This is a genomic window from Amycolatopsis sulphurea (assembly GCF_002564045.1).
GTDB lineage: Bacteria > Actinomycetota > Actinomycetes > Mycobacteriales > Pseudonocardiaceae > Amycolatopsis > Amycolatopsis sulphurea.
The window spans coordinates 5,452,063-5,507,604 of record NZ_PDJK01000002.1; the positions used below are offsets into that span (position 1 = coordinate 5,452,063).

Annotated in this window: 55 protein-coding genes and 5 pseudogenes (1 of these 60 only partly in view); 39 read left to right on the forward strand and 21 right to left on the reverse strand. The window is 66.0% G+C overall.

Annotation, left to right across the window (positions count from 1 at the left end):
- The 4 genes from ATK36_RS30875 to ATK36_RS30890 form a co-directional block, all read left to right on the forward strand.
- Window positions 1-54, forward strand: the 3' end of a protein-coding gene (locus ATK36_RS30875; RefSeq protein ID WP_098514643.1) for an aminotransferase class I/II-fold pyridoxal phosphate-dependent enzyme. The gene continues 1,170 nt to the left of window position 1, outside the view; the window shows 54 of its 1,224 coding nt (coding positions 1,171-1,224); the start codon falls outside the window, past its left edge; the stop codon is at window positions 52-54.
- 217 nt (window positions 55-271) lie between these two features.
- The gene (locus ATK36_RS30880) at window positions 272-1,582 is read left to right on the forward strand and encodes an MFS transporter (protein WP_211291997.1); all 1,311 of its coding nucleotides are present in this window, start codon (window positions 272-274) and stop codon (window positions 1,580-1,582) included.
- Window positions 1,583-1,612: 30 nt separating this feature from the next.
- Window positions 1,613-2,590, forward strand: a complete 978-nt coding sequence (locus ATK36_RS30885; RefSeq protein ID WP_098514645.1) for a M24 family metallopeptidase — start codon at window positions 1,613-1,615, stop codon at window positions 2,588-2,590.
- A 34-nt stretch (window positions 2,591-2,624) separates the two neighbouring features.
- The gene (locus tag ATK36_RS30890; RefSeq protein WP_211291998.1) at window positions 2,625-3,422 is read left to right on the forward strand and encodes an aldo/keto reductase; all 798 of its coding nucleotides are present in this window, start codon (window positions 2,625-2,627) and stop codon (window positions 3,420-3,422) included.
- Window positions 3,423-4,190: 768 nt separating this feature from the next.
- On the opposite strand, the gene ATK36_RS30895 is transcribed toward ATK36_RS30890, so the two are convergent.
- The 4 genes from ATK36_RS30895 to ATK36_RS30910 all read right to left on the reverse strand — a co-directional run bounded on the left by ATK36_RS30895 (window position 4,191) and on the right by ATK36_RS30910 (window position 9,116).
- The gene (locus ATK36_RS30895) at window positions 4,191-5,570 is read right to left on the reverse strand and encodes a cytochrome P450 (protein WP_098514646.1); all 1,380 of its coding nucleotides are present in this window, start codon (window positions 5,568-5,570) and stop codon (window positions 4,191-4,193) included.
- A gap of 115 nt (window positions 5,571-5,685) precedes the next feature.
- The gene (locus ATK36_RS30900) at window positions 5,686-6,708 is read right to left on the reverse strand and encodes a terpene synthase family protein (protein ID WP_211291999.1); all 1,023 of its coding nucleotides are present in this window, start codon (window positions 6,706-6,708) and stop codon (window positions 5,686-5,688) included.
- 777 nt (window positions 6,709-7,485) lie between these two features.
- On the reverse strand, window positions 7,486-7,779 hold the full coding sequence (locus tag ATK36_RS30905) for an integrase core domain-containing protein (protein ID WP_170069984.1): 294 nt from the start codon (window positions 7,777-7,779) through the stop codon (window positions 7,486-7,488).
- Window positions 7,780-8,249: 470 nt separating this feature from the next.
- Window positions 8,250-9,116 carry an SDR family oxidoreductase gene (locus ATK36_RS30910; protein WP_170069985.1) on the reverse strand — a complete coding sequence of 289 codons (867 nt, stop codon included), beginning with the start codon at window positions 9,114-9,116 and terminating at the stop codon, window positions 8,250-8,252.
- Window positions 9,117-9,628: 512 nt separating this feature from the next.
- On the opposite strand from ATK36_RS30910, the gene ATK36_RS30915 reads away from it, so the two are divergent.
- Window positions 9,629-10,861, forward strand: coding sequence for an acyl-CoA dehydrogenase family protein (locus tag ATK36_RS30915; protein ID WP_098514649.1), 1,233 nt, complete (start codon window positions 9,629-9,631; stop codon window positions 10,859-10,861).
- 348 nt (window positions 10,862-11,209) lie between these two features.
- The gene (locus ATK36_RS30920; protein WP_098514650.1) at window positions 11,210-12,007 is read left to right on the forward strand and encodes an alpha/beta fold hydrolase; all 798 of its coding nucleotides are present in this window, start codon (window positions 11,210-11,212) and stop codon (window positions 12,005-12,007) included.
- A 24-nt stretch (window positions 12,008-12,031) separates the two neighbouring features.
- On the opposite strand, the gene ATK36_RS30925 is transcribed toward ATK36_RS30920, so the two are convergent.
- From ATK36_RS30925 to ATK36_RS30960, 8 genes are all read right to left on the reverse strand, one after another.
- The gene (locus ATK36_RS30925; RefSeq protein ID WP_098514651.1) at window positions 12,032-12,718 is read right to left on the reverse strand and encodes a TetR/AcrR family transcriptional regulator; all 687 of its coding nucleotides are present in this window, start codon (window positions 12,716-12,718) and stop codon (window positions 12,032-12,034) included.
- Between the two features lie 100 nt (window positions 12,719-12,818).
- Entirely contained in the window at window positions 12,819-14,327 is a 1,509-nt protein-coding gene (locus ATK36_RS30930) for a long-chain-fatty-acid--CoA ligase (protein ID WP_098514652.1), read from the reverse strand.
- Between the two features lie 93 nt (window positions 14,328-14,420).
- Window positions 14,421-15,959: an amidase gene (locus ATK36_RS30935; RefSeq protein WP_098514653.1), complete on the reverse strand. Its 1,539-nt coding sequence runs from the start codon at window positions 15,957-15,959 to the stop codon at window positions 14,421-14,423.
- A gap of 287 nt (window positions 15,960-16,246) precedes the next feature.
- Window positions 16,247-17,038 (reverse strand): TIGR03084 family metal-binding protein, encoded by a 792-nt coding sequence (locus ATK36_RS30940; RefSeq protein ID WP_098514654.1) that lies wholly within the window; start codon window positions 17,036-17,038, stop codon window positions 16,247-16,249.
- A gap of 63 nt (window positions 17,039-17,101) precedes the next feature.
- Window positions 17,102-18,094: an ABC transporter permease gene (locus ATK36_RS30945; protein ID WP_098514655.1), complete on the reverse strand. Its 993-nt coding sequence runs from the start codon at window positions 18,092-18,094 to the stop codon at window positions 17,102-17,104.
- Window positions 18,091-19,584, reverse strand: coding sequence for a sugar ABC transporter ATP-binding protein (locus tag ATK36_RS30950; protein ID WP_211292000.1), 1,494 nt, complete (start codon window positions 19,582-19,584; stop codon window positions 18,091-18,093). Before ATK36_RS30950 ends, ATK36_RS30945 begins: the two co-directional genes overlap by 4 nt.
- A gap of 92 nt (window positions 19,585-19,676) precedes the next feature.
- Window positions 19,677-20,639 carry a sugar ABC transporter substrate-binding protein gene (locus ATK36_RS30955; protein ID WP_170069986.1) on the reverse strand — a complete coding sequence of 321 codons (963 nt, stop codon included), beginning with the start codon at window positions 20,637-20,639 and terminating at the stop codon, window positions 19,677-19,679.
- Between the two features lie 823 nt (window positions 20,640-21,462).
- Window positions 21,463-22,122 carry a TetR/AcrR family transcriptional regulator gene (locus ATK36_RS30960; protein WP_098514658.1) on the reverse strand — a complete coding sequence of 220 codons (660 nt, stop codon included), beginning with the start codon at window positions 22,120-22,122 and terminating at the stop codon, window positions 21,463-21,465.
- A gap of 237 nt (window positions 22,123-22,359) precedes the next feature.
- On the opposite strand from ATK36_RS30960, the gene ATK36_RS30965 reads away from it, so the two are divergent.
- On the forward strand, window positions 22,360-23,169 hold the full coding sequence (locus ATK36_RS30965) for an enoyl-CoA hydratase-related protein (RefSeq protein WP_098514659.1): 810 nt from the start codon (window positions 22,360-22,362) through the stop codon (window positions 23,167-23,169).
- 371 nt (window positions 23,170-23,540) lie between these two features.
- Here the strand turns inward: ATK36_RS30965 and ATK36_RS30970 are convergent.
- Window positions 23,541-24,931 (reverse strand): annotated as a pseudogene (locus tag ATK36_RS30970) (IS1380 family transposase).
- Between the two features lie 527 nt (window positions 24,932-25,458).
- Between ATK36_RS30970 and ATK36_RS30975 the strand changes: the two are divergent.
- Window positions 25,459-25,809: an integrase core domain-containing protein gene (locus ATK36_RS30975; protein ID WP_098514660.1), complete on the forward strand. Its 351-nt coding sequence runs from the start codon at window positions 25,459-25,461 to the stop codon at window positions 25,807-25,809.
- Window positions 25,810-26,037: 228 nt separating this feature from the next.
- Here the strand turns inward: ATK36_RS30975 and ATK36_RS30980 are convergent, their stop codons facing one another.
- Complete coding sequence (locus ATK36_RS30980; protein ID WP_098514661.1) at window positions 26,038-27,042, reverse strand: NADP-dependent oxidoreductase; 1,005 nt, start codon at window positions 27,040-27,042, stop codon at window positions 26,038-26,040.
- Window positions 27,043-27,475: 433 nt separating this feature from the next.
- Here ATK36_RS30980 and ATK36_RS30985 point away from each other — a divergent pair, with 433 nt between their 5' ends.
- Together ATK36_RS30985 and ATK36_RS30995 are read left to right on the forward strand one after the other, a co-directional pair.
- Complete coding sequence (locus ATK36_RS30985; protein WP_098514662.1) at window positions 27,476-28,621, forward strand: acyl-CoA dehydrogenase family protein; 1,146 nt, start codon at window positions 27,476-27,478, stop codon at window positions 28,619-28,621.
- 380 nt (window positions 28,622-29,001) lie between these two features.
- Entirely contained in the window at window positions 29,002-29,775 is a 774-nt protein-coding gene (locus ATK36_RS30995; protein WP_098514664.1) for an SDR family oxidoreductase, read from the forward strand.
- A 19-nt stretch (window positions 29,776-29,794) separates the two neighbouring features.
- Here ATK36_RS30995 and ATK36_RS31000 read toward each other — a convergent pair.
- A pseudogene (locus tag ATK36_RS31000) lies at window positions 29,795-30,374 on the reverse strand (transposase); the annotation flags it as partial.
- A gap of 36 nt (window positions 30,375-30,410) precedes the next feature.
- Between ATK36_RS31000 and ATK36_RS31005 the strand changes: the two are divergent.
- Window positions 30,411-30,611, forward strand: a complete 201-nt coding sequence (locus ATK36_RS31005) for a site-specific integrase (RefSeq protein ID WP_245915334.1) — start codon at window positions 30,411-30,413, stop codon at window positions 30,609-30,611.
- A 792-nt stretch (window positions 30,612-31,403) separates the two neighbouring features.
- On the opposite strand, the gene ATK36_RS31010 is transcribed toward ATK36_RS31005, so the two are convergent.
- The 3 genes from ATK36_RS31010 to ATK36_RS31020 are packed head-to-tail and all read right to left on the reverse strand — an operon-like array spanning window position 31,404 to window position 34,411.
- A complete protein-coding gene (locus ATK36_RS31010) occupies window positions 31,404-33,149 on the reverse strand; it encodes an ATP-dependent nuclease (protein WP_098514665.1) in 1,746 nt (581 codons plus the stop codon).
- A gap of 36 nt (window positions 33,150-33,185) precedes the next feature.
- Window positions 33,186-33,656 carry an NUDIX hydrolase gene (locus tag ATK36_RS31015; RefSeq protein WP_098514666.1) on the reverse strand — a complete coding sequence of 157 codons (471 nt, stop codon included), beginning with the start codon at window positions 33,654-33,656 and terminating at the stop codon, window positions 33,186-33,188.
- An 11-nt stretch (window positions 33,657-33,667) separates the two neighbouring features.
- The gene (locus tag ATK36_RS31020) at window positions 33,668-34,411 is read right to left on the reverse strand and encodes a DUF5919 domain-containing protein (RefSeq protein ID WP_098515317.1); all 744 of its coding nucleotides are present in this window, start codon (window positions 34,409-34,411) and stop codon (window positions 33,668-33,670) included.
- 235 nt (window positions 34,412-34,646) lie between these two features.
- Here ATK36_RS31020 and ATK36_RS31025 point away from each other — a divergent pair, with 235 nt between their 5' ends.
- The 10 genes from ATK36_RS31025 (at window position 34,647) to ATK36_RS31065 (ending at window position 41,278) form a co-directional block, all read left to right on the forward strand.
- Window positions 34,647-34,880 carry a hypothetical protein gene (locus ATK36_RS31025; RefSeq protein ID WP_098514667.1) on the forward strand — a complete coding sequence of 78 codons (234 nt, stop codon included), beginning with the start codon at window positions 34,647-34,649 and terminating at the stop codon, window positions 34,878-34,880.
- A 23-nt stretch (window positions 34,881-34,903) separates the two neighbouring features.
- Window positions 34,904-35,359, forward strand: a complete 456-nt coding sequence (locus tag ATK36_RS31030) for a hypothetical protein (RefSeq protein WP_098514668.1) — start codon at window positions 34,904-34,906, stop codon at window positions 35,357-35,359.
- Window positions 35,359-35,688: a hypothetical protein gene (locus tag ATK36_RS31035; RefSeq protein WP_141544581.1), complete on the forward strand. Its 330-nt coding sequence runs from the start codon at window positions 35,359-35,361 to the stop codon at window positions 35,686-35,688. The genes ATK36_RS31030 and ATK36_RS31035 overlap by 1 nt, the downstream gene beginning before the upstream one ends.
- Window positions 35,688-35,933: an AMED_5909 family protein gene (locus ATK36_RS31040; RefSeq protein ID WP_098515318.1), complete on the forward strand. Its 246-nt coding sequence runs from the start codon at window positions 35,688-35,690 to the stop codon at window positions 35,931-35,933. The genes ATK36_RS31035 and ATK36_RS31040 overlap by 1 nt, the downstream gene beginning before the upstream one ends.
- Window positions 35,934-36,101: 168 nt before the next feature.
- Complete coding sequence (locus ATK36_RS32670; protein ID WP_170069987.1) at window positions 36,102-36,269, forward strand: hypothetical protein; 168 nt, start codon at window positions 36,102-36,104, stop codon at window positions 36,267-36,269.
- Complete coding sequence (locus ATK36_RS31045) at window positions 36,269-37,837, forward strand: FtsK/SpoIIIE domain-containing protein (protein ID WP_098514670.1); 1,569 nt, start codon at window positions 36,269-36,271, stop codon at window positions 37,835-37,837. Before ATK36_RS32670 ends, ATK36_RS31045 begins: the two co-directional genes overlap by 1 nt.
- Entirely contained in the window at window positions 37,834-38,226 is a 393-nt protein-coding gene (locus ATK36_RS31050; protein WP_098514671.1) for a hypothetical protein, read from the forward strand. The genes ATK36_RS31045 and ATK36_RS31050 overlap by 4 nt, the downstream gene beginning before the upstream one ends.
- A complete protein-coding gene (locus tag ATK36_RS31055; protein WP_098514672.1) occupies window positions 38,226-39,851 on the forward strand; it encodes a replication initiator in 1,626 nt (541 codons plus the stop codon). Before ATK36_RS31050 ends, ATK36_RS31055 begins: the two co-directional genes overlap by 1 nt.
- A gap of 12 nt (window positions 39,852-39,863) precedes the next feature.
- Window positions 39,864-40,079: a helix-turn-helix domain-containing protein gene (locus ATK36_RS31060; protein WP_098514673.1), complete on the forward strand. Its 216-nt coding sequence runs from the start codon at window positions 39,864-39,866 to the stop codon at window positions 40,077-40,079.
- Window positions 40,079-41,278: a tyrosine-type recombinase/integrase gene (locus ATK36_RS31065; protein ID WP_098514674.1), complete on the forward strand. Its 1,200-nt coding sequence runs from the start codon at window positions 40,079-40,081 to the stop codon at window positions 41,276-41,278. The genes ATK36_RS31060 and ATK36_RS31065 overlap by 1 nt, the downstream gene beginning before the upstream one ends.
- 678 nt (window positions 41,279-41,956) lie before the next feature.
- On the opposite strand, the gene ATK36_RS34910 is transcribed toward ATK36_RS31065, so the two are convergent.
- Window positions 41,957-42,715 carry a glycosyltransferase gene (locus ATK36_RS34910; RefSeq protein WP_098509271.1) on the reverse strand — a complete coding sequence of 253 codons (759 nt, stop codon included), beginning with the start codon at window positions 42,713-42,715 and terminating at the stop codon, window positions 41,957-41,959.
- On the reverse strand, window positions 42,702-43,529 hold the full coding sequence (locus ATK36_RS31075) for a GntR family transcriptional regulator (protein ID WP_098514675.1): 828 nt from the start codon (window positions 43,527-43,529) through the stop codon (window positions 42,702-42,704). Before ATK36_RS31075 ends, ATK36_RS34910 begins: the two co-directional genes overlap by 14 nt.
- Window positions 43,530-43,732: 203 nt before the next feature.
- On the opposite strand from ATK36_RS31075, the gene ATK36_RS31080 reads away from it, so the two are divergent.
- From ATK36_RS31080 to ATK36_RS34100, 16 genes and pseudogenes are all read left to right on the forward strand, one after another.
- Window positions 43,733-44,023, forward strand: coding sequence for a hypothetical protein (locus ATK36_RS31080; RefSeq protein WP_342751988.1), 291 nt, complete (start codon window positions 43,733-43,735; stop codon window positions 44,021-44,023).
- Between the two features lie 509 nt (window positions 44,024-44,532).
- A complete protein-coding gene (locus ATK36_RS31870) occupies window positions 44,533-44,937 on the forward strand; it encodes a hypothetical protein (protein ID WP_141544582.1) in 405 nt (134 codons plus the stop codon).
- A complete protein-coding gene (locus ATK36_RS31085; RefSeq protein ID WP_098514676.1) occupies window positions 44,934-45,206 on the forward strand; it encodes a hypothetical protein in 273 nt (90 codons plus the stop codon). Before ATK36_RS31870 ends, ATK36_RS31085 begins: the two co-directional genes overlap by 4 nt.
- 195 nt (window positions 45,207-45,401) lie before the next feature.
- A complete protein-coding gene (locus tag ATK36_RS31090; RefSeq protein WP_245914367.1) occupies window positions 45,402-45,617 on the forward strand; it encodes a hypothetical protein in 216 nt (71 codons plus the stop codon).
- Between the two features lie 132 nt (window positions 45,618-45,749).
- Complete coding sequence (locus tag ATK36_RS31095) at window positions 45,750-47,195, forward strand: cell division protein FtsK (protein ID WP_245915335.1); 1,446 nt, start codon at window positions 45,750-45,752, stop codon at window positions 47,193-47,195.
- Window positions 47,196-47,218: 23 nt separating this feature from the next.
- Window positions 47,219-47,635, forward strand: coding sequence for a hypothetical protein (locus tag ATK36_RS31100; protein ID WP_098510198.1), 417 nt, complete (start codon window positions 47,219-47,221; stop codon window positions 47,633-47,635).
- Window positions 47,632-47,862, forward strand: a complete 231-nt coding sequence (locus ATK36_RS31105; protein WP_098510197.1) for a hypothetical protein — start codon at window positions 47,632-47,634, stop codon at window positions 47,860-47,862. The genes ATK36_RS31100 and ATK36_RS31105 overlap by 4 nt, the downstream gene beginning before the upstream one ends.
- A 6-nt stretch (window positions 47,863-47,868) precedes the next feature.
- Window positions 47,869-48,177, forward strand: a complete 309-nt coding sequence (locus tag ATK36_RS31110; protein ID WP_098510196.1) for a hypothetical protein — start codon at window positions 47,869-47,871, stop codon at window positions 48,175-48,177.
- A complete protein-coding gene (locus ATK36_RS31115; protein WP_098510195.1) occupies window positions 48,177-48,395 on the forward strand; it encodes a hypothetical protein in 219 nt (72 codons plus the stop codon). Before ATK36_RS31110 ends, ATK36_RS31115 begins: the two co-directional genes overlap by 1 nt.
- Before the next feature lie 104 nt (window positions 48,396-48,499).
- The gene (locus tag ATK36_RS31120; protein WP_098510194.1) at window positions 48,500-48,715 is read left to right on the forward strand and encodes a hypothetical protein; all 216 of its coding nucleotides are present in this window, start codon (window positions 48,500-48,502) and stop codon (window positions 48,713-48,715) included.
- A 41-nt stretch (window positions 48,716-48,756) separates the two neighbouring features.
- Entirely contained in the window at window positions 48,757-49,653 is an 897-nt protein-coding gene (locus tag ATK36_RS31125) for a hypothetical protein (RefSeq protein WP_098510193.1), read from the forward strand.
- 144 nt (window positions 49,654-49,797) lie between these two features.
- Window positions 49,798-51,095 (forward strand): annotated as a pseudogene (locus ATK36_RS31130) (replication initiator).
- Complete coding sequence (locus tag ATK36_RS31135) at window positions 51,092-51,268, forward strand: helix-turn-helix domain-containing protein (protein WP_098510191.1); 177 nt, start codon at window positions 51,092-51,094, stop codon at window positions 51,266-51,268. Before ATK36_RS31130 ends, ATK36_RS31135 begins: the two are co-directional and overlap by 4 nt.
- Window positions 51,268-51,600 (forward strand): hypothetical protein, encoded by a 333-nt coding sequence (locus ATK36_RS34090; RefSeq protein ID WP_245915336.1) that lies wholly within the window; start codon window positions 51,268-51,270, stop codon window positions 51,598-51,600. Before ATK36_RS31135 ends, ATK36_RS34090 begins: the two co-directional genes overlap by 1 nt.
- Entirely contained in the window at window positions 51,564-52,034 is a 471-nt protein-coding gene (locus tag ATK36_RS34095) for a site-specific integrase (RefSeq protein ID WP_245915337.1), read from the forward strand. Before ATK36_RS34090 ends, ATK36_RS34095 begins: the two co-directional genes overlap by 37 nt.
- A gap of 157 nt (window positions 52,035-52,191) precedes the next feature.
- Window positions 52,192-52,533 (forward strand): tyrosine-type recombinase/integrase, encoded by a 342-nt coding sequence (locus ATK36_RS34100; RefSeq protein ID WP_245915411.1) that lies wholly within the window; start codon window positions 52,192-52,194, stop codon window positions 52,531-52,533.
- A gap of 120 nt (window positions 52,534-52,653) precedes the next feature.
- Here the strand turns inward: ATK36_RS34100 and ATK36_RS31145 are convergent.
- Window positions 52,654-52,918: pseudogene (locus ATK36_RS31145) on the reverse strand (GntR family transcriptional regulator); the annotation flags it as partial.
- Between the two features lie 143 nt (window positions 52,919-53,061).
- On the opposite strand from ATK36_RS31145, the pseudogene ATK36_RS31150 reads away from it, so the two are divergent.
- Window positions 53,062-54,233: pseudogene (locus ATK36_RS31150) on the forward strand (APC family permease).
- A 233-nt stretch (window positions 54,234-54,466) separates the two neighbouring features.
- A complete protein-coding gene (locus tag ATK36_RS31155; RefSeq protein ID WP_098514677.1) occupies window positions 54,467-55,291 on the forward strand; it encodes a S1 family peptidase in 825 nt (274 codons plus the stop codon).
- Window positions 55,292-55,542: the final 251 nt, after the last annotated feature.

Sequence of the window (55,542 nt, forward strand, 5' to 3'; positions counted from 1 at the left end):
CGGAAAGCCGTTTCCGGGCTGGCTTCGGCGGTTTCCGTACTGCGTTTCGCATGATCCGTGCTTCGCCGGCGGCCCCGCGCGGCCCGCGGCGATAAGCGTTTCCGATGGAGTGACCGGGAAAACCACTGGTGGTGGTAACCCGCGTGTCCTGCGAGGTAATGTCCCGGCAACAGCGGGGAGTCATCGTTCTCCGGATCGATGACCAGGCTCAGCGCGCACCAGCGCAGCCCTTCCGGTGACGACGACGTCACCCGTGAGAAAGGTAGTCCTCGTGAACAGTGCTTCCTCCCCGGTCGTGGCGCACCCACCGGTCCGGGCCAAGAAGACCTCCATCTTCGGCGGTCTCGTCGGCGTCTTCATCGAGCTGTACGACAACGCCGTCTACGGTTTCGTGGCCGGCACCCTGGCCGTCGTGTTCTTCCCCGGCGACGAACCGGCCACCGGCGTATTGCTGACCTTCGTCGCGTTCGCGATCCCGTTCTTCTTCCGCCCGCTCGGTGCCGCGGTCGCCGGCTCGTGGGGCGACCGGTTCGGCCGCAAACGGGTCCTGCTCGGGCTCATCACGCTGATGACCCTGTCGACCGGGCTGGTCGGCGCGCTGCCCGGATACCGTGCGGCCGGCGTCTTCGCCCCGATCGCGCTGGTCGTACTGCGTGTCCTGCAGGGGTTCGCGATGGGCGGCGAGCCGGGCAACGGCAACTCCTTCCTCGCCGAGCACGCGGGGGAGGGCCGCCGCGGCCGGGTGGTCAGCTACGCCAACGCCGCCACCTTCATCGCGATGCTGCTGGGCACGTTGTTCGCAGCTCTGCTCAACGCGACGCTGACGAAGGCGGCGATGGAGAGCTGGGGCTGGCGCCTGCCGTTCCTGCTCGCCCTGCCGATGGGCCTGATCGGGCTGGCCATCCGGCGTGCCGCCGACGAATCCCGGGAGTTCACCGCCGCCGAGGTCGAGGGCGAGGTCACCCGGAGCCCGCTGCGCGAGGCGTTCGGCTCCCGCGAAACAGTACGCGGCATGCTGATGGCCGTCGTGCTGCCGCTGTTCAACAGTTCCGGCTACTTCATCCTGTTCATCTACATGCCCTCGTTCATGAAGAACGACATGCACTTCTCCACGGTGCAGGGCCTGATGGTCACCGGGATCATGCTCGCGGTCGGCACGTTCGGCGTGCTCTACGCGGGACGGCTCTCGGACCGGGTGGGTCGTAAGAAGATGCTTGCCACGTCGGCGTTCCTGATGGTGGCGCTCGGATTCCCGTGCTACTGGCTGCTCACCCAGGGTTCGTTCCTGCTCGCGACCCTCGGTGCCGTGGTGATGGCGCTGTGTTTCTCCGGGACCAACGGGGTCATGCAGGTGACGCTGGCCGAGCTGTTCCCCACGCGGGTCCGGACCGTGGCCTACGGCGTGGGCTACAACGTCGGGACCGCGATCTTCGGCGGCGCCGCGCCGCTGGTCGTCTCGGCGCTGATCGTGGCGACCGGCAGCACCTGGGTGCCCGCCTTCTACCTCGTGCTCACCTCGATCGTCGCCGGTATCGCCGCGTTGCGCATCCGCGAGACCGCGTTCGCCCCGCTCAAGCGCTGAACTCCTGCGATCCTGAAAGGACGGTGCCCCGTGGCACGGACCGCCGCCGCACCAGCCAGGCCCGATCTCGACCGGCTCCGCGCCGCGACGACCGAAGCTGGTTTTGAAGCCCTGCTGCTCACCTCGGCGGCGGCCCGTGGCCACGTCCTCGGCGCCGAGCACGCCGTCGTCGTGCTCACCGCGGCCGGCACGGTGGCCGGGGGACCCGATCCGGCCGGCACCCTGCGCGCGGCCGGGGCGGGGACCGGACCGGCCGGGTTCGAGGACGACCTGCCGTGGGAGGTGTTCGGCCGCCTCTCGAACACCGGAATCACCCTCCGCCCCGCCGCCGACCTGATCTTCGGTGAGCTGATCCGGGGCGCGGACGCGGAGGCGGCCGCCGAGCTGGCCGCAGTGGGCTACACGGCCGTGATGGACCACCTGCACGTCGGCATGGACGTCCGGGAGATCACCGCCAACGTCGACCGATCCCTCCGCCGCGCGGGAGGCCTGCTGGGCTGGTACCCGCCGGGCGCGGGCGTAGGTTCGGATCTGGTCACGATGCACGGGCATGACCCGCGCACCGCGCAGCTGACCGCCACCAGCCCGCTCCATTACACGCTGCATCCCGTGCTGGACGGGTGCCAGGGCTTCGCCACCGCCACCGCAATTCTCAGCAAAGCCACGCCCGCGTTGCGTGACACGGCGGAATCCTGTTCCGCCGCAACGGAATCGCTTATCGCCGCCTTGCGTCCGGGCGCGCCGTTGCGGGACGGATTCGCCGCCGCCGCGCGGGAATTCGGTGACCGGCCGGGGTCGAGCCGAATCTTCGCGTTGCGCGGAGGCAGCGCGCTGCCGCTCGGGCCGTCGAGCGAACTGCTCGGCGAGCCGGGCACCGTCCTCGGCGTGCGGGCGACCGTCGCGGCGCCCGAAGGGGGAGCGGTGGAACTGGCCGAGACCGTCCTGATCACCGGCAGCGGACCACAGCGGCTCGCGAAGACGCCGCTGCGTCTCGTCGAGCTGTACTGACCCTGACCGCCACCCCGCAGGAGGAGGACCTTTCGTGCCTGGACAGTCCGAAGTGGACCGAGTGCCCGTCGCCGATCTCGGTGGCCGCGCCATGCCGCTGCTCGGCTACGGCACTCACCCGATGCGTGGCGGGCAGGCCACCGAAGCGGTGCTCGCCGCGCTGGAGGTGGGCTACCGCCTCGTCGACACCGCCACGCGCTACCGCAACGAGGAGGCGATCGGTGCCGCACTCGCCCAGACCGCCGTCCCGCGCGGCGAGCTGTTCGTCACCACCAAGATGCCGCCCGACTGCGTCGGCATCGAGCGGCGCACGCTGGAGGAGAGCCTCACCGCGCTCGGCACCGACCACGTTGACCTTTGGCTGATCCACTGGCCGCCCGGCGGATATCCGGGCGTCACCAGCTGGCGTGCGTTCGCCCAGGCGCGGGAGGAGGGGCTCGTGCGCGCGATGGGCGTCAGCAACTACCCGATCGAGCTGATCGACGCGCTGTACCAGGCCACCGGCGAGTATCCGGCGGTGAACCAGCGCCAGTGGGGACCGGGGGACTACGACGCCGGATACGCCGGGGCGCTCGCGGCCCGCGGGATCGTGCTGAGCGCGCACAGTCCGTTGCGCAGCACCGATTTGAACGACCCGGTGCTCCTGTCGGTCGCGCAGGCGCACGATCGCAGCGTGCACGAGGTGGTCGTCGCCTGGAACCTGCACCACGGCGTCGCGGTGACGGTGAAGTCCGCCCACCGTGAGCGGATGGTGCGCAACCTGTCCGCCGCGGGTCTCACCCTGACCGAGGAGGAGGTGGCGGCGATCGACCGGCTGGGCGCCGGTCGGTGACCCGCCCGGCCCCGTGCCACGGTGCGGCGCCGTCGCGCCAGGGCACAACCCCGGTCACCGTGGACCCGCGTCAGGTGTGCCTACAGCCGTTCCGGCGCCTCAATCCCCGCAAAGTCGTCGTGAGGGGCCCTGCGCAGACGGCGGAAGTCCGTGAAGGGGCCCTTCACGGACTCAGAGTCTGTGAAGGGCCCCTTCACAGACCTGAAACAGGTCCGGCGCACACGACGAGGTGGTCGCGCACCTCGAACACCCTCGCATCGCCCGCTGCCAGGCGCAATCGATGAAGAGGGCAGGCACCGCCGATGACGACGCGGCAGCCACGGCTCTCTGCTGATCACAGGCCCTTCGACCAACTTTGCCGGGACCCTGCGCCGTCCGGGTGAAAATGGGGGAAAACGAAAACGGTCCGGGCGTGCGCGGTACTGCCCGCGCGCGCCCGGACCGTTTCTTCCGGTCCAGTCGGCCGAAGGGGTCACTGGTTCGATCCCAGTATCGCCCACGGTGTTGTTGCTGGTCAGGCGGCCTGTCCGTGATCGTTATCGGCAGGCCGTTTCTGATTGTGGGGAGCGTATGGGGAGCACAGACTCCTGACCACAACCCTGGATCCGAAGTGGTCATGACGGGTTGGTTCCAGGAGACGCTTGCCGGGCTCCGGGGCACGGTTTGATGGTTCGGGAAGTTTCGTACCGGAGCGGGGCTCGGGTGGCAACGCGACGGCAACGGCCGGTAGCTGTCGTCCTTGAGGCGGCCACCTCACGTCGTCGGGTGTCAAGCGGACGGGCGGGGAGTGGCGGTCAGGTGGAAGTCGCTGGGGGTCAGCACGGCTTTGGGTCTGGGACGGGGCGGGGGCTCGGTGGTGCGGCGCAGTTGCCAGCGTGCGGCGATGGTCGCCAGCACGACGACCGCCTCGGTCATCACGAAGTTGTCTCCCATGCATTTGCGGGCGCCGCCGCTGAAGGTGAAGAACGCGTCAGTGGCGTCCTTCGTTATGGCGCCGGGCAGCCACCGGTCCGGGTCGAATCGTTCTGGATCCGGGAAAAGCTGGGGGTCATGGTTGAGGACGTACGGGCTGTAGACGGCGTAGCTGCCGGCCGGGATGAGGAACCCTCCGAGCTTCACGTCGGTGGTGGCGCGGCGGGGTAGAAGCCATCCTGGGGGCCACATACGCAGGGCTTCTGTGAACACCCGCCGGGTGTAGTCCAACTGTGGTAAGTCCGCTACGGACGGACCGGGACGCCCGTCCAGCACGGTAACGGCCTCGGTGTGCAGACGGTGGTCTATCTCGGGATCGTCAGCGACCGCGCTGAGCGTCCAGGACAACGCGGTGACACTGCTTTCCAGGCCGCCGACCATGATGGACACGACCTCGTCGTGAATCTGCTGGTCGCTCATGGGGCTGCCGTGTTCGTCGCGGGCGGCCAGGAGCAGGGACAGCAGGTCGCCGCGGTCGAGGTCGCGCGCCCGAGTATCGGCGATCATCTGGTCGATCACCGCGTGCAACCGGCTCAGCGCGGCCTCGAAACGGCGGTTGCCCGGTAGGGGCAAGCGGGTCATGGCCGCTGGCAGCATGCCCCGTAGTCCGACCCCGCGCGCTGCGGCCCGAATATCACGAGTGACCTCGCGAGACACGTCGTTGGCGAGACCAGGCCCGCATACCGTCCCGGTGAGGATCGTGGCCACCAGCACACCGATCTCGTCGGGGAAGTCCAGTCTCCGTCCGGGCGACCAGCCCTGGATCTGGGCCAAGGTCGTCTCGCGCATCGTGTCCACATAGGAGTTGATGCGCTGTTTGCGGAACATCGGCTGGATCATGCGGCGTTGTCGGTGGTGCAGGTCGCCGTCGGAGGTGCCGAGGCCGTTGCCGACCATGCGGCGCACGTGGTCGAGCAGCATCCCGCGCTTGGTGAACGGACCCCGATCGCTGCCCTGGTCGATCAGCAGTTCTCGGGTCAGGGCGGGATCGTTGAGCAGGTAAAAAGTCTTCGTGCCGACGGCGAACCGCACGATAGGACCGCGGTCGCGTTGGGAGTTGACAAAGTTCAACGGGCGTCTCAGCAACGAGGGGGTGTGACCGAGCAAAGGAATTCGGCCTGGCGCCATCGGCGCCGTCGAACGGGCTGCGGAATCGTGACTGGAGACAGCACACATGCTGGATTCTCCTTTTCTTCGTGGCCGTCAGCGGTGCTGAACCGGCGGCACCATCTGAGATGTCAGCTACGGGTTTCAATGACCTCCATCATGTCGTCGTGGGCATTCAGGGGTGTCAGCATTTCCATCGGAATTCCTGACTGATGTATTCGGGTTCGACGTAGGAGCCGGGGACATAACGCAGAGAGTTCTTGGTGTGCCAGGAGTAGACCCCCTGCAGCATGATGCCGATGGTGTGGGCGTATTCGACGGCCCGGTCCTGCCATTGACTGAAGTCTGGCAGGTTGTCCGTCAGGGTGATGAGTTCTTTCAGATCGTTGTCGTGGAATTTCAGGGCCATCATGTACGCCTCTGTCAATGACACGTTGTGCTCGTGCCGCAGAGTGATGACCAGGTTGATGACATCGCCTCGCCGGGAAAGTTCCTTGGGCAGGGAGACGATGTCGTTGTGCCAGCCGATGATGCGGGATGATAGTGCATGCATACGCAGGATCGCCGGGTGTTCCAGCACGGTGTCCGGCAGCGTGCGGAAATCCTTCTGCATGCAGAGATACTTCGCGAATGGTGCACCTCCGCTGGTGCACTCCCGGATCGTCAGGAACACCGGAAGCGGCGCCGGCCGGTTGAGGGCGATGTAGCGTTTTTCGTCCTGGAAGCCGGTAAGCATCTGGTTGATCGCGACGATGAAATTCTCATACAAATGCATGGGCATGCCGCAGGCGATCGCATCCTGCCGAAGCTGGTGAAACTGCCGGTAAATGCCGAGGTCGTGCGGTGGTTCGTCGTCGTCACCGGTCAGCAGCGCCATGATTCGTTCGCGGATCGCGGACATCTCATCGTGGCTACAGCGGTCGAAGTAGTCGTCCATCATCGCCCCGGACGAGGCATAACGGGCGACCGGCCGCAACTCGGCCAGGGTGAGAAAAGGGAACGCGCGGGCCGCGAGATCAGTCAGCCGGTGCCGCTTGTGACGGGTCCGAGCCTGCTCGGAATGGAAGGCGTAGTCCTCGTCGATCCACCGGTAGTACTCCTGCGCCAGCTCCTCCATCTTCGGATTCGTCAGGTCCGGGAACGGGTAATGCGGCCGCGGCAGGTCAGCGAGCCGGCTATAAAGCTCCTGCTCGGTCAGGCCGGTCACAAGGTGCTCACCTTTGAGGTAATCCGGTGATTCCATGGTCGCCAACCCGCCTTTCGAATCCTGGCGATGTCGAATCGATGATTTGTGGACACCCGGGGTGCATTCGTGCAGCGGCGGTTCAGGGCGTCGTGTCGTGCGGGATTTGGGGATCGGGCCGGGGACGACCGGGCGCGGGTGAGAAGGGCCTGCGCTGCGGTACGAGCGGTAGCCGGCAGGGTGTGGGCGTAGCGATGCCCATCGTCCACAGTAGATGCGGTGACCCCCGGCCCCGTGTCCGGTTCCGCGGCAACGTGCCCTGCCCCGTGGTGGTCATGACCTACCACATCGATACTCACCGACGCTCGACAGCGACACGGCTTGCGCCGCGGAGGGCTGAAAGGACACCTGAGGACACCGCCTCTCGTCATTGTCCATCCGATGGTGACTGAGACCGCCAAGACGCCGATACCACTGTTTCGGCGATGTGACTCCCCGATAGCATGGCCATATTCCATCACTTCGTCACCCTTGGTGATCGATTGAGTCCAGCCGTGCTTCTGCGCGGTCAACCGGTATGCGTCCCGGCGGAGTGTTTGTCAATACTTGCTGTTGTGCCCAGGATGCGAAAGGGGTTCGCCCGACTGTCCAGACAGGTGGGCAAACCATTGACGGGTCTTGCCCCCGGAAGTTGGACACGGGGTTACGCGACTTCGGGAAGGGTAGTCGATTTCGGGTTCAGGTCGTGTTCGTAGGTGATCGGTGATCTCTCAAGCCCCGGGTTTGGTGGAGACCACTGGATTAGTGGGTTTCCAGGGGTGCGGTGGCTGGGTGGGTCATCGCGTGTAGTGCTTCGTGCTCGGTGGGTGGGGTGTGTCCGAGTTCGCCGTGCAGGCGGCGGTTGTTGTACCGGTCGATGTACTCGACGGTCGCGATTTCCAGGTCGTCGAGGCCGCGCCAGGGGCCATGGTTGTGGACGAGTTCGGCCTTGTAGAGCGAGTTGAATGCTTCGTCCGTTGCGTTGTCGTAGGAATCTCCTGTGCTGCCAACGGAGGCGACGAAGCTGGCCTCGGCGAGGCGCTGGGTGTAGCGCACCACTCGGTACTGGGCGGTCGCTGTGATGCGCCAGCCCGGCCAGGTCCGCGCTGGCGGCCCGGCGGCGCCAGGCCGCCATCTGCAGTGCGTCCAGCGCCAGATCCGTATACAGCGAGGTAGCGACCTGCCAGCCGACGATCACGCGGGAGAACACGTCCAGCACGGACGGGGCCGAGGTGTTCCGGGGCTTGGTGGTGGCCCGGGTTTATCGAGCCGATCTGCAAGTTCGACAGCTTGTGGGTGCTGGACGAGATCGGGGTCGCGTCCGCGTCGTACGCCACGCTCAAGCGCTGATTGCCGGCGTACGCGAGACGCGTGGCGGGAACGGCTGGCGGCGTTGTGTGCCCGCGCATACACGGTTGGGGCGCGCGTCGCCAACGACACGCTCAGCCACCGCCACAAACGAGCGCCCGCCCCGAGCGATCAGGACGGGCGCCTCACCTTGCCCATTGACAGGAACGTACTGGCTATCAGCTGCGCTCAATGGTGGCTGAGGTTGGATATGAGCGCTCGTCGATCCAGAACGCTTCGGCGGGCGGCTTTCCCGCGAGCCAGTACTTGTCGATGTCCGCGTCCGTCCAGCCGCGCTCCCGAAGGAGGGTTTCGTCGATGAGTTGCCGACCGGTCAGCTCCCCGGGTTCCGACCCGAGGACCTCCATGAGGGCATCGCACATGATGGCCGGCACCCGCCACTGATCGGGACGTCCCATCTTGTCCTCCGGCCAATTCAGCGTCGCGTAGGACTCGATGGGGGCCGCGGGCCAGAGGCTATTTGCAGCGACGTTGTCTCCGGCGTGCTCGGCAGCGATGCCGATGGCGAGCCGGGTCATGCCCATCTTCATGCAGTAGTACATCGCGTGCCCGGGCGTGGCCAGAATGCTGACAGGAGGCGAGTTCATCACGATGTGGCCCCAGCCTCCCGCCACCATGTGGGGCAGCGCGTAGTAGGAGGCCAAATAGGACGCCCTCAGGTTTACCTCGAACATGAGGGCGACTCGAGCCGGCGGGGTGTCAAGGACGTTCTCCCACCACAGCGCGCCCGCATTGTTGATCAGGATGTCGATCCGCCCGAACTCCTCCATGGTCCGCTCGACCATGTTCTTGATGTCTTGCTCGTCGCGCACGTCCACCCGTATCGGCAGGGCGCGGCGGCCCAGCGCCTGGACTTCCTCCGCGACCGAGTGAATGGTTCCGGGCAGGTGGGGTGAGTCGGTCGCGCTCCTGCCGGAGACGACGACGTCGGCTCCCTCTCTGGCAAGCCGCAGCGCGAATTCCCGTCCGATTCCGCGGCTTGAGCCGGTGACGATTGCGACGCGACTATTCAATGTCTGGCTCACGGCTACTCCCTTTCCTCGACGGCTCGTCGCTCGGTTCCTCGATGGGATGATGGGCGTCATCGAACTCCCCGGCTGGAATGTGCGGGCCGAGCTGGCGCGGTGGCTGGCTTGTGACCTGGATGGCCCGCGCGGTACGAGTTCACGTGTTCGTACCGGAACAGCGAAATCGGCTCGACGCCGCCACCGATCGCCACCCGCAACGCGGCCTGGGGGGACGTTGAAGCCGGTCGCCCCCCGGGGCATCGCGCACCCCAAGATGACGTCCTCGATCTCCGAACCGTTGACGCCGGCCCTTGCCGAACGTGCCCTTGTACGCCTTGCCGACGGGGCCGCGGGCTGTCGAAACGATTGCGGCTCTGGGCACGCCGGCTCCTTGACAAGGGCGAACGAGGATCGACTCGCACTCTACTTGAAGATGACGCCGGATTCAAGTAGAGTGCGAGTCAGGCGTCGTTGGGCGTACGCCATCGAACAGCGGCTTCCCGGTTCCGTGGCCCGAGAAGGAGATCTGAATGGACTTCGCACCCAGCCAGAGGTCGCTCGAGTATCAGGAAAAGCTCCTGGACTTCATGGATCGGCACATCTATCCGGCTGAACCGGTCTACGCCGAACAGATGGCCGAGTCCGGTGACGCGAACTTCGACCCGCCGGTGCTCAAGTCGCTCAAGGCGGAGGCCAAGGCGCGCGGTTTGTGGAATCTCTTCCACCCGCACGAGAGCGAGGAGTGGGGCTCGCCGGGCCTCAGTAATCTGGACTACGCACCACTCGCCGAGATCATGGGGCGCAGTCCGCAGATCGCGCCCGAGGCGATGAACTGCAACGCGCCGGACACCGGCAACATGGAGGTGTTGCAGCTCTTCGGCACCGACGAGCACAAGAAGCAGTGGTTACGGCCGCTGCTCGCGGGCGAAATCGCCTCTGCGTTCGCCATGACCGAGCCCGCGGTCGCGAGCTCGGACGCGACGAACGTCCGGCTGCGGATGGATGCCGACGGTGACGAGTACGTACTGAACGGCCGCAAGTGGTTCGCGTCCAACGCCCTGCACCCCCACTGCAAGGTCCTGATCGTGATGGGCAAGACCGATGTCGACGCGCCGACCCATCGTCAGCAGTCGATGATGGTCGTCCCGATCGACACCCCGGGCGTCAGGATCCTCCGCGGTCTCCCCGTCTTCGGCTACCTGGACCGGGAAGGTCACGCCGAGATCCTGTTCGAGAACGCCCGCGTCCCGCGGTCCGCGCTGCTCGCAGGCGAGGGCGACGGCTTCATGATCAGTCAGGCGCGACTCGGGCCGGGGCGCATTCACCATTGCATGCGCTCGATCGGCACTGCGGAACGCGCGCTCGACCTGATGATCGATCGGGCGCAGAAGAGGGTGACGTTCGGGGAGCCGGTGGCCAACCGCGCCAACATCCAGGACTGGATCGCCGAGTCGCGCATCGAGATCGAGATGATCCGGCTCCTCGTCCTCAAGGCTGCCTGGCTCATGGACACGGTGGGGAACCGGGAGGCGCGTGTGGAGATCGCGGCGATCAAGGTCGCGGCACCGCAGATCGCGCTCAAGGTCATCGACAGAGCCATCCAGGTGCATGGTGGTGCCGGGATGACCGACGATTTCCCGCTCGCGAGCTTTTTCGCACACCAGCGCACCCTGCGTCTCGCCGACGGCCCCGACGAGGTGCACAAGCGCACCATCGCCCAGGTGGAGCTTCGCCGCATGGCCCCTGGTTGGCATCGCTCCTGACGCAGCACCGTCGCAGGGTGTCGGCAAAGTCGGTGTGAGGGGGCCCTTCACGGACCCGAAACAGATCCAGCACACCACGAGGTGGTCGCGCACCTCGAACACAACCGCATCGCCCGCTGCCAGGCGCAATCGATCGAGATGGCAGGCGCCGCCCATGATGACGCGGCAGCCACGGCTCTCTGCTGATCACAGGCCCTTCGACCAGCTTTGCCGGGACCCTGCAGCACCGTCGAATCTGAATGCAACTTCATATAGAGTGATGGTCCGCACCTGGAAGGGGATGCCCATGGCTTCGATCGATGGATCCTGTCCCGCCGGCACTCGGTTCGAGTTGATCGAGGTTCAGCGATGACCGCGGAACTGTTCGTGGCCGACACGGGCGAGGCCGACCTGCCGGCGGTTGTCTGCTTGCACTCGTTGTTCCTCGACCACACCATGTTCGACGACCTCGTCGCTGCCGCAGCCGGTCGGTATCGGATGGTGCGCCCGGACTTCCGGGGGCAGGGTGCCAACCCCGACGCCGCGGGCATGGTCACGATGGACGACTGCGCCGACGACATTCTCGAGCTCCTCGATCGCCGGCACCTGGGTCGGGTCCACCTCGTCGCCCAGTCCATGGGAGGGGACGTCGCAGTCAGGGTCGCGGCTCGTCGGCCGGATGCCGTCAAGCGTCTGGTTCTGCTGGGGACGTCCGCCCGGCAGGAGCCCGTCGAGCACCTCGACGCGTTCCGCCCGATCGCAGACGAGGTCGCGCGCAGCGGGTTCGCCGGCGAACTGCTCGAGACGATCACCCAGATCATGTTCGGCGAAACATGCCGGAACGACCGGGATCGCGCCGGGATCGTCGCGCGGTGGCGCGCTCACTTCGGGGCCCTGCGGCCGGGGCTGGCGCCTGCCATCCGTGGGGTGATCGAGCGGCCGAGTGCGGTCGATCAGCTGCCTTTGATCAGGGCGACGGCCCTCGTCGTCAGCGGGGGCGAGGACGGCGCGCGCCCGCTCGAGTGGTCCCAAGAGCTGGTCGACGGGATCCCGGACGCCGAACTCTGGCGCCTGCCAACGACAGGCCACAGCGTGATCTTGGAGGAGCCCGCTCTCGTCATCCCGCGCGTGCTGGCTTTCCTGGACGGCGAGGAGGCCGCTCGATGAGGACCGCGTCGGAACCTGCCGGGCTCAGGAATCGCTCTTCGGCTTGTCGGGCGCAACCCCGAGGGCATTGAGCCAGAGCTGCGTGACCGTACCGACGACCTCGTCGAGGTCCCAGCCCTCCTCTAGTGCCCAGGCGTAGTACGCCATTCGGCTCGTCATGCCCGCCAGGGCGCGTGCAGCCATCACTGGATCGAGTGTGGGGTCGGCGTACCCGTGCCGCTGCAGCCACGCGATCCGTCGAGCGCTTCGCTCGGCGAACGCTTGCGAGCGGGTCAGCCGCAATTGCCTGAAGACGGGGTCGATCGTCGCCACCTGCTCGAGCAGAAGCATCAGCTTCGCGTTGCGGCGGTAGGCCTCGAGGTAGGCGCGGTTGCCGGCGGCAAGAATCGCGGCGGTGTTGCCGGGATTCTCGTCGACATGCGGCATCCCCGGGTTCATCATGTCGTCCTGGGCCGCCTGCATGACCGCGGTGAAGATCTCGGTCTTGCTGTCGAAGTACGTGTAGAAGGTCCCCGTCGAGCACTTCGCCTCGGCCGTGATGTCGACCAGCCGAGACTCGATGAACCCGTCGCGCTCGAAGACGCGCCTTGCCGCCGCGACGAGCGCCTCGCGGGTGCGGAGACCCCGACGAGTACCGGGCATGTCCCGAACCCTGGCTTGGTCGACCAGCGACGGCAGATCGCCCTCCTGGCGGGACAGCTCGTCGGTCATGATCGATACCCCCTTCCGCCGTTGGCGGTTCACGCCGTCGGGTCGCGACGTGCGTCGTTCGTCACCGCGGGCAGTAGCCCGGCATCAGCAGCCGCCGGTCTCATGGAGAGACCTCGCGGTGGGCCGATGACCGCAGTTCGTCGCGGTCGATCGCTCTCTTGAGGATCTTGCCGGTAGCGCCCCTCGGCAGTTGTTCTACGAACGAGAACAGGCGGGGCACCTTGTACGCCGACAACCGCTGCTTCGCCCACGAGCGGATCTCCTCGCCGGTCACGGTGGAGCCAGGCGCGAGCGCGATGACGGCTGCGATCTCCTCGCCGTAGTGCTCGTCGGGTGCCCCGATGACGGCGACCTCGACGATGTCGGCGTGCTCGTAGAGCACCTCCTCGACCTCTCGGGGGTAGACGTTGTATCCGCCTCTGATGATGAGGTCCTTGACTCGGTCGAGGATGCTGAGGTAGCCCTCGTGGTCGAGGGCGCCGATGTCGCCGGTCTTGAGCCAGCCGTCGCGGAGATCCTGAGCCGTCGCCTCCGGACGGTTCCAGTAGCCCTTCATGATCATCGGCCCCTTGAGGTACACCTCGCCTGGCTCGCCGGGGGGCAGGGCATGGCCATCGGAGTCGCGGACCTCGACGGTCATCCCGGGGAGCGCGCGACCGACGGTCCCGGTCTTCTGTTCCCGGTTGAGGTCATTGAAGGTCGCACCGCCGGTCGACTCGGTGAGCCCGTAGCCCTCGAGGATGCGGCAACCGAAACGGTCCTCGAATGCCAGGATGACCTCTACGGGCAGCGATGCTCCGCCCGAGCCCGCCAGCCGGAGCTCCGTGAAATCCTCCGCGCGGAAGTCGCCCTCGACGTGCAGCATCGCGTTCCACATCGTGGGCACTCCGAGGAGGATCGTGAGCCGGTCCCGCTTCATCATCCGCAGCACATCGCCGGGCTCGAATCGCGTCAGCAGCGAGATCGAGGCGCCTGCCGCCAGCGCGGTGTTCATGCAGATCGATTGGCCGTAGGAGTGGAACAGGGGCAGCGCGGTGCCGACGCGGTCCTCGCCGGTCAGGTTGAACACGGGAGTGAAGGACTGAACAGCGCGGATCAGGTTCGCTGCCGTCAGCTCGGCGCCCTTGGGCTTCCCCGTCGTGCCCGACGTGTACATGATCACTGCGGTGTCGTCGTGCGCGTGCTCGTGGACGTCCGTCAGCGGCGGGGCTTCGAAGGAGTGTCCGGGCTCGATCTCCCAGAACTCGATGCCGCGCTCCGCCGCCGCAGTACGCGCGGCATCGGCACATTCGTGCCATGCCACCACCAGGGACGTACCGGAGTCGGCGAGGACGTACCCGATCTCCGGATGGGTCGACATCGTGTTCATCGTGACGACCGTGACCCCAGCGGCGTGAAGGCCGTAGTAGATCTCCGGGAACTCGGGGATCGTCGGAGCGATGAACAGCACCCGATCCAACGGCGCATAGCCCGCCGAGCGGACGGCGCCAGCGACTCGCCGACCGGCTTGGCGCAGGCCGCCGTAGGTGATCGTCACAGGTGACCGTACGGCGACTCGCGCCGGATCGGACTCTGCCTGTGCCCAGACCTCGGCTGCGATGTTCACCATGGAAACCACCCTTTGCTGTGTGACGTGCGCTTGCCTCGGCAGGTGAATCTGGATGAACGTGGGTTCAGTTTCAAGCACGATCACGTGCAGTGACTATGGTCGTGCTGACTCCGGCGCGAGGCCCAAGGCCAGGTGTCGTTCGAGTGCGCGAGCAGCGCGGTAGATGGTGGGCTCGTCGAAGTGCCGGCCGATCATCATGAGACCGATCGGCAGCCCGTCATTCATCCCGCACGGCATGCTGAGGGCGGGGTGCCCGGTCGCGTCGAAGATCGCCGTGTTGCCGTGCGTCTCGTATGCCTGCTGAACGACGAGCTCCATCGGAGCATCGGGAGCAGGGATCGGGGGTGCCTTCATCGGGGTGGTCGGCATGACGAGGAGGTCGAAGCGGGAGAGCGCAGCGTCGTAGGCGGCGGTCGCGCGCCGCAGGAGGTTCTGTGCCTTGGCGTAGAAGCGGCCGTGGTGGCGCGCGTGCATGTGCTCGGCCAGCAGGAGCACCATCTTCACGTTGGGCGGCATCTGGCTGGTCGTTGCGCGCCAGGTCGCGAGGTGGTCGAGCAGGTCGACCGGGTAGAAGCCGCGAGCCGAGGTGCCGAGCCCGTTCGAGTAGCAGATGGTGCGGAGGGCGCCCTCGGCCGTGATCGGCAGCCATACCGTCGCTGCCGTCGTGTGCAGGGGAATCGACACGTCCGCGACGACGGCCCCGAGCGCCTGGAGCTTCTGCGCTGCGGCGCGCACGCTGGCGTCTACATCGGCCTCCGACTCCGGCAGCCCGAATCCTTCGGTGACCACGCCGATCCGGAGTCCTGCAACGCCCTCCTCGATGCTGGACAGGTAGTCCCCGACTGTTGGTGCGTATTGCCGCGGGTCCAGCCCGTCCGCGCCGGCGAGCACACTCAGCAGGCGCGCGTTGTCCGTCACGGTCGCCGTCATCGGCCCGGCGTGGTCCAACGTCGGATCGATCGGCGCGATCCCGGTGTAGGGGACCAGCCCGTGCGTCGGCTTCATGCCGACGATTCCGGAAAAGCTCGCGGGGATGCGGATGGAGCCGCCCTGGTCGGCGCCGACCGCCATGTCCGCCTCGCCTGTCGCAACCAGCACCGCGCAGCCCGACGACGACCCGCCGGCGGAGTGCGTCGGGCGATGCGGATTGCGCACGAGGCCCCACGCATTGGTGTGGCTGCCTCCCGAGCCGCTCAGGTACTCGCAGTGGGCCTTGCCGACGATCCGCCCACCCGCCTCGAGCACCCGCGTGGCCACCGTTGCATCACTGTCGGGCGTGTAGCCCTCCAGGGCGCGCGTCCCATTGAGCAGGGGCGCGCCGGCGAGGCAGATGTTGTCCTTCAGCACCACGGTGCGCCCGGCGAGCGGGCCGGTGGCAGCGCCTCGCACCTCGATCTTCGCGGCCCACGCGTTGTAAGGGTTCTCGGCGGCCTCCGGACGGCGTGCGGCGCTGCGCGGATACTGCGGCGGCAGAATCTCGTCTTCGATCTCGTCCAGCGCCCGGTAGACCTCGAGGTTCGGCTCCACCAGTGCGCGGTAGGCCTCCAGTTCGGCATCGCTGAGATCGAACCCGAGGGTCGACGCATGCTCGCGAAGGTCGTCCAGCGTCGGGATCGGGACGGGAAGTCTCATGGCGGCTCCCTAAGCTTGGTGTTTGTTCGGGGTCGGTGCCCCGGATGCCCAGGGCGATGGGGTGCGGATGATGGTGTGTCTGCCGCACGGTGGCTCGAAGGGAATGGCTGCCCCGTCGTTCGTCGAGCAGGAGCCGGCAGAACTCGAGGCGATGGCCGCAGGACCGCGGCCCGAGTGCGCTCAAGCCCGGCCTTTCGCCCTGTCCCTGCCGCGTAGCGAATCCGGGAGCCGGCCCACATTCGACTATATATGAAAGTGAAATCAAATTCAAGTCAAGAGTGGGCGTGCTAGGTCATGACTGCGGCGCGCCCCGCGCCGGGCGGGCCGGCGAAGCACTGAGCGAGGGAAAGCCAGCGGTCGGCGTCCTCGCCCGTTGCCACCAGGTCGGAGTCGTCGCGGTGCATCCGCTGCGTGACCACCAGACAGAAGTCGTACGCCGACCCGATCACCCGCTGTGCGGCGTCCTCGGGACCGTAGGTCCATACGTGGCCAGACGGCGCCACCAGCTCGACCCGGAACTCCTCGTCGGGAGGTGGGATCTGGTGCATCGAGAACGCGAAATTCCTGGTGCGGATTCCGAGATGCGCCACGTGCCGGATGCGATCAGTCACCTCGAACTCGACGCCCAACGCCGCGTGCACGTCGTGCGAGTGCGCCCAGGTTTCCATGAACCGCGCGGTCGCCATCGAGGTAGCTGACATCGATGGTCCGAGCCACGGCATGCGTTTGCCGGTCGGATGCGCGCGGAGCGCCGCGACCACGGCCTCACGCGCCCGGCGCCACCGCACCAGGAGTTGCGCCGGCTCGACCCGGCCTCCGGCAAGTGCGGCAGCGTCGACCGATCCGCCGACGTCGGCCAGGACCGACGTCAACATCTCGTTCCAGGCCTGCTCATCCACTGCCGCGGCCGTGGCCGCCTCGTCGGTCCAGGCCAGGTGGGCGACCTGGGTCGCCACGTCCCAGCCGTCCGCCGGAGTAGGGGTCCGCCACTGGTCTTCCGAGAGTGCGGCGACAAGCCGTTCCAGCCGGTTTCCCTCGGCCTCGAGGTCGAACAGGATCTCCTCAAGTGCGACGCTCACGTCTTCTCCTCCAGCATGCTCGTGTGTCGTAGGCGGCGAGCTTCCAGGGGCTGCCGGGTCGTCTCATTTCGCGGCCCTGCGTCGGGCGACGGTGCCGACGCCCACGCCGATGATCAGCACGAGGCCTTGGAAGAGGTACTGCCAGTAGGTCTCCATGCCCAGCAGCGCGATCGCGTTGAAGCCGACGGCTACCGTCACGACACCGACGACGGTGCCGACGATGTGGAACTGCCCGTCGCGGAGGACCGCCGAACCGAAGAACGCGGCGGCGAACGCGGCGAGCAGGTAGGTGTCGCCTGCGGAGACCGCGGCGCTTCCCGTGCGCGTCGCGAGCAACACGCCGGTGAGTGCCGCCAGGGCCCCGCAGATCACGAATCCGACGACGCGGACTCTGCCGACCCGGATGCCGGAGAGGCCGGCGGCAGTCGCGTTGCCTCCCGCTGCCTGCATCGACCGCCCCAGCACGGTCCGGTTGAGGAGCAGCCAGGCCAGCAGGGCCAGGCCCGCCATGATGTAAACCGGGTAAGGCACGCCTATGAATCGTCCGAGGCTGATCTCCAGGAAAGCGTCCGGGTGGCTCAGCGTGACGGGCGTGCCGCCCGCGATGGCGTAGTTGACGCCGACGGCCACGGTGCCGACACCAAGCGTGGCGACCAGGGCGTTGACGCCAAGGACGGTGACCACGAGGCCGTTGAGCAGGCCGATGAGGGCACCGACTGCGACTCCCGCCGCGATCGCCAGGGGGATCGAGACATCGTGCTTCACGATCACGGTGCAGGCGACGACGCCGGCGAGGCTGGCCGTGCTGCCGATGCTCAGGTCGAACTCGCCGGTGACCAGCGTGAACGTCAGCCCCATCGCGATGACAGCCGAGAGCGCACTCTGATTGAGGATGTTGACCACGTTGTTCCCGGTGGCGAAGGTGCCGGGCTCGAGTATCGACATCGCGAGGATGAGCGTGGCGAGCATCATGAGAGCGCCGTATCTCGCGAGGCATTGCCACACGAACGCGGACCGGGGTTGTGCAACGCCGTGGTTGAGCGTCGTGGTGTTCATGTGATTTCCTGTTCGTCGAACCGAGCGAAGCAGAGCTCAGTGAGTCGGCTCTTCGTTGCACTGGCGCCATCGACTGACCCGACGACCGTGCCTGCCCGGACCACGATTACGCGGTGACAGATCGCGAGCTCGTCGAAGTCGCTGGAGATCATCAGCACCGAGCAACCCGTGCCGGCCAGCTCAGTGATGATCCGATAGATGTCCGCGCGGGCACCGACATCGACGCCGACCGTCGGCTCATCGAGGATCAGCACGCTGGGTTCGCTTCGCACATACTTGCCGAGGACGACCTTCTGCTGGTTGCCGCCGCTCAGCGAGTGGACAGGGTCCCTGGGGGACCGCGACTTGATGCCGAACCGATGGATCAGCGACTTGGTGATCCGCCGAGCCGCGCGGGGGCGGTATACCGCGGACATGCGTCGCGATGCCCCCATCGCGGCCATCTGAAGGTTGTCCTCGATGCTGCCGGACAGGACTAGGCCTTGGCTGCGCCTCTCCTCGGGCACCAGGCACACCCCGCGTCGGATGGCCTGGTGCGGTGTGCGCGCCCGGTAGGGCTCGCCGTCGAGGACCATCGTTCCGCTCGTCGCGGAGTCGGCGCCCACGAGCAGACGAGCGATCTCGGTTCGACCGGACCCGACCAGGCCGGCGACGCCGAGGATCTCGCCCTCACGCAGGTCGAAGTCCACGCCATGGATCTGGGGTGGTCGACCGAGTCCACGAACGGACAGCCGTACCCGCTCGCCAGGCGCGCCCACGGGGCCCCGGCGCTCGAGCAACTCCACCTCGCGACCCACGATGTGGTGAGTCAACGCCCGGACGTCGAGTGAATCGGACTCGTAGGTCCCGACCACCGTCCCGTTGCGGAGGACACAGATCTGGTCGGTTACCTGGAGTACCTCGTCCAGGCGGTGCGAGATGTAGAGGATGCCGACGCCGGCTGCGGTCAGTTGCTCGATGACCCGGTAGAGGCGCTCCGCCTCCTCGGCAGTAAATGACGCGGTGGGTTCGTCGAGTGCCACGAGGTTCGCGGGCCGCATCAGTCCGCGCGTGAGTGACACCATCCATCGCTCGGCAACCGGGAGTCGTTCCACGGGGACGTCGAGCGTGATCCGATAACCCAGCATTTCGCCGACCTCGTCGGCCCGCGCGCGCAGCGCCCGCCGATCGATGATTCCCAGTGGCCGGGTGGATCTGTATCCCAGCGCCAGGTTTTGCAGCCCGGAGAACTTCGGCACGAGATTCAGCTCCTGGTGCACGAAACTCAGGCCCAGCGCCGTGGCGGCGCGGGGGCTGTCGATCCGGACCTCCCGTCCGTCGACCAGGATCCGGCCGGAGTCCGCCTGCTCGGCTCCCGCCAGAATCCTCACCAGGGTCGACTTGCCGGCACCGTTGGCCCCGCACAACCCGAGAACCCTGCCCGGCGCAAGCGAGATGGAGGCGTTGTCGAGCGCGATCGCCCCGCCGAACTGCTTGGAGATCCCCTCCATGGCCAGGCTGACGCCGTGCCGACGTGGCTGCCGCGCCCCGGCAGGGTCCCGGGTGTCGGGTACGGCGTCGCACTCAGGTTGGACACCGCTCATCACTTGACCGCTTCCGGGTGCTTCTTGACGAACTCGTGGTAGGTGTCGTGGGTGACGAGGATGGCCGGGATGGGGATGACGTTGGGCTCCGCGTTGGTGCCGTGCTCGACGACGCCAGGGGTCTGCTCCGCCGCAGTGATGCCGGCCGCGGTGACGTCGATGAACGCATCGGCACGCATGTCACCGGCTTCGACCGCGTGCAAGGCTGCGGATGTGCCGTTGATGCCGTACACGAGGACGTCGTCGCGCCGGGCCTGGCGCAGTGCGCTGATCGCGCCGAGGGATGCCTCGTCCAAGCAACCGAAGATCGCCAGGGGTTCGCTGCCGGCCGGGTGCTCGGCGAGCCAAGCCTGGGTGAACTGGGTAGCCGCCTCGACGTGTCCGGGGATCGGAACTTCCTTGCGGGTCACCTGGATCTTGGTGCCTTTGAGCGTGTCCATCAGTTCCGCCTCGCGACCCATGCACGGCGGTCCTTGGTTGTTGCCGAACGCCAGTACGTTGCCGGTGCCGTGGAGGTCCTTCACCAGGAGCTTGGCGATCTCGGTGCCGTTCGGCCGGCCGGCGTCCATGTCGACCACCACGCCGTGCGCCGGTCCGCCGGCGAACGAGATCACGGGGATCCCCGCGGCGTTTGCGGCGCGGATGCCGGCGGTGAGCGACTCGCTCGGGAAGACGGCCGCCACGATCACGTCGACGCGCTTCTGAGTGAAGTCGTTCATAGCGCTGATCGCCTTGTCGACCGAGCCTTGGGGGTCCACCTTGGTGACTTTCCACCCGTGGCCCTCGGCGTAGCCGACGTACGCCCGCAGCGCCGTCTCACTGGTCTCTTCGCTGGACGAGAACTGGACGATGCCGATCGAGTACGCGCCGTCCTTGCCTGCGCCGGACGACCCCCCGCAGGCTGCCGTCACGGCGACGAGCGCTGACAGCGCTACGCCAAGTGCGATTCTCCGGAACTTCATCGATACTCCTCGGGCTGGTGCCCTACGGCAGGTGGACTGGAAGGGTGGTCCTACGAGCGCCTGTGCCGTCACGCCAAACGTGCGAGTGCGTCGGAGGCACTTCGGCGGGGTCAGGCGTGTCGAAAGCGGATGTGGACGCGGCATTGCGTGCCAGCTCCGACCTCCGAGAGTTGTCCGGCTCGGTGAAGGTGAGCTGTACGCGGGCCAGTGCCGCCGACCGCGTCGGCCGAAGGGTTGCCGGCCGATCGAGGTAGGCCCCGCAAGTGACGCTCGCGCGCTGGCTCATCGTCGTTGGTGCGATGTGACGTGTATCGCAACACGATAATTGAGACTGGACTCAACTTCAAGTGCGACTTCTGCCGCAGCCTTCGTGGCAATCGGTGGCTGCCGCGTGAGGTCGGCGGCGCCGCCTCTGGTGGCGGATCAGCGTGGTCGCGTGCTCTACCTGGGTGCACGTCGCCCCGTGCCTCGCTGATGCCGGGTACGGCGTGGCGGTCCTCAGATGCCGCAATTGGCCGGGGCATGACTGGGCCGGGTGCGCGCGGTGCCGCGTGCGGCCGGCGCACTCCGGGTCGCGTCTCCCGAGGTGCTCGTCAACGTGCGTTGCGCTCGTCGACGGCGTTGGTGCCCTACTCGGATCCTGCGAGAGCCGCCTCTGGTTCGAGGGGGCCGTCTGGTCGCTCGAGCGCCGGTGATGCGGCGCCTGGATTCGCCGACTGCCATCGTCGCCGGTCCGGGGGGACCATTGCCTGGATTCGGGCTGGCCAGGCGTCTCAATCGGACATCAGGCACAGTCTGCGCGTCGACATCCCAACGATGTGCGTCAGGTCGTGGGCTGGATCTTCAGGGCGTTCACCCAGAGCTGGGTCAGGGTGTCGGAGAGCTCGTCGAGGTCCCAGTCCTCGCCCAGCACCCAGTTCGTATAAGCCGCCCGGGCAACCATGCTCGACAGTGACCCGGCGGCGAGGATCGGGTTAAGTTTCGGGTCGGCCAGCCCTCGTGCCTGCAGGTCTCTGATCGCCTGCGCATTCCTGCGGGCGAACGCGTCCGCGCGCCGCTTCCGGAGCTCGCGGAATTTGTCATCGACGTTGGCCACCTGCTCCAGGAGTTGCATGAGCTTCGCGTTGCGCTGGTAGGACTCCAGATAGGCGTGGGTGCTGGCAGCGATGCTGCTCACTGGATCGTCCGCGTCCACCAAGTCGTGGACGTGGGGGTGGAGCATCTCGTCTTGCAATTCCTCCAAGACGGCCTGAAAGATCTCCTCCTTGCTGGAGAAGTAGGTATAGAACGAGCCCGAGGCGGTGCCGGCCTCCGTCGTGATGTCGGCAAGCCGCGCGTTGAGGAACCCGTCACGCTCGAACACCGTCCGTGCTGCCGCGACAAGCCGTGCCCTCGTCCGGGCGCCACGGACCGTGAGGGGAGGCTCGCGATGGGGCACGGTGGTGCTCCCGTCTTCTCGGCGAGACGTCGTCGGCCGTGGCATTCGATCTCCTCTTGGTGGGCGCGCGGACGTCGGGTTGGGCTTGACGTCGTCATCCGGAACTCGATCCAACGATAGTCCGGATCGCTGTCCAAGCCGGCCAGCGACGCAGCGTTGTAGGGCACTCGTCCGGCGGGCGGAGGAGGCGAGCCTCGCTGGGCTCGACGGGCCATATTGACATTGACATCAGATTCAAATTACGGTGAGCGCGGCGAGACTCAAGAGAGGTGGGCCAAGGCAGTGTCGAAGACCGCGGTCACAGACCACAGCAATACCGTGCTCGCCGAGCGGCGAGGAGGCGTACTCGTGCTTACGCTGAATCGGCCCGATCGGCTGAATGCGTGGAACGACGCGCTCGAGGACCGCTACTTCGCGCACCTTGACGAAGCAGAAGCAGACCCTGACGTGCGCGCGGTCGTGCTCACCGGAGCGGGGCGCGGGTTCTGCGCCGGCGCGGACATGGAGGACCTCCAGGTCGTCAGCCGGGTCGAGATCAACGCTCTCCCCACGCGCGCCGCACCGCGGCACCGGCCGATGCTGTTCCGAAAGCCGCTGATCGCAGCGATCAACGGTGCGGCCGCGGGCCTTGGGCTCGTCGAGGCGCTCTACTGTGACGTGCGATTTGCAACACCTACGGCGAAGTTCACCACGGCCTTCGCTCGCCGTGGCCTGATCGCCGAGTACGGGGTCGCGTGGATCCTCCCCCGCCTGGTCGGTCAGAGCAGAGCACTCGACCTGCTTGTCTCCTCGCGCGTGGTGCAAGGGCATGAGGCAGCCTCGATGGGCCTTGTCGACCGGGTTGTCGAGCAGAGCGAGTTGCTCGATGCCGCCGTGGGCTACGCGGAGCAGCTCGCGACCTACTGCTCACCGGCGTCGATGCATGCCATCAAGAGCCAGGTTCTGCGCGGCCTCAATTGCGACTTCAAGGAAGCGGTCGCCGATGCGGATCGCCTCATGCTGGAATCGCTCCGATGGCCCGATGTCAAAGAGGGTGTGACGAGCTTCCTCGAGCGGCGCGACCCTGCATTCGCCGGCCTGGCCCCGCTCTGACACGGTCGCGCCACCGAGATGGGTCGTCACTGGTGATCACTGGTTCGATCTCGGTGCCGCTGGATGTAACGCGTCGACCGCGTGGAGACCTGGTTCGACCTATTGAACAGTCACGGGTTGGGGCCGCTTCCTTTCGTGAGGATGATGGTCACCATGCCCAAGCGTTATCCGTCCGAAGTCCGGGAGACGGCTGTCCGTTTGGCTCTGGATCGCCTGAACGAGCCTCGGCCTTTCGTGCGATATTGAGTTGATCTTGCTTCAGGTTTGTTGATCGTGCGGCGGGTGTTTCTGGGTGTGGGCGTGCTTGATCGGCCGACCTGCTTGTGTCGGCCGCTCCGGGGTCTTTCGCTCGCAGGGACAAGGGGTGCGGATCAGGTGAAGGCGGCGCGGATTTTCAACCAACCTGCAGCGATTGCCTCGGCGTAAGCGCAGGTTTCATCGATACGGACTCGGACCTGGCGGGCACCTCGGGTGATCCGGGCACCCACGTGCAGGACCAGGTTGCGGAATGTGGCGATCTCGGCGCGAGCCAGTACTGGTGTGTCGGTGAAACCCAGAATTTTGGTCCAGGACAGCAGATCGGTCGCGGCGAGTAACGTCTCCAGCCAGGCGGTGTTCTCCGCGAATCCGCGGCAGGGCAGGTTGCGCAACCCGGTGGCCTTGGCCTGGCGGATGCGGTCCTCTACCCGGGCGTGTTGGCGGTGGTGCAGTTCCAGACCCGCGGTCTGGCCGGGCGATGACTCCGTCACCGATGTCGGTGATGAACGGGGTGATCCGATGTCCATCCACATCGGTGAATTTCAGCTGCGCACCGGGGTGGGGGCGTTCGGCACGCACGATGACTTTCGCTCCCTCCGGCCACGTCCGCAGGTCGAGCATCCCGGTGAGGTCGGCGACCCAGGCGCCACCGCGGATCCTGCCGTCGCGATCGATGGCCGATTCCCAGGCCTGGCCGGGAACCTGGTCGACAATCGCCTGGACGCGGCCGTCCACCGGAAACCCGAAGGAGAACCACACCCCCTTCTCCCGGCACGCCGTAGCGAAGGCGTGGGTGGCGCCGGCGGAGTCCGAGCGGGCCACCACCCGCACCGAGCCTGGATCACCTGGACACGGCCGAGCATGGGCCGGTAATGACGCCAACGCCCGCTCCAGCACCGTGACGTGATCGGCCGCAGTGTTCGACCCGGCATTGCCCGGCCGCAGCAGACCCGCGAGCGCTTCGCCACCGGAGACCTCCGGGCGGTCCAGAAACGCCAGCAACGGGTGAAAACCGAACGTCCGTTTCCAGGTTCTTGCCGCGTTTTCCTTGTCCTCCGAGTACGAAATCGTGACTGTGGCGTCGAAGTCGATGTCCAGCAGCCCGCTCAGATCCGGGGCGGCACCCGCGGCCCACGCCCGCTCCCGCGCCGCTGCCCGCGCGGCCAGCACGCCGGGCAGATGCTCATCATCGATCTTGTCCAGCATCCGCCAGGCGGTCGGCATGCTGGCCACCGGCCCACACACCTGGTGCTGGTCACCGAAGACCTCGACATGGGAGACACAGTCCGCGCCATCCGCGATGGCCACCGCCATATCCGCGAACACCTGCCCCGGCGCATGCACCCACGGACCGGCATAGGTATCGGCCAAGGCCGCAGTCACCCCCTCGACCAGGCCCGGTATCACGGGCCAACTCCCGCAGCATCCCCACCCCGGCATGCGACACCACACCACGCCCATCGGCACTGACCTTGACCCGCCCCGACCGCTTGCTACGCTTCACCCGCGAAGTACCTTCCCGTGAGCACCACTACAGACTTAGACAATCCGTAGCTTCCCTTACAGGACAGGCACTTCGCGCATCTCAGAGCAAAACCTACGTCACACCGCATGAAACACCCGGGCGAGTACGGATCGGCCTACGCTGCCGCGCATGCCATCGGCTTTTTCGCGCGGGAACTCGACTCGCGACACCGTTGATCATCGGGTTCATCGACGAATGCCGCCGGGTCCACAGCGTCGAGTCGATCTGCCGTGTGCTCTGCGCGCACTGGATCCGGATCGCGCCAAGGAACTACCGCAAGGCCCGCCGCCGGCCACCGTCCGAGCGTGACATCACCGACGCGCACCTGACCAACGCGTTGCTGGACGTGCAGGATGCACCCGAAGCTGTGTACGGGCGACGGAAGACGCCCGCTGGCTGCGCAGCCCAACCGGGACTTCACCGCCGACGCCCCGAGCCGAACATGGCGCTGTGGCGGCGGGATCACCACGGGCATCCGGTCGAGCCAGGACTGATCCACCACAGCGATGCCGGTAGCATTCACCGATTTCCTTGCACAGCAAGGACTATCAGCGTCCATCGGGTCGGTCGGCGACGCCTGCGACAACGCGCTGGCAGGGTCGATCATCGGGCTGTTCAAGACCGACGTCAACCGACACGCCTCATTTGCCGGTCTGTCCGAGGTGGAATACGCGGTCATGGAATGGGTCGGCTGGTACAACAACGCCCGCCTCCACTCCCGCCTGGACTACCTCACCCCGGCCGAGTACGAGACCGCCTGCGACACTCAACACCTGCCACGCCGACCGGCGCTGGTCTGGCACCGAAGCCGGTCCCTTACCCGTGACGGTTCCAGGGTCCCGGCAAAGTCGGTGTGAGGGGCCTTGCGCAGACTGCGGAGGTCCGTGAAGGGGTCCTTCACGGACTCTGAGTCTGTGAAGGACCCCTTCACGGATTCGAGACAGGTCTGGCGCACACCACGAGGCTGCCGGGCGTGATCGACGAAGATGGCAGGTGTCGTCGATGATGACGCGGCAGCCATGGCTCTCTCTCTGCTGCTCACGGGTCTTCGACCAACTTTGCCGGGACCCTGCGTGACGGTTCAGTCAGAGCCGGACGACCATCTTGCCCGTGTTGGCCCCTGACAGCAGTCCTCGGAAGGCGTCGACGGCATGGTCGATGCCGTCGACCACCATGTGCTCGTCGGTCAGGTCTCCTTCGCGCAGCCACGCGCTAGCCTGCGCGACGTACTGGCGGTACAGGTCGTAGTGGTCGCTCACGATGTACCCGCGCAACGAAACGCGCCGCCCGATGGCGAGCCCGAGGTTGTCCGGCCCAGGCATCGGCTCGGTGGCGTTGTACTGGGAGATCGCGCCGCACAAGGCGATCCGGCCGTGGTCGCGAATTTCCGACAGAGCAGCACGGAGGTGGTCACCGCCGACATTGTCGAAGTAGACGTCGATCCCGGCGGGCGCGGCTTCGGCAAGGGCCTTGCGCAAACTGTCCTCGCGATAGTCGATCGCCGCGTCGAAACCGAACTCCTCGACGAGACGCCTGACCTTCTCCGGCCCTCCGGCCGACCCGATGACGCGCGACGCGCCCATCTTGCGCGCCACGGTTCCGGCTACCAGCCCGACGGCACCTGCGGCACCGGAGATGAACACGACGTCGCCCTCCTTCACGGGGGCGATCCGAGTGAGCCCGGTGTATGCCGTCAGGCCCGGCATGCCCAGCACCCCGAGGTACGCGGGGGCCGGCGCGACAGACGTGTCGACGACGCGAGCGGTCGAAGCTGGAACGAGGGCGTACTCCCGCCAACCGAGATCATGAAGAACCTCGGCGCCGATCGGGATCCCAGGGACCCCGGACGCAACCACGGTTCCGATCGCGCCGCCGTCCAGGGGGGCGTCCAGCTGAAACGGTGCGACGTAGGACTTGACGTCGTTCATGCGGCCTCGCATGTAAGGATCGACAGACATCCAGGTGTTGCGGACGAGGAGTTCCCCGGCGCCGGCGCCGTCGGGCACTGTGGCCTCGACTGTCTTGAAATCGCTTTGCTGCGGTTCGCCCACCGGCCGACGCACCAGGTGGATCTCCTTGCTCGTCGTCATCGGCGAGGTCCTTTCTGCTGGGTCATGGCAGGAAGCGTGACACTGATTTGAGATTGAAGTCAAGTTCAAGTGTGGTCCGGGTGTCTGATCCGCGCGGGTGGGACGAGGCGATGTCCTGTCCTGCGAACCCGTCGATGCGGTCCTCCTCGGTTGCGGCGGCGTGCTCACCGTGCCCGTGCATGGGTCGATCGCGGCCTGGATGGCCGCGGGCGGGATCGACCCGAAGTCGTTCTCTCGCACCCTCAAGTCGTGGCTGTCCCGGGCGGCCCCGGATGGGACGCCGATACATCGGCTGAGGGCAGGCGAGCTGAAGGTTGCCGAGTTCGACGCGTCCGATCGGCCCCCGTTGCGCGGTGCGCGTCGACTGTCGCCCCGTCGGACGCCGCCAGTGAATCGAACTTGACGTCGACATCAATTATGTCATGATGGGCGGGTGCCGAGATCTATCTACCTACCCGAGCACGACGCGTTTCGTGCCTCCGTGCGGACGTTCCTCGCCCGTGAGGTGGAGCCGCGACTCGAGGAGTACCGCGCTGCGCACGGGCTGCCGCGAGAGTTCTGGCTCCGGGCGGGCCATCACGGATTTCTCGGGCTGGAGATCCCCGAGGAGTTCGGCGGCGGCGGAGCCGATGACTATCGCTTCAACGCGGTCCTCACCGAGGAGCTCGCCAAGGTCAGCATGGCGCTCGCGTCGTGTGTGGGCATCCACGCTGACATCGTCGTGCCGTACCTCCTGCACCTGGCGACCGATGAGCGGAAGAAGCGGTGGCTTCCCCGGATGGCCTCCGGTGAGCTGCTGACCGCCATCGCGATGACCGAGCCTTCCGGAGGCTCGGACCTGGCCCGGATGCGGTCGACGGCAGTCCGCGACGGCAGCGAGTTCGTCGTGAACGGATCGAAAACGTTCATCACGAACGGGTACTCGGCGGACCTGATCGTCGTGGCCTTGCGGACCACATCCGGGAGGGGAGCTCGGGGTCTCTCGCTGTTCGGCATCGAAACCAGCCGTGCGGGCTTCGCCCGCGGCCGCCGGCTCGACAAGGTCGGGCAGGACGAGTCGGACACCGCCGAACTGTTCTTCCACGACGTCCGGGTCAGTGAGGACGACCTCATCGGCGAATACGACGGTGGGTTCGGGCACCTGATGACCTGGCTTCCCCAGGAGCGGCTGAACGGCGCCGTCACGAACCTGGCCCATGCGCGAGCCGTTCTCGACGAGACCATCAGGTACTCGCGGGAACGGGCGGCTTTCGGGCAGCCCATAGGCCAGTTCCAGCACAACAAGTTCCTTATCGCCGATCTGGTCACGCGAGTCGAGGTCACCCAGGCGTACGTCGATCAGTGCGTGATGTCACATGTGGAAGGGACGCTGTCGCCGGTCGACGCTGCCAAGGCCAAGTGGTGGACGGCGCAGGTGCAGAACGACGTGCTCGACCACTGCGTACAGCTGCATGGCGGCTACGGCTACATGAACGAGTACCGGGTGGCCCGGGCCTGGCGTGATGCCCGGGTGTCCAAGATCTGGGCCGGCTCCAACGAGATCATGAAGGAGCTGATCGGTCGTGACCTCGGACTCTGACCAGGTCACGAGTGATGTGATTCAGGTCGTCGCCACGGTCCGGGCGTGTCCTGGCCGAGGGGCGCAGTTGTCACCGTCGTGGCCGGCTCGCTCGCGAAGATCCGTGCGGAACAGGTGTGTCTGCGCTACGACTCCTTCCGGGTCCGCAGGATGCCCGACGAGTCCGTGATGGTCGACGAGCGGTCGTCCCGGGACGCCCTCGTCGCGCAGGCACCGTCGAACACTTCCAGGCGATGTCGGCCTTTCGCGCCACCGAGATCGTCGAGGCCCCCGTGGTCGGGGTGCTCGAAGCATGGTCGGCGGATGGTGCCCGTGAACAGCGGCACGGCCTGTGCCGATCGGTCCCTGCCCGCCGCCAAGACCCCTGAAGGAGTACCTCGATGAACCCGAGATTCGCAGACCGCACCGCGATCGTCACCGGCGCAAGCCGGGGGATCGGCCTTGCCATCGCGAAACAGCTCGTCGCTGACGGCGCCAAGGTCGTCGTCACTGCCCGGAAGAAGGAAGCACTCGACGAGGCGGTGGCTCAGCTGGGCGGTCCCGAGTTTGCGCTCGGCGTCGCGGGACAAGTCGACGACCTGGATCACCAGGCGGAGGTCGTCGAGCGTGCAATCGACACGTTCGGCAGCGCGGACCTGCTCGTCAACAACACGGGCATCAACCCGACCTACGGCCCGCTCGTCGACCTGGACCTGGGCGCGGCCCGCAAGATCTTCGAGGTGAACTGCCTGGCCGCGCTCTCCTGGGTGCAGCAGGTCCACCAGAGCTGGATGAAGGAGCACGGCGGAGCGGTCGTCAAGGTCTCCTCCGTTGCCGGGCTTCGCCCGGCGCCCGGAATCGGCTTCTACGGTTCGAGCAAGGCCATGCTCAACCAGATCACCCAGCAGCTGGCCGTCGAACTCGGACCCGGCATCCGAGTCAATGCGGTGGCCCCAGCGGTCGTGAAGACACGATTCGCGACAGCACTTTACGAGGACCGTGAGGCCGAGGTGGCCGCCGACTATCCCCTGAAGCGTCTGGGCGTGCCACAGGACATCGGCGGCGTCGTGGCGTTCCTGCTCTCCGATGAAGCCGCGTGGATGACGGGGCAGCTGCTGGTCGTGGATGGCGGCGTGCTGCTGACCGGAGGTGGTTTGGCCAAGCCGCAGCGTTGAGGTGTGTGGTTCGGTCCGGCTGGTAGTGGGTGTGGTTGCGGAGCATGGCGTAGAGGATGTCGCAGCGGCGGCGGGCGAAGCAGGTGAGGGCGGCGTTGTGTTTTGCCTTCGGCTCTTCCTGTCGTGGCAGGTCCTGCTGGTCGGGTCGGAGAGCGAGGCGAACGCGGCGAGGAAGAACGCGCGTTTGAGCTGGCGGTTGCCGGTGCGGGCGGGGTGCTCGCCGTTGATGCTGGTGCCGGAGCCGGGGGTGACGGGGGCGATGTCGGCATAGGTGGCGAGGTGTGCGGAGCTGACGAAGTGGGAGGCGTCGCCGACGTCGGAGGATGCGGGCGGCGGTCCTGATTCCGATGCCGGGCATCGAGGTCAGGACCCTGGCAAGAGGGTGTGCATCGAGTATCCCCTCGACCTCGGCGGTGACCTGTTTCCGTTGCTGGAGCACGGTTTTCAGGCTGTCGGCCAGTCTGGGCATGCCCGCGGCCGGTGCCTGGGACGGTGACGGTCTGCTCGGCCAGCGCGGTCAAGATCGCCTCGGCCAGCTGCTCGCCCATGCGGGGCGCGTGGGCGGCGGCGATCGCGGCGAGCTTGCGGCGTCCGGCTTCGCACAACGTGCGGCGGGTGGTCAAGGCGCCTGAGGCTTGGACGCGCGGGAGATGCGGCACAGCTTCGTGTCGCTGCTGTCCGATGCGCGGGCGCCGATCGAGGACATCGCACGGCTGTGCGGGCACGGCGGGACTGCGGTCACCGAGCAGGTCTACCGGCACCAGATTCGGCCGATGATCCTCGAAGGCGCCGTGGCGATGGAGCAGATCTTTCGTTCCCAGCGCGGGGAACGGTAGTCACCCGGCGGCCATCCATCGTGGACTTACGGCAACGAAGGGAAGGAGCAAAGCGATGTCAAGAAAGGCCGGTGACCTGGTATTTCACCAGGTCACCGGCCGTCTTCGTCCGGTCGGGCTGACAGGATTTGAACCTGCGACCCCTTGACCCCCAGGACGTTGGAGTAGCGGTTTCCGCAGGTCAGGGCCAGTTGCACAAGATCGTCTGACGTTCGGTGACCTGCGGCTCGTTCATGATCGCGCACCACGTGTGGTCCCCACGTGGTCCCCAGCTCTGCCCTGGTCCAGAGCGTGAGCTGGTTGGGGCTGAGGCGGCGGTTCGGCTGCTTGAGCTTCACGGCAGGCTCCCTCGGCGGGTCGGGCTCGATGGCGCGGTACGTGGTGGCTGACCGCCCCCGTCTTCCTCGCCCATGCCGCAGTTAGCGCCGGGTCGTCGGTGTCAAGGGGGAGCTTCAGCTCATCGCGAAGCGACGCCGAAGGCGCCCTTGATGGCGGCGGGCCGGTGTTAAAGGATCGCCTGCGAGGGAGCGGCCACCTCGAGAGGTCGGGTCCAGCTGATGCGCGTCGGGTGGCAGAGCTGCCGTGTTGCTCGGTGGTCATGGTGTCGGCGGCGGCGCGCTGTGCGGTGCTGCGCTATCGGCGGGCTCGCCCGGCGACCGGCGGCCGGAGCGGAGCGGCAGGCCGTCCGTGTCGCCATGGGGCGGAGCCCGCCGTACGTGTGGCGACCTGCGCGCCGCCGTCGGCGGCGCCTTGATCCCATAGAGCCAAATTCGGCAAGGACCTGTCTCCGAGCTAGCTGCTCTCCCGAATGGAAGGTCCCGTGAATGCTGACTGCATACCGAAATAGGACGTCAACTTTCCAAGGAAATCAATTAGCTCCGGCGTAAGGTTCTCGTGCCGCCTAGTTTCCAGAACCCGTGTCACATAAGCAATGCCATGCTTCGCATTGACATCCTTGAACCAACGTTCTAGCTCACCAACGGGAACAAGGAAAATCCCATAATTGCTAAGGTTCTCCAGTATTCGATCAATCGCTCCGGACGCGTCGCCTTCAAAAGCTGCAACGCCAGCCCGTTTCACTTCACCCCAACCGGTTTTAATCTTCACGGCATCGATAATTCCCTTGGACTCAGCATCAGTGATGGTGCTCCTATTTTGCCGCCGGAGAATATCTTTGGTCGCCTCGCGCAGATTCTCGACCGTCGGACCTGCTGTTCGACCAGTAATCTGGCGATTTACGATATCAAGGTCTTGAACAAATTCGTCTGGATTTCCTCCGGCCGCTTTTACAAGATTGAAGACACGCTCGCGCTCGTTTAACACATCGATATCGCCGATTACCGCCGTTTTCACGCCAAAGGAGCAGAGCTCGCGCATGGACTGTGCCAACCGCGCCTTTCCTCCCACATGCGTAAATAGAAGATCGTGCTCTAGCTCTTTATTAAGGTAGACATCTAAGGCGGCTTCATAAAACCGACAGTCTCCGTCAGATTCGCATACAACAACCCCCTTGTGAAATAGACCATTAAGCATGCCGGAATACCGCAATAGTGGCTCGGACCACAAGGTTGCTAGTCGCGCGGGCGGGATAGTCGTCCGAATTCTCGTCGGGTCAAGCCCCTGCGTCGAAACCCTAATGATCTTTATTGGACGCCGAGTTGCGCTATTAAGTACACCTTCGAGAATTTCTGAACTATGCGTCGCGATGATGACTTGTCCAGAAGCTGGCGTTTCTTCCACGAGGTACCGCCCAAGAAGACGAGCCTGAGGCGGATGAAGAAACGCCTCGGGCTCGTCGATAAGGGTAACCGACACGCCCGAAGCTATGACGCTGACCAGAATTCCCGCGAAGCTTCGTACGCCATCACCCTGGGACATCAACGGCCGAAGCGCGGCGTACTGCTCGAGCAGTTCCGGACTTGGCGGCAGCCGCTCGTCAGGAAGGCTCGGTCGCCCCATCAAGAGTTGCGGGCCGAGACTGTAGCGGTTGATCGAGATGTCAAAGCCGAATGCGCGCCGAATCATTTTCGACATCCTGACTTCAAGTTCCCGATCATCCCAAATTCGATGAATTGGATTTAGTGCGGGAGCAATTGGCTCTCGCGGCCCGGCGGACTGAAGAAGATTTGGACGCGACATGGCATCCAGATATGCCAAGACGCGCCCAGACAAGACCCCGAGCGCAGGATTTGTCATCCAGACCTGATGCGCCTGCTCCAAGGAGACAAATTGCTGTCCGCCCGACGAGTCCCAGATTCCAAAGCTTCTACCGGTTCCCAGTCCCTCGGGCATACGTCGAGCTATCTTAGTGAACCATTCCCGAAAGACGTCAGCGTTGGTTTCCCGGACAATGGACATCCCATTTAGCCAATTATTGCTATCCTGAAACGTATTGTTCACAAGACCAAGAAAGATCTCGTGCAATAGTGCAGACTTGCCAGCGTTGTTGGGGCCGACGATCAGCGTTACGCCATCTTCTGGAATATCTTCCGTCGTTCCGTCAAGAAACGATAATCGATCAACCGCAAGTTGGATCATTGCCTCTTGGCCTCAAGTCCATCGCTCATCGATATTTCAAGAGAAGAATACTTGATTCTGCGGAATACAGGCATGGTCTATCCTTATTCTGATGGAGGGGTGGATGTTCAGGGCGTCCAGCTCTGAGGCGCTAACCCAAAATACTTCCTTACTTTCACTGCTGGTACGCAAGTTGCCACCCGTAGCAATTGCACGGAAGCAGATCGAAAACTCTTGGCGGACTTCGCCATCGTCGTAAGCGATGACGTGGTTGGGGTTCGAGTAGAGCCCGATAATGCCGGTGACCTCGCACTCAATCCCGGTCTCTTCGCGAACTTCGCGCACGGCAGCCTGTGCCAGCGTTTCGCCGAGCTCAAGCTGGCCGCCGGGTATCGAGTACAGGTCGTTGTCGGTCCGCCGGATCATGAGGATTCGGCCTTCGTCGTCCTGGATGAACGCGGACACTGCGACGGCGATGCTGTTGGCCTTGGGGGCGTTCGGGTCGTTGTAGTAGTCGACGCGGGTCACGCTGTGGCCTCCTAGAAGGTGGCGGGCTTGGCGAGGTTCCAGACGGCTTCGAAGCTTTCGGAGTAGGTCTCGAAGAGGTCCCCGGCGGAGAGTCTGCGCAGGTGCAGGGACGGCGCGTGGGCGCCTTGGAAGCCGTAGACGTGCGTGTTGATGATCATTTCGTCGTCAAAGCGAAAGATCGAGTTGTAGAGCGTAGTGTTGTGAAACCGCATCTCAACTCCGTCGACGCCGATCAGCGGCCGGTAGGACGCCAGGGCATTGCGGATGCGCGCCGCAAGGGTCCCGTCGCCGAGCTGCTCTTCCTCGCCTCGTAGTGCGACGCTCTCGCCTTCCGGATCTCCGAACACGAGGCGGATCTTCGCGCCTGCTGCTGCCTTGGCGGTCAGGTCCTTGATGAACCGTGGGCGTTCCACCAGGAACAGCGCAGCGTGCACCAGGACCTCGACGGTCTCCGATGCTTCCTTGATCAGCCGGTCCCACAACTCGACCGGGATGGCGTTGCGGTGCGGGAACACCCGCACGACCTCTGCGGCCGCCGTCTCAGCCTTGCGTTCGGGCGCCACGGAGTCCGGCCAGAGGTAGGTTTCTGACTCGCGTGCCATGGCGGCGATCTTGTGCCGGTGCTTGGGGTACGGCGTCCGGTTCTTGGTGATCCAGCGCTCGACTGTCTTCTGGTCGACGCCGACGGCCTTGGAGACCTGTTCCAGCGTCAGGCCGTTGCGCAGCAGCGCGTCACGTAGGCGTTCGTTCGGCATCCGCACCCCTTGGGACTTGTAGGGACGTCTTGGACCGTACCAGGGACGTCCCAAGATGTCCCGCCACGTGGTGATCACGTCCCGCGTTTTGGCGGAGATTGGTGTCAGGTTGCCGGGACAGGCCCGGTGCCAGGACACCGAGGAGGTAGGCGTGACCAGTGAAACCGCCGTCCGGCCGTCTGGCTTGGGCAAGCGGACGGTACTTCCCCGACGCGCGGCGTAGGCGCGGCGTGGCATGCGCGACACGGTTCAGATCCACGTCACGGCTGATCTGCCGATTCGCGTCAGGGCGCTGACGTACGCAAACCGCGCGGAAGTCCGGTTCGGCAAGGCGTTCCCAGTGGTCCTGCTCGTGGACTCGGCCGCGATCGCCGTGCTCCGGAGGGAACTCGAACTAGTCAGCGCGGCACTCGACGCCGCAGCAGCACGAGACCTGAGCGGCGAAGAACCGCCAGAAGCTACCAACTAGCAGACGACACAAGGGATACAGACATGGCTATCGACAAGGGATACCGGTTCGCCATCGGCTTCGAGGACGCGTTCACGCAGGGCCTGGTGATGGTCGGCGAAGTGTCGCCGGACACCGAGTACCAGTCGCGCGAGGACCGTGCGGCGGGTCGGGCGACGCGTCAGCGGGTGGACGAGATCAGCGGGAAGCGGCAGTGGAAGGTCACCGTGACCGACCCGTCGGAGACCAAGGCGAAGCGTGCGTCGTTCGAGATCACGCTTCTCGCCGACGTTCAGCCGGTGCCCACGACGAGTGAGGTGCTGCCGGGGATGCGGCCGATCGAGCTGGAGGGGCTGACGGCGGAGCCGAAGGTGGCGGGGCAGGGCGAGTTCAAGTACCAGTCGTACATGTTCCGCGCGACCGGGTTCAAGGCGGCCGGATCGGTCACGGGCGGGAAGACTTCGCGGTCGGCTGGTGACGCGTCGGCCAAGGCGGCGTGATGGGCACCCGGGGGCAGACTCGGGACGCGGCGGGCTTCGGTGAGCAGGTCCGGGCGTGGGAGCTGGCGTATCGGGACTACATGGCGGCCTGGCAGCACGGCACGCAGGTGTTGTCGCCGGTGAGTGCGCAGAACACGGCGAACGCGGCCCGGCGGGTGTCACGGGCCTGGCATGAGCTGGCCCAGGCGCGCGGGTTGCCGTGGTGGTGTGTCGCCGCTTTGGAGTCGGCGGCCGAGGGGTTCTCGGACCTCGCGCGGGACTGGGAACGCAAGTCCACCGGTCCTGGCCGTCCGTCGCCTGCGCCGCGTCAGCGGGATGGGTCGGCGTGATGGCGGAGACCGAACCTCGGACGTTGCGGGCCGCGCACGATGTGGCGTTGCAACGGCGCCCGAACGCTGACGCGAACCTGGCTGCGTGGCTTGTCTTTCACCAGCGCAACGCGCGGATGTATGAGGCGGTGTCCGATGTGGATCGCGGGCACCACCATGAGGCGTTGTACTGGGCGGGCTACGAGCGACGGAAGGCGGACGCGGTGACCTCGCGGATCCAGGAGGCCAAACAGCAGATCCGATAGTCCCGTGTAGACGAACGACAAGTCAACGGTAGCAACGAAAAACGCACGCTATGTCGTGCGGCGTACAAACACGCCCTGATGCGGGTGCGTGAATCCGTAAGGCGCAGAAGCGGAACTGGCGACCAACCTCACCGCTCCTGCGCTGTCCACAACCGCAGGAAGTGAACAATGACAACGCTAGATGATGACAACCGTCGCGCACCAGCCGGGGTCACCCGAACGCGCTGCGCCGAATGCAAGAAGTTCGCCAAGCTGCTCACAGGTGAGACCAAGTGCGCCGCCTGCCTGGGCGTGCTGCCGCTGGATCTCTCCGCCGCGAAGCGGGGTGACCGGTGATGTCGACCGGATTCCTTGTCACCGCAGTGTTCGTGCTCGGCGCGGGCGTGTGGGTGCTCCACAAGATCGGACGGGCCCTGGCCGCGATCCTCGAAGTGCTGGCCGCGCTGGCGGTCGTGTTCGTGGCGCTGTGGTGGCTGTGCAAGGCCGCCTTCTGGCTCGCCTCACAGGTCGTGCTCCGCTGGCGGACCAGCCTCACCATCGTGGCCGCCTACGCCTGGTGCTCGCGGCTCGGCTGGCCCTCGCTGGCCGTGGTACTCGGGTCGGTCGCGTCCGTGCTCGGCGTGTGGGCGGCGATCGATCGCATCTCGTTTGATCAGTGGTGCGGACGGTTCCTACGGGCCTGGTGGCTGCGCTGGGCACTGTACGGCCGCAAGCTCCCCGGCTGGCTGCACGCGTGCGGGCTGAGCATCAAGAACGACGCCCTGCCCGTAGTGGTCACAGTGAACCTGGTCCGGCGCCGTTCGGTCGCCCGCTCCACCACAGGCGGCAGCTCGTCGGGTGTGCAGGTGCCCAAGGTGCTCGGCGTCCGGTCCGGGCCGTCGTGGGATGAGGTGCGGGTTCAGCTCGTGCCCGGCCAGAAGCCCGAGGACTTCGACGAGGCAGCTCGCGCGTTGGCCTCGGCGCGGAAGGTCGCTCGCTGCCAGATCCGCGAGCTGGAACCGAATGTCGTGTCAGTGGACTTCCAACGGCGTGACCAACTGGCCTCGGTGGTGCGATCCCTTCCCGTGCCGGACCTGCTCGCGGTCGACAAGACCGGGGTGGATCTGCGGCGAGTGTGGTCCGGGACCACCGAGTACGGACAGGACTGGAAGGTGCCGCTGCTCGGCGCGGGCGCGCACTGCCTCACCGCCGGTGCGTCGGGGGCGGGCAAGAACTCGGTGATGTGGTGCCCGCTCGTCTCCGCCGCGTCGGCAATCCGGGCAGGGGTGGTCCGGATGTCCGGGATCGACCCCAAGGGGATGGAGCTGGCCTACGGCCGGAACATCTTCGCCCGCTACGCGGTGTCCGGAAAGGACGCTCTGGACGTGCTCGACGGCCTGGTGGCCGAGATGGAAGACCGCAAGCGGACCTTCGCCGGACGGGTCCGCACGATCCCGATCAGCACGCAGTATCCGTTGGAACTGCTGGAGTTCGACGAGATCGGCGCCCTGACCAAGTACACCGACCGCAAGACCCGAGACGCCATCGTGGAACGCGTTGCGCTGCTGACCACCCAAGGCCGGGCGCTGGGCATGTCGGTACGCGGGTATGTGCAGGAGCCGACGAAGGACACTGTGCCGGTGCGGGAGCTGTTCACCCGCCGTGTCTGCCTGCGGGTCACGTCCAAGACGCACGTCGGGATGGTCCTCGGCGACGGTGCGTATGAGCGCGGTGCCTGGGCGAACCGGATCGGCGAGTCCGAAGCGGGCATCGGCTACGTGTGGGGCGAAGGACTGCGCGAACCCCTACGTATCCGCGCAGGCTGGGTCGACGACCGGGACGTGAAGGCGCTCGAGCACTACGTCACCAACGGTGGTCTCGTCGACCTGTCCGCGCCGCGTCGGGCTGAGGGGGTGGCGGCGTGAACACGCTGATGGTCTTCCTTGACGCGATCCGGGATCACCTCGACCTGCACTACCTGCCCGACGTGGCGTCGCTGGACATCGGCGGTCGGCCCGGTCGCCCGGTGGTGGTCCAGCTCGGGACCCGGGGCGACCTGGCGGCACTCGCCGGGGGCCTGCTGCGCTGGGCAGCCACGTTGGACGAGGTGACTGCCTCGATCTGGCGGGTTTCCGATGGCGGCTCGGTGCACCTGTCCATCTCCGGCCGGATGCCCTGCGGTGTCCCCGTCGACGTCTACGGCGGCGTCCTGTTCGAAGAGGCGGCGTTTCCGGACCTGCCCGCCGGTGCTCGCCAGGACATGCCGGTCTTCGTGCTGCATAGCTGGGCACGGCCTGAGGGGGTGGCTGCCTGATGGACACCACCCCACCCAGCCCGCCGGCCGAATCCCGGGCGGCCCGGATGCGCCAACCCCTCGCGGCCGACGTCATCCGGGCGACGGCGGAGAAGCACGGCGTCTGTGTACGACCGTTCACGATGGAAGTTGGCGACACCACCACCGGGGAACTCCGGTACGTGCCGGTCCCGTGCGGGTCCACCGTGGAATCGGCGTGCCTGCCGTGTGCCCGGAAGGCCAAGGCGTTGCGTCAGGTCCAGTGCCGTGAAGGCTGGCACATGGATGCCGAGCCGGACCTGACTCCAGCCGAACCGACCGAGGATCAAACCGAACTCCTCACGTATAGGGCGGACCTGGTGGCGGCCTACCGGGACGTGGTCGAGCACGACGAAGCGGAGGCCGAGGAGCTGCGCGGCGAGATCCGCTCGGTGGATGAGGAACTTCGGCAACTCGGGATGCGCGGCCGCCTGCCAACCCTCGACGTGCCTACGAAACGGAGCGTGAAGCGATCCACCAAACGGCGCCAGGATGCGCCGAACTTGCCCCGGCGGAAGGTCGCCAAGACCACCGTGGGGCGGGAGTACGCGGGGAAGTTTCGGCCCTCAATGTTTGTCACGTTGACCTGCGACAGCTACGGCCCGGTCCGCTCCGATGGCTCGCCGGTGAACCCGTCGACCTACGACTACCGGCGGGCCGCTCGGGATGCTGTGCACTTCTCGGCGCTGGTGGATCGGTGGTGGCAGAACCTGCGGCGCGTGGTCGGCTGGGACGCGCAGTACTTCGCGACGGTCGAGCCGCAGCGTCGGGCCGCCCCGCACCTGCACACCGCAATCCGCGGTGCGATCTCGCATGAGGTCGTTCGTCAGGTGACGGAAGCGACGTATCACCAAGTCTGGTGGCCCAACCATGACCAGGTGGTCTACGTGGATCGGATGCCGGTCTGGGATGGTCCCGACCGGGGCTTCGTCGACCCGGACACCCGTGACCCGCTCACCGCGTGGGAGGACGCGGTGGACCAGGTGGAGGACCCGGCGCACGTGGTGATGTTCGGGCGTCAGGTGCACTCGAAGGGGATCCTCGGCGGCACGAACGAGGCTGGGCGGCACATCGGCTACCTGACCAAGTACCTCACCAAGTCCACGGGTGAGGTTGTGGAGGCCGACACGGCCCAGCAGCGGGATCACCACGACCGGTTGCACGCGGAGCTATCGGTCACGCCGTGCTCGCCTCGGTGTGCGGTCTGGCTGCTGTATGGCGTCCAGCCCAAGGGCGTGAACGCGAAGACGACTGCGGGGCACTGCAAGGGGCGGGCTCATCGACGGACCACACTCGGCCTGCCGGGGCGGCGGGTGCTGGTGTCGCGCAAGTGGTCCGGCAAGACGCTGGTCGACCACAAGGCCGATCGGAAGGCGTTCGTCGCGCAGGCGTTGGCGGAGATCGGGATCGAGAAGCCTCAACCCGATCCGGGGCGGCTGGTCTGGCGGAAGGTCGAGCCCGGCGACCCCCAGGTACCGCCGAGGGATCACCTCGTGATGCGCGCGATCGCGGAACGGATCACCTGGCGAGCCGAGTACGACCGGGCGCTACTGGCCGCTTCCGGACCACCGGGCGCAGATGTTTCGGCAACTCAGCAAGCAGCGTAGAGGGGAGGCGTGATGGAGACACGGTTGCTCGATGGAGGCTGGTACACGACTGAAGAACTCGGCAAGCTGCTCGGCGTCGACCCGTCCACGGTGCGGCGGTGGCGTACTGCGCGGCCGATCCAAGGTCCGCCGTTCGTTCAGGTGTCGGAGCGCGTGACCATGTACAGCGCGCATGACGTAGAAGCCTGGTTGTTGAGCAAGCGAGTAGACCCGCGAAAGGCGGCATGATGGCAAAGGATGTGGTTCTGCCGCTGGGTATCTCGCTGTCGACGGACATTGAGTACCGTCCTGATAGGACGATGGCGTACCGCGCGCGGGTCCGTTGGGTCGATCCTGTCACTAAGAAGCGCCCTTCGAAGTCCGAATCGTTCGACAACTCGGAGGACGCCGAAGCCTGGATTGACGGCATGAAGCGTGCTGCGGCACAGGGCATCGATCCCCACACGGCCACGATGTCGCTTGTGGACTATGGCAACTCGAACATGCCGATGGCGTTGCGAGGTCTGGAAAGCAAGACGACGGATCCCTATCTCGCTGGCTGGCGGAAGCGGGTCGTGCCGACCCTGGGCCACCTGGCGGTCAGCATGATCAGCACCGGTGCGGTTGATCGCGCGGTACACGGCTGGATCGCTGAGGAGTGCGGCCGGTCGACGGTCAAGAACTCGATTGCGATCCTGGTGCGCGTGATGGAGCAGGCATTGCGAGACGGGATCATCGATCGCAACCCTGCGCGGGTGACGGGCTGGCAGCACGAGTACAAGCGGGCGGAGGACGAGTTGGACGACCCGCGCTCGCTCGCGCTGCCGGACTGGCTCTCGCTGACCACACTCGCGGACGCGCTGGTATTGAAGTCTTCCGGTGAGTACCGGGGTTGGGGTGATGTCGTTCTGTTCGCCGCCAGCACGGCGGCTCGGATCGGTGAGGTCTCGGGCTGCCGCGTCCGGGATATCAACACTGAGGATTGGACGTGGACGGTGCGGCGGCAGACCACGCCGTCGCCCGGCGGGCTCGTGGACAAGGGCACGAAGGGCAAGCGGGCGCGGACGGTTCCGCTGATCGAGGACATCCGGGATCTGGTGAAGCGCCGGATCGCGCTCGTGGACAAGGACCCCGACGGGCGACTGTTCAGGGGGCCTCGGGGTGGCAGGATCACAACGGCCGTGCTCCGTGACGCGACGTCGTGGGATGAGGTGGTGGCCAAGCTCGGGTACGAGCATCTGCGGCGTCACGACTTGCGGCACACGGGTCTGACCTGGATGGCCGATGCCGGGGTGCCAGTCCACCACCTGCGCAAGATCGCCGGGCATGGCTCGCTGACCACTACGCAGCGATACCTGCACCCCGACAAGCAGTCGGTGTCGGACGCGGGGGAGCTGCTGACGAAGCACCTGCGGTCCCCACGTGGTCCCCAGCTCCGCGCCGTGTAGATCATGAGCAAGATCATCAAGAGAAAGAACAAAGGCCGCCTGACCAGGGTTTTCACCCCGGCCAGGCGGCCTTTTGATGTCCGTCGGGCTGACAGGATTTGAACCTGCGACCCCTTGTACTTACTCGGCTCTTGCCCGACCTGCGTCGGGTTCGGTATTTCCTTTGCTATCAAAGAAAATACCTGTCCGTGATCATGGTTGTCAGTCGTTGTTCGCCGGTGTCATGTGGGCGGAATGTGGGTTGCCGACCACCGCCGTCTCAACCTACAAGTGGGGGCCTCTTCGTCCATCCCGTCGACCTGGCTTCAGCCCGATCAAGCCTGTCAAGGGGGCACCTTCCCGCCCCTGGTGAGCGTACCGCGGGACTGCCCCCTTGACAGGCTTGATAGCCCTTGGGAGGTCGTCGGGATGGACGACAGGCACGCACGAACGCAACCGATGCGCCCCACTTGTCCATCCTGGAGACCTGCCCGTCCGGCGAGGACATCTCTTGATCGGTGAGCCCCTGTCTGCGGCTCCTCCGGCGGGTGGTCGCTGGGCTGCTTTTCCGCGGGCGACCGCCGGGGACCGGGCGCCAGCCCGCACGCCCCGGCGGGGCTTGCCCGCGGATCAAACACAGTGCTCAGCGGCCCCGGAGGGGCCGCCTTGAACAAGTAAGGAAACTCTGAACACGGAGGTCTAGGCACTGGCTGGGACCGGCTGGCGAGGATTCCAGGACCAGTTGGTCCGCCGGAGCGCGCGGGCTCTATGACGAACCGCGTCCTTGCGTGCTTTCGCTTCGTCTGCATGCCAATACCGGTCGGATGCCGTCGTTTGGGCAGCGTGCTTCCGGTAGATAAGGCCCGGCTCTCCGATGAATGCCCCTTGGGCTACGGCTTCGGCGGCAAGGAGTAGTCCGTCCGTCTCCGCGCCGGTCAATGCTGGCCAGCCACCGAGCGCCCAAATTAGATCCGTGTGCGCCGCGAAGGTCACTGCCTGCACGGACAATCGGTCAGCCTCATGTTCGCGGTAGAAGCGACCTGGATCGAGCAGTCCCGGCGTGGGGTCGTATGGACCCGGCACGATCTTGCCGCTCGGCAGGAGGTCTACACACGCAGAAGTGCACCACGGCACGCTATCCAGGGTTTCAATGTCACGAGTGAGTGCGCCCGGAAGCAACATGTCGTCGGCGTCTAGCGTTCGAACGTACATCCCAGATGCGCGGGCAAGCGCCATCGTCCGGGCAACTCCTGTTCGTCCACCAAGGCCAATTCCGTATGACACTCGCTCGTCGTTTGGGATCTCGTCGGCGGGCAGACCGGTATCGCCATCTTCCTGGATGCACCATTGCCAGGACCAGCCGTTAGGAAGCTTCTGCGCGACTAGGGAATTGTACGCCTCCCGTAGGAAATGGTGACCACCATGGTATACGGCGGTAATGACACTAATTACCGGCATGTTGCCCCTTTTTCCATCGCTTCAAGGGAATGGAGTACTTGAGTTCTGCCCGGTCAGCGGGGAGAAGAATGCTCGAAAATTCCACAATACGGCCAGCAATGTCGATAGACGTTTTTTCGATAACGAATAGCGGAGTACCTTCGGGAATCTTCATCGATTCACGTTCGTCAACGGTTGGTACTCTGGCCAGTATCCGATCAGAGATTGAGTCTACCTCGACGCCTACGGTACTGAGTTGGTGTTGCGTGCCCCCGGGCCAAGGCTCGTTACGATCGTCAAGAAGGTCCGGGTTTCCATCCACGATATCCAGCGGGATATACGAGTTTGACCTACCTATGACTGACCCTGATTTAATGCTCGTCGTGGAGTACGTCCTTTTGAGAACCTGGGTGCCTTCCTCTACTCCAAGCCTGCCGGAAATGTATTCATCGGAAATGGTTTTTTCATATTTCGCCGAAAACTCAAGATCGGCGGTGTCGAGCCCGCTCTCTTTTTCGCTGGCCCCCGTTGATAGTCGCTCTTCGCGGGACAGTAGTGCTCTATCCTTCTCCCACTGGTAGCGCGAACTGGGTTCGCGGACTGTTCGAGTCGGCGGCGTTCGTATGAACGTGCCTTTTGGACGAATGACCTCCACGATCCCTGTGTCTCGAAGGACTCGGATCGCCCCTCGTACAGAGCCGCGAGAGATCCCGTGCTCTTCGGCCAACTCCCCTTCGCTCGGCACCATGTCGCCAGGTTTCAGATCGCCTGCGGCGATGCGCTCTTGAAGGTCGTCTAGTACCCGCTGGTACGCGGGCCGGTAGTCGCGCGTCATGCGCTCATCTTACATGACAAACGACCAACGTCTGTGGTTGAAGATTTGCCTTCGCACACGATCTAACGTCTGACGTTGACCCACTGACGTCTGTGGTTTAGCGTTAGTGTCAGCAAGCGAGAACACCGACAAAGGAGAAGGCCATGCGGAACATTCCGTGCGACTTGAGTAACTACACCGCCCGTGTTGCGGAGGTGCCGGGCGTGAAGATCGCGAAGGACGAGAAGGGTCGCGAGTTCGAGGTGACGGACCGGCAGACGGGTGAGAAGAAGTTTGCGGTGTCGCTGTTCCTGAAGGCGAAGGTCCGGGGTGAGAAGGGTGAGGAGGTCCGGTTCACGCTGGACGCGGACCCGGGTGAGGGTTTCGAGGAGGGCATGGTGGTTGAGCTGATTGCCCCGCGGATGTCGCCGTACTCGTTTAAGAACAAGGACGGCGAGACGGTGTCGGGTGTGGCGTTCGCTGCGGTCGGCCTGAAGTCGGTCGCCTCGTTTTAGTCCCGCGGTAACCGCCCTCCCTATTTCTGGTTAGCGGCCCGTTTCGAGTCGGGCGGGGGCTCTTTGTTGATTGACAAATTCAGAGTGTGCCTGACTGCGCCCAAAAACATGCCTGTTACGGCTGTTCGCGTTGATTCCCGAACTCATTTCTTCGGGGGTCTTCGGGAGTGTCCGTACGAGTTGTTTGGAGCAGAGCAATGGATGAGTGTGATGTGTATTCGGCTCAATTGTTGGCGTGGCCGTGGCTGCACCTGGCCGAGTCTGTGGAGGTCGTGGCATGAGTTCCAGTTGCGTAGAAGGCCTGTCGACGTTTGACCCGCACGGCCCGAGGCGGGGTGTGTGATGTCAGCGAATGTGGTGGCCCATGGCGTGGTGCCGGTGCTGGTGTGGCTGGTGATGCTGGCGGCGCTGGCGTTGGCGTGTCCTGCTGCGGCGGGGGTTGTCGTCGCGATTGTGGCGGCAGGGCTGATTCTTGCGCGTTCCGGTCGGACCGCACGGAGGTGACTGCGGTGACGGAGGGATCGCTGGACTTGTTTGGTAGTCCGCTGGCTGATTCTGGGGCGAGGGCACCGGTTCGGTTGCCGGTGAATGATATGGCGTTGATTGAGAAGGTGCTGCATATTGCGGAGAACGTGGGTTATGTGCTGGTTGGTCCGGGGGAGAGGGTGTATCGCTTGTATGCGCGCCTCGCGATCGAGGTCGCCCCCCGGGATGAATCAGACGCGGTGCATCACCTTTTGGATGCGAGGTGGCTGACGAAGGGAGGAACCCACTTCTACACCTGTTATGGGTATTCCGGTGCTGGTAATTCGGTGCTGGTACCCCGTGCGACGAAGGACAAGGCCCGGCGCTGGCGTGTGCTGGCGGCCCGGCCAACGACCACGGGTGAACAACGACGAAAGGCAAACGGATGACGTCGCAAACGATCAATAAGCACAACAAGGCTAAGTACACCGAGTTCGAGCTGGCGCTGGATCAGGTCCGGGCTGCGTTCGATGAGCTGGCGAAGCTGGGCAAGGGGTTGAACGAGCGGGGTGGGGGTGACCGGTTTGAGGGCTGGCAGGTCCCGGGCCGCTCGGAGGTTCAGTCGAGTATCCGCGGGGCGTCGGCGTCGCTGGACTCGCTGCGCGCGGCGGCGACGAAGCGTAAGGCGGAGCTGATTTCGCGGGGGTGGCGGGTGTGAGTGATGAGCGGGGCCTGCTGCATGTGACGGCGGAATGTTCGTTGTGGTCCGGCCGTATTACCGCGGTGTGCGGGGTGAGTGCGGAGGCCGGTGGATACGAGGTGTTCCACGTGTTCGGGTTCGGCCCGAGGTGCCCGGACTGCAGGCGCCTGTCTGACCGCGACGCCTGATCAACCGATAGGGAAGGGACTGATTGTGAGTTCACAGCTGGATAGCAAGATCACTGAGCTTGACAAGGCCATGCGGAAGCTGCGTGAGGCCATGACCACGATGCCGAACCGGGTGGGTGGTTTCAAGAAGGAGCATGACGAGGCTGCCCGCAAGGTCGCCGCGATGACCACCACGATGGAGGCAGCGAAACCGCTGTTCAGCTCGGAGGGCAAGCGCGGCCCGCGGGCTCGCCGCCGCTGATCCCGCGGCCCGCCATCACCGCACATCGATAGTGATCACCCAACCCCGGGGCGAGGTCAGGGCCGCGTTCCCCTGGTCGTCCCGGGGTGGGTGCGGCCCTGGCTCGTCTCCTGACCAGGGAGTGCCTGATTCATGAGCCGCAAACCCAAGACCGGTACGGCCATCCGCCGTAACCGCTATAAGACCCGCCCGGAAGCCCGCTGCGCGTTGTGGCTGGCTCGGCATCCCGGCTTCCTCGCCACACCGGCCGCGGTGACCGCGAGTGTGCTGGAACTCGGCCCGGTCACGACGGGCAGCCTCGCGGCGAGCACGCTCGTGGCCGGGCTGGGCTGGTACCGGGCGCACCCGGAGTCGTTCACCCGGATCGCCTCGCCGCGGCTGCGCTCGGCGCGTCGCCGCTGGACTCGCTATATCGGCCAGTCCTGGAGGTCCACTCTCGACTTCTGTGATCTGACCGTGGATGACCGCAGGACCGGGGAAGTGCTGGTGCCGCGCCTGCTGAAGGTTGCCAGCCCCACCCCGTCGATCGATGTGGTGACGGTGGCGATCCGCAAGGGACAGTCGGTGGAGACGTTCCGCAACGCGCAGGCAGAGCTTGCCTCCGCGCTGGGTGCGGATGCGATCTCGATCGAGAAGGCCAAGCCGCGGGTCCTGACGGTCACGCTGGTGTTCGGCAACCCGTTCGAGGACGTGATCCCACCCGCGGACATCCCCGGCGACCCCAGCGAGGTTGACCTGGCCGCGATCGAGCTGGGTGACACCGAGTACGGCGCGGTGTGGACTGAGCCGCTGGCCGGGCAGCACTGGCTGATCTCCGGGGGAACCGGTTCGGGTAAGGGGTCGCTGCTGTGGAACCCGTTGCGGGCGATGGGGCCGATGATCCGGGACCGGGTGGCCCGGATCTCGATGATCGACCCGAAGGGCGGGATGGAAACCGAGCGTGGCAGGCCGCTGTTCTTCGACTACGCCACCTCCGCCGATGACGAGACCGAGTACGACAACGGTGACGGTGACGAGGTCGTTGATCCGATGCTGGCGGTGCTGTTCCGGTTCCGGGACCGGATGCGGGAACGGCAGGAACAGCTCCGCGAGGACGGCCTGCGCAAGTTCACCGCCTCGGCCGGGACTCCGTTCGAGGTCCTCATGATCGATGAGCTGATGATGCTGACCGCACTGTCCGGTCGCCGCACGGTCAGCGAGGTTAACCGGGTGCTGGCCGAGATCCTCACCCAGGGCCGCGCGGCCGGGTATGCGGTGATCGCCTATGTGCAGGAACCGGCCAAGGACATCGTGCCGGTCCGGGACCTGTTCACCCGCCGGATCTCGCTGCGCACCGGCGCGGCGTCCTTTGTGGACATGGTGCTGGGTGAGGGAGCCCGTGACCGGGGTGCGCTGGCGGACGAGATCCCGGAAACCGGGTGTGAGGGTATCGGCTACCGCACCTCCGAGACCTCTCGCCAGCCCATCCGCGTCCGCGCGGGATACAGCACCGATGACGACATTGACGAACTCGTCCGCCTCTGCACCCCGGCAGACGAGCCACCTGCTGACTCCAACGTCTACCCGATCGCTGCCTGACCGTCTGGAAAGGACTGTCCACTATGTCTGCACCGGCCTCCGTGCCCGATACTGCCCGGCTCACGGCCGTGGCGGCCCGCTATGTCCGGGACACCCCCGCGCCTGACCCGGCCTCGATCAGCCTGTATCCGGGCCTGCGGCGTATCGATATCCAGCCGTCCGTACCGTCGTGGGATCGCGTGGCGGTTCTCGATTCCCTGCTGATCTGGACACACCAGCTGACCGGGATCACCGGCGACTGGTGGCACACCCCCGGCGGGGACCTGCACATCACCCTGACCGGCCGCGGACCCTGCGGGGTCACCGTCCGAGTTTACGACGCCTTCCCCTACCGCACCGTCCGCCAGCACGTCGCGCTCACTGAGGGCGCGTCCGAATCGGTCACCCCCGGCGAGCTGTACCGGCTCGCCCTGGAACTCCGCAAAGGACACCTCGCATGATCACCCTGAAGTTCCTTGCCGCCTGGCTGAAGATCACCGGCGCCGCCGTGGTCGCGCTGGTGCTCGAAATCGTGTTGATCCGCTCGTGGTGGCTGTTCCTCCTCGTCATGGTCCCGACGCTGCTGGTGTTCGCCGGGCTGTCAGCAGCGATGTGGCGGGAATGGCGCTCCACCCGCCACGGTGACAGCGCCTACAGCTACTCCTACGTCCGCTACGAAGAGGACTGACCCGCCATGACCAGCCCCGACCCCGTGCCCCCGCCGGACGCGGAGATCTGGCACACCGCCGTAGCCACCCTCGAAGACGGGCTCGGCATCTACCCCCTGCGCTCGATTGATGGAGTCCGCTACGGCGGTGCCGGAGTCACCAACACCGCCGTAGCAGCCACCTCCACCACGGTCCTGCTCCGCGTCACCCAGCACCGGCACGGACACCCCGAGGTGACCGAACTGGAAATGCCACCCGCGTTCGCCCGTTACCTCGCCGCCCTGCTCGACTCCACCGCCCGCTACCTCCACACCACCCCGGAAGGAACCCGCTGATGCGCATCCGTGAATCCATCGTCATGAAGCTTGCCCGGCTGCACGAAGAGTTCTATGCGATCGACCGGACGGTGATCAACCCGGAGGGTGGTCGCAACCGCAAGGCGCTGTTGCAGCTGGCAGACCTGGCCAGCGAAATGGTCCAGCTCTATGAGGAAGGGGCCGCCGAAATGCGCCGGGAAGCCCATGAGGCCTACGACCTGGCCACCGGCAGGTAATCGGTTTCGGCATGCCGTGAGTCCTCGTGACGCTTGCCGCGAGGACTCACGGCATGCCACACGCGCCCATCCGCCATACCCCCCGCCCGAGCGAAAGGCTAGGCATGTCCGACGACTTTAACGAGCTGTTCCAGGTGGTTCGACCCCTGGTCAACGAGTATTTCGAGCTGCATCGGCGACTGGTCCGCGCATACGACGGCAACACCGATTTTCGCAGCAATGAACTAGCGGAACTCGCTGAGAAAATACCCGTCTACCTCGAAACTCAAGCACGGATCTTCCGCCGCGAAGCCGACCGATACCGCACCGGCCGCTACTGACCATCAGCACCGCCGACGCCCTCTGAAAGGAGGTACCTGACGTGTTCCGCAAGTCCGCCCCGAAAAGCGCGGCCCGCCCGGTCTCGCGCCGGGTCCGTACCCTGGAAACCCAGCTCACCGAAGCCCACGACGTGCACCGCCTCGCCACCGATCCGCTTCTCGGGGCGGTCACCGCGGACCGCTTCCGCACCTCGATCACCCGCACCATGTGGTTCTTCCTCACTGTCGGGCTCGGCTTCACCACCACCGGCGTGCATGACTTCCTCGCCGGGCGCCTCACCGCCACCGACCCGCTGTGGTGGGGCGCCTGGCTGGCCGAACCCGCCCTCGCCGGAATCCTGGTCACCCTGCTCCGATGGGAAGCCGCGATGCTCGCCGCCGACATCCCCGTCACCGACAAACCCGTCACGCACCTCAAACGGCTCCTGCTCGCCGCCACGTTCGCCGCGAACGTGTGGGCCGCCCTCACCCCCGCCACCGGCGGCATCTCCCAGGGCAGCGTGTTCTTCCACATCGTCATCCCGCTCGTGGTCTACCTGCTCGCCGAAGTCATGCCGATTATCCAGCAACGCTGCACCCAAGCACGCAACGACGCCCTCACCACCCCACCGGCCACCACCCACCCAGCACCCCCACCCCCACCGGCGGCGGCTGAACCCGTTACGCCCCAACCCGTTCCGGCGCCCGCGCCCGTCAAGCCAACCCCAACCCCAACCTCGGCCCCGGCCCCGGCCCCGGCCCCGGCGGGGAGCGTCCTTGCGAGTCTCCCGGCCAGCATCCGCACCACGATCACCGACATCACCGCCGACGCCCACACCGCCGGTCGCCCCGTCACCCCCGCGGATCTCTCCGCCCGCGTCACCCTCCCCGCCGGAATGCTCGCCTCCCTCGCGGACGAGCTGAACACCACCGTGAACCACCACAAGGTCACCACCTGACCAGATCACCCCCTCGCACCACAGTCGGGACGTCTCCCCCGACCGCGGTGCGACGTCCCGGCCCCTGCGTGCACCCGCACGAAAGAGGCCAGCATGATCACCGAGCACGACGGGTCCGCACTGGCGGCCCGCATCACCAACCGCATGACCCCCGCCGTCATCCGCGCCGTGCGCGCCCGCGCCGAAGCCACCGGCGGATGCCTGCAACCAGTCCACCTCACTGGCTACCGCACCGTCACCGACCACACCGGCCGCATCCTCGACCACACCGCAGGCGTCGTCTACACACCCTGCGGCAACCGGCGGGAAAGCGTCTGCCCCGCCTGCTCCGACCGCTACGCCGCCGACGCGTTCCACCTCCTCCGCGCAGGCATGACCGGCGGCAAAACCATCCCCGAAACCGTCACCAGCAAGCCCCGCCTGTTCCTCACCATCACCGCCCCAGCTTCGGCGCCGTCCACAACCGGCCCACCACCCGCACCGGACGCCGCCTGCCCTGCCGCTGCGGCGAATACCACCACGACGCCGACACCCGGATCGGGACCGCGATCGACCCCGCCCACTACGACTACCCCGGGTCCGTGTTGTGGCAGGGCCACGCCGGGGAACTGTGGCACGCCTTCACCGTCCGCCTCCGCCGGGAACTCGCCACCGCAGCCGGCATCCGGGTCAAAGACTTCCCCGAGCACGCACGCCTGTCCTACGCCAAAGTCGCCGAATACCAGCGCCGCGGACTCGTCCACTTCCACGCCGTCATCCGCCTCGACGGCCCCGAAGGACCCGCAGACCCCGCACCCGGCTGGGCCGACAACGCGCTCCTCGAACACGCGACCCGCGCCGCCGTGGAGAACACCCGCATTACCCGCACCCTCACCATCGGCGGCGACACCACCCGGCACGTGTTCACCTGGGGCCAGCAGGCCGACATCCGCCCCATCCGCCCCGCCCACACCACCGACCCCGACGACGGCGACATCACTGACCGCGCCCTCGCCGGTTACATCGCCAAATACGCCACCAAAGGCACCTCCACCAGCGAAGTCCCCGACCGCCCCATCCGCTCCGAACAAGCGATCGAGGCACTCGACGTCCACCCCCACCACCGGCGCATGATCACCACCGCGTGGACGCTCGGCGCCAACCCGGACCTCGGTTTCCTGCGGAAATGGGCGCACATGCTCGGGTTCCGCGGCCACTTCCTCACCAAATCAATCGCCTACTCCATCACCTTCACCACCATCCGCGGCGACCGACGCACCCACCAGCACCTCGCCACCCTCCACGCCACCGGCACCGACCCCGACACCGTGCTCGTGGTCAACCACTGGAAACACACCGGCAACGGCTACCGCCACCACCACGACCGCGACATCGCAGCCGCCATCTACGAAGGACAACGCCAGCAACGCCAGGAAAAGCTCGACAAGGAGGAACGACCATGAGCAAAACCCTGATGACCATCGAAGACCTCTCCAACCACCTCGGAATCCCCATCAACACCCTCTACAAATGGCGCACCAAAAACTACGGCCCCACCGGCCGCCGCATCGGCAAATACATCCGCTACCGCCCCGAAGACGTCGACACCTGGATCGAAGACCAAGGAGGCGCATGATGGCGCGGGCATGGGTGTATGACCGGCTGAAGAAGTCATCCCACCGTGAAGCCGTGGCGAAAGCGAAGGCGGCAGGGCGGCAACCACCGGCCCGCTGGGAGGTTCGCTACTACGACCTGACCGGCAAGCTGCGCTCGGAGACAGCGCCGAGCAAGGACAAGGCGGAGGCGCGTCGGACCGATGTTGAGAACAGTCTCCGTGGTGGGTCCTATGTGGATCCAAAGTCATCCAAGGTCACGTTCTCCGAGATGGGGGAGAAGTGGTTGGAGAGCCGACACGACCTGCGCCAGTCGACGTGGTGGAAGTACCGGGGCTCCTCGACAACCACGTGAACGTCAGGTGGGGTGGTCTGCCGCTCAACGCGATTCACCGGGAAGATGTGGCGCTATGGGTGGCGGACCTGTTGAAGGCGAAGGACAAGGGTGGCAGCGGCCTCGGTCCTTCGCAGGCTCGGCACGCATACCGGGTGTTCTCGATGGTGCTCGACTGGTGCGTGCCGCGCCGCATCCCGGCCAACCCCGCGCAGGGCGTCAAGCTGCCGGTGCGTCCGGAGGCTGAGCACGTCTACCTTACGTATGAACAGGTGGAGACGCTGGCCGTCGCCGCTGCTGGCCTCCGGACGAAGTACGACCGGCCGACGGCTGGAGCTGAAATCAATCGCGCGTTGATCCTGCTGCTGGCCTACACCGGTCTTCGCTGGGTGAGGCTGCCGCACTGCGTGTTGGCCATGTGGACCTGGCCAAGCGGCGCATTCGGGTTGCCGTGACGTTCTTTGAGGTTGGCGGTGTGCAGCACGAGGGACCGCCGAAGACGGGGAAGAAGAGAACCGTGTCGTTCCCGGCCTCGCTCGTATCGGTACTCCGGCCGCTCGTGATCGGACGGCAGCCCGACGACTTGATGTTCACCACGGTCGAGGCCAGGCGCTGAGAGCGAACAACTGGCGCGTCCGGGAGTTCAACGCGGCACAGAAAGCTGCTGACCTCCGCGTCGCTGGGCTTACTCCGCACAAGCTCCGACACACGGCCGCATCCCTTGCTATCGCGGCTGGTGCTGACGTGAAGGTCGTTCAGCAGATGCTCGGCCACGCCGATGCGGCCATGACCCTGAACGTGTACGGGCACCTGTTCCCGGATCGTCTCGATGAGGTCGCGGACGTACTCGACATGCGGCGTACCCGGGCGCTGGCGAGCATGGCAGCGGATGATCAGCCCGGGGCATGTGGGCAAAATGTGGGCAGCCCCGGGGCTGAGTATGCCCAGACATGAAGAAAGCCACGTCCACCTGCGTGAACGTGGCCGATCCGGTCGGGCTGACAGGATTTGAACCTGCGACCCCTTGCCCTGCCGTCGCAGTCCTTCGGTGTAGCTGACGAGCGCGAGCGGCTATACGAGCTTCGGGGCGCCACGTACGTCCCATCCCCTGCCGTCGCGACAGCCTGCCTCCCAGAAGGAGTTCACCTACTGCTTGCCGCACTATCGCCCGGGAGACCTCGAAACGTTCACATAGTTCACGCTCGGCCGACAGTACGGCGCCTTCGCCGAGTTCGGCGATCACAGCCAGCAGTTCGACCTTCAACGCGTAGTAGCGCGGAACCCGACCATGTTCGGGGATGCCGTCGCGGACCGGACCGTCGGCGGACTGGTGGGACAGTGGTGAGGAAGTCGGCCCGAGCCTATGCCAGCCGCCGTTGCGTGGTTCGCTATCCCGAGAACGAGCCCGACCGCAGGAGGACTCCCGATGCGCTCGCGCGCAGACTCGGCCTGACCGACGCTGTCTTCGTCGGGCTAGGGTCGATGATCGGCGCAGGAGTCTTCGCCGCCTTCGCGCCCGCGGCCCGCGCCGCCGGCGCTGGCCTATTGCCCGCGCTCGCCGTCGCCGCAGTAGTCGCGTACTGCAACGCCACTTCGTCAGCACGACTGGCGGCGCGTTACCCGGAGTCCGGAGGCACGTACGTCTACGGACGTGCCCGGTCGGCGATTTCTGGGGCTACTCGCGGGTTGGGGTTTCATCACCGGGAAGACAGCGAGCTGTGCGGCCATGACGCTCACCGTCGTCGCGTACGCCGCACCAGACCTTGGGAAGCCGTGGCGAACTGTTCTCGCCGTCTGCGTCGTTGCTCTCGTGACGAGCGTGAACTATCTCGGCGTACATCGGTCCGCACTCGCAACCCGGGTCATCGTCTGCATCACGCTTGTCGTGCTGACAGTCGTCTCCGTCGCAGCCGTCTCAAGCGACCACACCACGGTGGCGTTCTCACCGTTCTTCGGTAATGGAGTACTGGAAGCTGCCGGGCTGTTGTTCTTCGCGTTCGCCGGGTACGCACGGCTCGCCACGCTCGGCGAGGAAGTGCGCGACCCAGCCCGTACGATCCCCCGCGCCATCCCGATCGCGCTCGCGTGCACCCTCGTCGTGTACGCGGCAATTGCTTTGGTACTCCTGACAACGCTCGGCCCAGCCCGACTCGGGCAACGCACAGACCCTCTCGCCGAAGCAGCACCATGGCCTTGGTTGGCACCGATTGTTCGCATTGGAGCCACTGTCGCCGCGCTTGGCTCTCTGCTCGCGCTCGTACTCGGGGTTTCGCGCACCATGCTCGCCATGTCTCGCGACGGGCATTTGCCGCGCGCATTGTCCGCCGTACATCCCCGTTTCCAGGTGCCACACCGCGCCGAACTGACTGTCGGCGTTGTCGTCGCCATCCTCGCCAGCTTCACAGACCTCCGTGGCGCTATCGGATTTTCGTCCTTCGCCGTCCTGGCGTACTACGCAATCGCGAACGCCGGCAATGACGTTGCGGCACACCGAAGGCACCACACGCCGTTTCATCGCCATCGCCGTCGTCGGACTGATCGGATGCCTCGTACTGGCGTTCAGCCTTCCCCTCACGTCGGTCCTGGCCGGTGTCGCGGTACTGGGAATCGGTGCGGCGGCATACGGAATCCGGCGCATGCGCCCGCGCCACTAACACGGATCCGGCCGGGCACAAGGCTTCGACGCGAGAGGTCCGTTCGCTCCGACCACACCTCATCCCCCCTTCGCCGAGGCACACCCGCGAATCGAGCCCGAAACCGCAACTCGGAAGTATGCCCGCTGCGGTGAAGAATTCCGAAGATCCGAACAAGTTGGTTGTCCGCTTTCGGGCGCTCTGGTGTAGTCGAACCGTCGCCGACCTCTCCCGGCACGCTTCGACGCTCCACAATGGACACCGGAAGGACGATTCCTTTGACCAGAATATGGATCAGCCTGCTCACCAGATCCGTGGCGACGCCGCGGCATGCCTCACCGCCGCCAGTCTCGCCACCCCCCGCTGCCGCACCCCCGCCTTCGGCCAACGGCACCGCAGTGGTCGGCGGCAGTCGCGCGAGCCAAGGCGAATTCCCCTGGATGGTAAGGATTTCCGACGGCTGCGGCGGCGCTCTCTACACCGAGCAGATCGTGCTCACCGCAGCCCATTGCGTAGACCGCACCGGCAAGGACACCTCGATCACCGCCACCCTCGGCGTCGTCGACCTGCAGGACTCAAGCGCCACGAAGGTGCGTTCCACCTACGTCTACCGCTCCCCCACCCACGACACCACCGGCGGTGACTGGGCGCTGATCAAGCTGGCCCACCCGGTCCGTGGGATCCCAACTTTGCCGCTCGCCACCGCCGCCGACTACAACGAGGGCAAGTTCACTGTCGCCGGCTGGGGCGACACCGTCGAAGACGGCAATCAGCAACGCTACCTGCGGAAAGCCGAAGTCCCTTTCGTCGACGACCAAACCTGCCGTTCCCAGGGCGGCGAGTACGACGGCCTGCACCCGGACGCGGAGATCTGCGCCGGGTACGTGGACGAAGGCGGCGTCGACGCCTGCCAGGGCGATTCCGGCGGTCCCCTCTTCCGCCGCGACGACGCCGACAGGTGGATCCAGGTCGGCATCACCAGCTGGGGAACCGGCTGCGCCCGCCCCCACGCCCCCGGCGTGTACACCGAAGTGAGTACCTTCGCCGCCGACATCGCCGCAGCCGCAAAGAAGATCTGACCACCCCCGCATTGACCACTCACTGTCCGAAGTAGACTCCCTGAGATCTCCTAACCCGGACCATCACCGGCCGACGAACGCCACCACCACGCCCCGAAGGGAGTCTGCCTACTTCTTGCGACGCCCGCGCAACGCCACCATCGTCCCCAGCACACCGAAAACCGCACCGAACACGACCGGTACGGCACTGTTCTGTTTCTGCAAGACGATCGGCCGCAGCTGAGTCGCCGCGGGCGGGGGCAGCGGCTTGC

What these genes read in the sequence shown, in the direction of transcription:
- ATK36_RS30895 (WP_098514646.1), bottom strand. Translation starts at nt 5,570, where the DNA reads ATGTGTGCTGTCTCCAGTCACGATTCCGCAGCCCGTTCGACGGCGCCG.
- ATK36_RS30915 (WP_098514649.1), top strand. Translation starts at nt 9,629, where the DNA reads ATGGACTTCGCACCCAGCCAGAGGTCGCTCGAGTATCAGGAAAAGCTC.
- ATK36_RS30920 (WP_098514650.1), top strand. Translation starts at nt 11,210, where the DNA reads ATGACCGCGGAACTGTTCGTGGCCGACACGGGCGAGGCCGACCTGCCG.
- ATK36_RS30925 (WP_098514651.1), bottom strand. Translation starts at nt 12,718, where the DNA reads ATGACCGACGAGCTGTCCCGCCAGGAGGGCGATCTGCCGTCGCTGGTC.
- ATK36_RS30930 (WP_098514652.1), bottom strand. Translation starts at nt 14,327, where the DNA reads ATGGTGAACATCGCAGCCGAGGTCTGGGCACAGGCAGAGTCCGATCCG.
- ATK36_RS30935 (WP_098514653.1), bottom strand. Translation starts at nt 15,959, where the DNA reads ATGAGACTTCCCGTCCCGATCCCGACGCTGGACGACCTTCGCGAGCAT.
- ATK36_RS30945 (WP_098514655.1), bottom strand. Translation starts at nt 18,094, where the DNA reads ATGAACACCACGACGCTCAACCACGGCGTTGCACAACCCCGGTCCGCG.
- ATK36_RS30950 (WP_211292000.1), bottom strand. Translation starts at nt 19,584, where the DNA reads ATGGAGGGGATCTCCAAGCAGTTCGGCGGGGCGATCGCGCTCGACAAC.
- ATK36_RS30955 (WP_170069986.1), bottom strand. Translation starts at nt 20,639, where the DNA reads ATGAAGTTCCGGAGAATCGCACTTGGCGTAGCGCTGTCAGCGCTCGTC.
- ATK36_RS30960 (WP_098514658.1), bottom strand. Translation starts at nt 22,122, where the DNA reads ATGCCACGGCCGACGACGTCTCGCCGAGAAGACGGGAGCACCACCGTG.
- ATK36_RS30975 (WP_098514660.1), top strand. Translation starts at nt 25,459, where the DNA reads ATGCCGGTAGCATTCACCGATTTCCTTGCACAGCAAGGACTATCAGCG.
- ATK36_RS30980 (WP_098514661.1), bottom strand. Translation starts at nt 27,042, where the DNA reads ATGACGACGAGCAAGGAGATCCACCTGGTGCGTCGGCCGGTGGGCGAA.
- ATK36_RS30995 (WP_098514664.1), top strand. Translation starts at nt 29,002, where the DNA reads ATGAACCCGAGATTCGCAGACCGCACCGCGATCGTCACCGGCGCAAGC.
- ATK36_RS31010 (WP_098514665.1), bottom strand. Translation starts at nt 33,149, where the DNA reads ATGATCCAACTTGCGGTTGATCGATTATCGTTTCTTGACGGAACGACG.
- ATK36_RS31020 (WP_098515317.1), bottom strand. Translation starts at nt 34,411, where the DNA reads ATGCCGAACGAACGCCTACGTGACGCGCTGCTGCGCAACGGCCTGACG.
- ATK36_RS31025 (WP_098514667.1), top strand. Translation starts at nt 34,647, where the DNA reads ATGCGCGACACGGTTCAGATCCACGTCACGGCTGATCTGCCGATTCGC.
- ATK36_RS31030 (WP_098514668.1), top strand. Translation starts at nt 34,904, where the DNA reads ATGGCTATCGACAAGGGATACCGGTTCGCCATCGGCTTCGAGGACGCG.
- ATK36_RS31035 (WP_141544581.1), top strand. Translation starts at nt 35,359, where the DNA reads ATGGGCACCCGGGGGCAGACTCGGGACGCGGCGGGCTTCGGTGAGCAG.
- ATK36_RS31040 (WP_098515318.1), top strand. Translation starts at nt 35,688, where the DNA reads ATGGCGGAGACCGAACCTCGGACGTTGCGGGCCGCGCACGATGTGGCG.
- ATK36_RS32670 (WP_170069987.1), top strand. Translation starts at nt 36,102, where the DNA reads ATGACAACGCTAGATGATGACAACCGTCGCGCACCAGCCGGGGTCACC.
- ATK36_RS31045 (WP_098514670.1), top strand. Translation starts at nt 36,269, where the DNA reads ATGTCGACCGGATTCCTTGTCACCGCAGTGTTCGTGCTCGGCGCGGGC.
- ATK36_RS31055 (WP_098514672.1), top strand. Translation starts at nt 38,226, where the DNA reads ATGGACACCACCCCACCCAGCCCGCCGGCCGAATCCCGGGCGGCCCGG.
- ATK36_RS31060 (WP_098514673.1), top strand. Translation starts at nt 39,864, where the DNA reads ATGGAGACACGGTTGCTCGATGGAGGCTGGTACACGACTGAAGAACTC.
- ATK36_RS31065 (WP_098514674.1), top strand. Translation starts at nt 40,079, where the DNA reads ATGGCAAAGGATGTGGTTCTGCCGCTGGGTATCTCGCTGTCGACGGAC.
- ATK36_RS34910 (WP_098509271.1), bottom strand. Translation starts at nt 42,715, where the DNA reads ATGCCGGTAATTAGTGTCATTACCGCCGTATACCATGGTGGTCACCAT.
- ATK36_RS31075 (WP_098514675.1), bottom strand. Translation starts at nt 43,529, where the DNA reads ATGACGCGCGACTACCGGCCCGCGTACCAGCGGGTACTAGACGACCTT.
- ATK36_RS31085 (WP_098514676.1), top strand. Translation starts at nt 44,934, where the DNA reads ATGACGTCGCAAACGATCAATAAGCACAACAAGGCTAAGTACACCGAG.
- ATK36_RS31095 (WP_245915335.1), top strand. Translation starts at nt 45,750, where the DNA reads ATGAGCCGCAAACCCAAGACCGGTACGGCCATCCGCCGTAACCGCTAT.
- ATK36_RS31100 (WP_098510198.1), top strand. Translation starts at nt 47,219, where the DNA reads ATGTCTGCACCGGCCTCCGTGCCCGATACTGCCCGGCTCACGGCCGTG.
- ATK36_RS31105 (WP_098510197.1), top strand. Translation starts at nt 47,632, where the DNA reads ATGATCACCCTGAAGTTCCTTGCCGCCTGGCTGAAGATCACCGGCGCC.
- ATK36_RS31110 (WP_098510196.1), top strand. Translation starts at nt 47,869, where the DNA reads ATGACCAGCCCCGACCCCGTGCCCCCGCCGGACGCGGAGATCTGGCAC.
- ATK36_RS31115 (WP_098510195.1), top strand. Translation starts at nt 48,177, where the DNA reads ATGCGCATCCGTGAATCCATCGTCATGAAGCTTGCCCGGCTGCACGAA.
- ATK36_RS31120 (WP_098510194.1), top strand. Translation starts at nt 48,500, where the DNA reads ATGTCCGACGACTTTAACGAGCTGTTCCAGGTGGTTCGACCCCTGGTC.
- ATK36_RS31135 (WP_098510191.1), top strand. Translation starts at nt 51,092, where the DNA reads ATGAGCAAAACCCTGATGACCATCGAAGACCTCTCCAACCACCTCGGA.
- ATK36_RS34090 (WP_245915336.1), top strand. Translation starts at nt 51,268, where the DNA reads ATGGCGCGGGCATGGGTGTATGACCGGCTGAAGAAGTCATCCCACCGT.
- ATK36_RS31155 (WP_098514677.1), top strand. Translation starts at nt 54,467, where the DNA reads ATGGACACCGGAAGGACGATTCCTTTGACCAGAATATGGATCAGCCTG.